The sequence below is a fragment of the Maridesulfovibrio bastinii DSM 16055 genome (genome assembly GCF_000429985.1).
In the GTDB taxonomy this organism is placed as follows: domain Bacteria; phylum Desulfobacterota; class Desulfovibrionia; order Desulfovibrionales; family Desulfovibrionaceae; genus Maridesulfovibrio; species Maridesulfovibrio bastinii.
This window is the reverse complement of the sequence record NZ_KE387015.1, coordinates 169,335-227,005: the sequence shown is the minus strand read 5'-3', so window position 1 is coordinate 227,005 and position 57,671 is coordinate 169,335. Positions and strand designations below refer to the sequence as shown.

General features: G+C 46.0%; 46 protein-coding genes (2 of these 46 cut by a window edge). 6 read left to right on the top strand and 40 right to left on the bottom strand.

Annotated features, from left to right (window positions below):
- The 4 genes from G496_RS0117150 to G496_RS0117130 form a co-directional block, all read right to left on the bottom strand.
- Positions 1 to 348 carry the 5' portion of a beta-ketoacyl-ACP synthase III gene (locus G496_RS0117150; protein WP_027180350.1) on the bottom strand. Its footprint begins 642 nt before the window's first position, so the window shows 348 of its 990 coding nt (coding positions 1-348); it begins with the start codon at positions 346 to 348; the stop codon falls past the left edge of the window.
- A gap of 404 nt (positions 349 to 752) precedes the next feature.
- Complete coding sequence (gene plsX / locus G496_RS0117140) at positions 753 to 1,787, bottom strand: phosphate acyltransferase PlsX (RefSeq protein ID WP_027180349.1); 1,035 nt, start codon at positions 1,785 to 1,787, stop codon at positions 753 to 755.
- Positions 1,780 to 1,959 (bottom strand): 50S ribosomal protein L32, encoded by a 180-nt coding sequence (gene rpmF, locus G496_RS0117135; protein WP_027180348.1) that lies wholly within the window; start codon positions 1,957 to 1,959, stop codon positions 1,780 to 1,782. The genes plsX and rpmF overlap by 8 nt, the downstream gene beginning before the upstream one ends.
- A gap of 46 nt (positions 1,960 to 2,005) precedes the next feature.
- Positions 2,006 to 2,518, bottom strand: coding sequence for a DUF177 domain-containing protein (locus tag G496_RS0117130; protein ID WP_027180347.1), 513 nt, complete (start codon positions 2,516 to 2,518; stop codon positions 2,006 to 2,008).
- 170 nt (positions 2,519 to 2,688) lie between these two features.
- Here G496_RS0117130 and rpmB point away from each other — a divergent pair, with 170 nt between their 5' ends.
- Positions 2,689 to 2,901 carry a 50S ribosomal protein L28 gene (gene rpmB / locus G496_RS0117120; RefSeq protein ID WP_027180346.1) on the top strand — a complete coding sequence of 71 codons (213 nt, stop codon included), beginning with the start codon at positions 2,689 to 2,691 and terminating at the stop codon, positions 2,899 to 2,901.
- 130 nt (positions 2,902 to 3,031) lie between these two features.
- Here the strand turns inward: rpmB and G496_RS0117115 are convergent, their stop codons facing one another.
- From G496_RS0117115 to G496_RS0117000, 24 genes are all read right to left on the bottom strand, one after another.
- Entirely contained in the window at positions 3,032 to 4,702 is a 1,671-nt protein-coding gene (locus G496_RS0117115; RefSeq protein WP_027180345.1) for a gamma-glutamyltransferase family protein, read from the bottom strand.
- A gap of 208 nt (positions 4,703 to 4,910) precedes the next feature.
- Complete coding sequence (gene gltX / locus G496_RS0117110) at positions 4,911 to 6,308, bottom strand: glutamate--tRNA ligase (protein WP_027180344.1); 1,398 nt, start codon at positions 6,306 to 6,308, stop codon at positions 4,911 to 4,913.
- Between the two features lie 160 nt (positions 6,309 to 6,468).
- Positions 6,469 to 6,696, bottom strand: coding sequence for a NifU family protein (locus G496_RS0117105; RefSeq protein ID WP_027180343.1), 228 nt, complete (start codon positions 6,694 to 6,696; stop codon positions 6,469 to 6,471).
- A 131-nt stretch (positions 6,697 to 6,827) separates the two neighbouring features.
- Positions 6,828 to 7,877 (bottom strand): HDOD domain-containing protein, encoded by a 1,050-nt coding sequence (locus tag G496_RS0117100; RefSeq protein ID WP_027180342.1) that lies wholly within the window; start codon positions 7,875 to 7,877, stop codon positions 6,828 to 6,830.
- A gap of 270 nt (positions 7,878 to 8,147) precedes the next feature.
- Complete coding sequence (locus tag G496_RS0117095; protein ID WP_027180341.1) at positions 8,148 to 9,539, bottom strand: sigma-54-dependent transcriptional regulator; 1,392 nt, start codon at positions 9,537 to 9,539, stop codon at positions 8,148 to 8,150.
- A 5-nt stretch (positions 9,540 to 9,544) separates the two neighbouring features.
- Complete coding sequence (locus tag G496_RS0117090; protein WP_027180340.1) at positions 9,545 to 11,260, bottom strand: two-component system sensor histidine kinase NtrB; 1,716 nt, start codon at positions 11,258 to 11,260, stop codon at positions 9,545 to 9,547.
- A gap of 95 nt (positions 11,261 to 11,355) precedes the next feature.
- Positions 11,356 to 12,201, bottom strand: coding sequence for a DUF4405 domain-containing protein (locus G496_RS0117085; RefSeq protein WP_027180339.1), 846 nt, complete (start codon positions 12,199 to 12,201; stop codon positions 11,356 to 11,358).
- Between the two features lie 145 nt (positions 12,202 to 12,346).
- A complete protein-coding gene (locus tag G496_RS0117080) occupies positions 12,347 to 12,823 on the bottom strand; it encodes a Spy/CpxP family protein refolding chaperone (RefSeq protein WP_027180338.1) in 477 nt (158 codons plus the stop codon).
- Between the two features lie 238 nt (positions 12,824 to 13,061).
- Positions 13,062 to 14,735 (bottom strand): radical SAM protein, encoded by a 1,674-nt coding sequence (locus G496_RS0117075; RefSeq protein ID WP_027180337.1) that lies wholly within the window; start codon positions 14,733 to 14,735, stop codon positions 13,062 to 13,064.
- A gap of 63 nt (positions 14,736 to 14,798) precedes the next feature.
- Positions 14,799 to 16,067, bottom strand: a complete 1,269-nt coding sequence (gene ftsZ / locus G496_RS0117070; RefSeq protein WP_027180336.1) for a cell division protein FtsZ — start codon at positions 16,065 to 16,067, stop codon at positions 14,799 to 14,801.
- Positions 16,068 to 16,157: 90 nt separating this feature from the next.
- Entirely contained in the window at positions 16,158 to 17,387 is a 1,230-nt protein-coding gene (ftsA, locus tag G496_RS0117065) for a cell division protein FtsA (protein WP_027180335.1), read from the bottom strand.
- A 48-nt stretch (positions 17,388 to 17,435) separates the two neighbouring features.
- Positions 17,436 to 18,284: a cell division protein FtsQ/DivIB gene (locus G496_RS0117060; protein WP_027180334.1), complete on the bottom strand. Its 849-nt coding sequence runs from the start codon at positions 18,282 to 18,284 to the stop codon at positions 17,436 to 17,438.
- Positions 18,281 to 19,153, bottom strand: coding sequence for a UDP-N-acetylmuramate dehydrogenase (gene murB / locus G496_RS0117055; RefSeq protein ID WP_027180333.1), 873 nt, complete (start codon positions 19,151 to 19,153; stop codon positions 18,281 to 18,283). Before murB ends, G496_RS0117060 begins: the two co-directional genes overlap by 4 nt.
- Positions 19,154 to 19,188: 35 nt before the next feature.
- Positions 19,189 to 20,565, bottom strand: coding sequence for a UDP-N-acetylmuramate--L-alanine ligase (gene murC, locus G496_RS0117050; RefSeq protein ID WP_027180332.1), 1,377 nt, complete (start codon positions 20,563 to 20,565; stop codon positions 19,189 to 19,191).
- 59 nt (positions 20,566 to 20,624) lie between these two features.
- Positions 20,625 to 21,698 carry an undecaprenyldiphospho-muramoylpentapeptide beta-N-acetylglucosaminyltransferase gene (gene murG, locus G496_RS0117045; protein WP_027180331.1) on the bottom strand — a complete coding sequence of 358 codons (1,074 nt, stop codon included), beginning with the start codon at positions 21,696 to 21,698 and terminating at the stop codon, positions 20,625 to 20,627.
- Entirely contained in the window at positions 21,695 to 22,813 is a 1,119-nt protein-coding gene (gene ftsW, locus G496_RS0117040) for a putative lipid II flippase FtsW (protein WP_027180330.1), read from the bottom strand. Before ftsW ends, murG begins: the two co-directional genes overlap by 4 nt.
- Complete coding sequence (gene murD / locus G496_RS0117035; protein ID WP_027180329.1) at positions 22,810 to 24,114, bottom strand: UDP-N-acetylmuramoyl-L-alanine--D-glutamate ligase; 1,305 nt, start codon at positions 24,112 to 24,114, stop codon at positions 22,810 to 22,812. The genes ftsW and murD overlap by 4 nt, the downstream gene beginning before the upstream one ends.
- Before the next feature lie 3 nt (positions 24,115 to 24,117).
- On the bottom strand, positions 24,118 to 25,194 hold the full coding sequence (mraY, locus tag G496_RS0117030) for a phospho-N-acetylmuramoyl-pentapeptide-transferase (protein ID WP_027180328.1): 1,077 nt from the start codon (positions 25,192 to 25,194) through the stop codon (positions 24,118 to 24,120).
- Positions 25,191 to 26,585 (bottom strand): UDP-N-acetylmuramoyl-tripeptide--D-alanyl-D-alanine ligase, encoded by a 1,395-nt coding sequence (locus G496_RS0117025; protein ID WP_027180327.1) that lies wholly within the window; start codon positions 26,583 to 26,585, stop codon positions 25,191 to 25,193. The genes mraY and G496_RS0117025 overlap by 4 nt, the downstream gene beginning before the upstream one ends.
- Positions 26,582 to 28,030, bottom strand: coding sequence for a UDP-N-acetylmuramoyl-L-alanyl-D-glutamate--2,6-diaminopimelate ligase (locus G496_RS0117020; protein WP_027180326.1), 1,449 nt, complete (start codon positions 28,028 to 28,030; stop codon positions 26,582 to 26,584). Before G496_RS0117020 ends, G496_RS0117025 begins: the two co-directional genes overlap by 4 nt.
- 30 nt (positions 28,031 to 28,060) lie before the next feature.
- On the bottom strand, positions 28,061 to 30,010 hold the full coding sequence (locus G496_RS0117015) for a penicillin-binding transpeptidase domain-containing protein (RefSeq protein WP_027180325.1): 1,950 nt from the start codon (positions 30,008 to 30,010) through the stop codon (positions 28,061 to 28,063).
- A 21-nt stretch (positions 30,011 to 30,031) separates the two neighbouring features.
- Positions 30,032 to 30,352 (bottom strand): hypothetical protein, encoded by a 321-nt coding sequence (locus tag G496_RS0117010; RefSeq protein ID WP_034633722.1) that lies wholly within the window; start codon positions 30,350 to 30,352, stop codon positions 30,032 to 30,034.
- Positions 30,345 to 31,313 (bottom strand): 16S rRNA (cytosine(1402)-N(4))-methyltransferase RsmH, encoded by a 969-nt coding sequence (gene rsmH, locus G496_RS0117005; protein WP_027180323.1) that lies wholly within the window; start codon positions 31,311 to 31,313, stop codon positions 30,345 to 30,347. The genes G496_RS0117010 and rsmH overlap by 8 nt, the downstream gene beginning before the upstream one ends.
- Positions 31,314 to 31,448: 135 nt before the next feature.
- A complete protein-coding gene (locus G496_RS0117000; RefSeq protein WP_027180322.1) occupies positions 31,449 to 31,898 on the bottom strand; it encodes a division/cell wall cluster transcriptional repressor MraZ in 450 nt (149 codons plus the stop codon).
- A 433-nt stretch (positions 31,899 to 32,331) separates the two neighbouring features.
- Here G496_RS0117000 and G496_RS0116995 point away from each other — a divergent pair, with 433 nt between their 5' ends.
- The gene (locus G496_RS0116995; protein WP_027180321.1) at positions 32,332 to 33,342 is read left to right on the top strand and encodes an HD-GYP domain-containing protein; all 1,011 of its coding nucleotides are present in this window, start codon (positions 32,332 to 32,334) and stop codon (positions 33,340 to 33,342) included.
- Positions 33,343 to 33,400: 58 nt separating this feature from the next.
- Here G496_RS0116995 and G496_RS0116990 read toward each other — a convergent pair whose 3' ends face one another.
- From G496_RS0116990 to rlmD, 4 genes are all read right to left on the bottom strand, one after another.
- Entirely contained in the window at positions 33,401 to 33,877 is a 477-nt protein-coding gene (locus tag G496_RS0116990; RefSeq protein WP_027180320.1) for a CBS domain-containing protein, read from the bottom strand.
- 115 nt (positions 33,878 to 33,992) lie between these two features.
- Entirely contained in the window at positions 33,993 to 35,237 is a 1,245-nt protein-coding gene (locus G496_RS0116985) for an HD domain-containing protein (RefSeq protein WP_027180319.1), read from the bottom strand.
- A gap of 30 nt (positions 35,238 to 35,267) precedes the next feature.
- Positions 35,268 to 39,227, bottom strand: a complete 3,960-nt coding sequence (locus G496_RS20220; protein WP_051295126.1) for a class I adenylate cyclase — start codon at positions 39,225 to 39,227, stop codon at positions 35,268 to 35,270.
- Positions 39,228 to 39,281: 54 nt separating this feature from the next.
- A complete protein-coding gene (rlmD, locus tag G496_RS0116975) occupies positions 39,282 to 40,664 on the bottom strand; it encodes a 23S rRNA (uracil(1939)-C(5))-methyltransferase RlmD (protein WP_027180318.1) in 1,383 nt (460 codons plus the stop codon).
- Between the two features lie 62 nt (positions 40,665 to 40,726).
- Here rlmD and G496_RS0116970 point away from each other — a divergent pair, with 62 nt between their 5' ends.
- Together G496_RS0116970 and G496_RS20215 are read left to right on the top strand one after the other, a co-directional pair.
- Entirely contained in the window at positions 40,727 to 41,035 is a 309-nt protein-coding gene (locus G496_RS0116970; RefSeq protein ID WP_027180317.1) for a hypothetical protein, read from the top strand.
- Positions 41,036 to 41,146: 111 nt separating this feature from the next.
- Positions 41,147 to 41,953 (top strand): septal ring lytic transglycosylase RlpA family protein, encoded by an 807-nt coding sequence (locus G496_RS20215; protein WP_245577949.1) that lies wholly within the window; start codon positions 41,147 to 41,149, stop codon positions 41,951 to 41,953.
- A gap of 99 nt (positions 41,954 to 42,052) precedes the next feature.
- Here the strand turns inward: G496_RS20215 and G496_RS20210 are convergent, their stop codons facing one another.
- From G496_RS20210 to G496_RS0116935, 6 genes are all read right to left on the bottom strand, one after another.
- A complete protein-coding gene (locus G496_RS20210; protein ID WP_051295125.1) occupies positions 42,053 to 43,039 on the bottom strand; it encodes a DUF3089 domain-containing protein in 987 nt (328 codons plus the stop codon).
- 180 nt (positions 43,040 to 43,219) lie between these two features.
- The gene (locus G496_RS0116955) at positions 43,220 to 43,699 is read right to left on the bottom strand and encodes an FxsA family protein (RefSeq protein ID WP_027180315.1); all 480 of its coding nucleotides are present in this window, start codon (positions 43,697 to 43,699) and stop codon (positions 43,220 to 43,222) included.
- A 30-nt stretch (positions 43,700 to 43,729) separates the two neighbouring features.
- A complete protein-coding gene (locus G496_RS0116950) occupies positions 43,730 to 44,455 on the bottom strand; it encodes a sulfite exporter TauE/SafE family protein (RefSeq protein ID WP_027180314.1) in 726 nt (241 codons plus the stop codon).
- 52 nt (positions 44,456 to 44,507) lie between these two features.
- Positions 44,508 to 44,681 (bottom strand): sulfurtransferase TusA family protein, encoded by a 174-nt coding sequence (locus G496_RS21230; RefSeq protein ID WP_156900690.1) that lies wholly within the window; start codon positions 44,679 to 44,681, stop codon positions 44,508 to 44,510.
- 100 nt (positions 44,682 to 44,781) lie between these two features.
- The gene (locus G496_RS0116940; protein ID WP_027180313.1) at positions 44,782 to 46,293 is read right to left on the bottom strand and encodes a 30S ribosomal protein S1; all 1,512 of its coding nucleotides are present in this window, start codon (positions 46,291 to 46,293) and stop codon (positions 44,782 to 44,784) included.
- A 443-nt stretch (positions 46,294 to 46,736) separates the two neighbouring features.
- Positions 46,737 to 48,014 carry a double-cubane-cluster-containing anaerobic reductase gene (locus tag G496_RS0116935; RefSeq protein WP_027180312.1) on the bottom strand — a complete coding sequence of 426 codons (1,278 nt, stop codon included), beginning with the start codon at positions 48,012 to 48,014 and terminating at the stop codon, positions 46,737 to 46,739.
- Between the two features lie 197 nt (positions 48,015 to 48,211).
- Here G496_RS0116935 and G496_RS0116930 point away from each other — a divergent pair, with 197 nt between their 5' ends.
- Both G496_RS0116930 and G496_RS0116925 read left to right on the top strand, forming a co-directional pair.
- Positions 48,212 to 49,819, top strand: a complete 1,608-nt coding sequence (locus G496_RS0116930) for a SidJ-related pseudokinase (RefSeq protein ID WP_027180311.1) — start codon at positions 48,212 to 48,214, stop codon at positions 49,817 to 49,819.
- 39 nt (positions 49,820 to 49,858) lie between these two features.
- The gene (locus G496_RS0116925) at positions 49,859 to 50,542 is read left to right on the top strand and encodes an SOS response-associated peptidase (RefSeq protein WP_027180310.1); all 684 of its coding nucleotides are present in this window, start codon (positions 49,859 to 49,861) and stop codon (positions 50,540 to 50,542) included.
- On the opposite strand, the gene pbpC is transcribed toward G496_RS0116925, so the two are convergent.
- Together pbpC and G496_RS0116915 are read right to left on the bottom strand one after the other, a co-directional pair.
- Positions 50,539 to 52,887 (bottom strand): penicillin-binding protein 1C, encoded by a 2,349-nt coding sequence (gene pbpC / locus G496_RS0116920; RefSeq protein WP_027180309.1) that lies wholly within the window; start codon positions 52,885 to 52,887, stop codon positions 50,539 to 50,541. The genes G496_RS0116925 and pbpC overlap by 4 nt on opposite strands.
- A gap of 10 nt (positions 52,888 to 52,897) precedes the next feature.
- On the bottom strand, positions 52,898 to 57,671 hold the 3' portion of the coding sequence (locus tag G496_RS0116915; RefSeq protein WP_027180308.1) for an alpha-2-macroglobulin family protein. It continues 620 nt past the right edge of the window; only the last 4,774 of its 5,394 coding nucleotides appear in the window; the start codon falls outside the window, past its right edge — the gene reads right to left on this strand; it ends in the stop codon at positions 52,898 to 52,900.

Below are 57,671 nucleotides of genomic sequence, written 5' to 3'. Positions count from 1 at the left end.
AAAGCCTGAACAGGCCGCAGCAATATCCATGGCTGCTTTCTGTTTTATGCCGAGTCTTTCCATGAGCAGGCAGCTTGCGGAAGGCAGGGGCCTGTCACCGGTAAAGGTGGCAACTATGATGTGGGTGAGGTCATCGGCTTCAAGACCTGCTTTTTTGAGTGCTTTGAGAGAAGCTTCGTATGCAAGGTCGACGCATGTTTCGTCTTCGACAATATGGCGGTTGGAAATACCGGTGCGGGAGGTGATCCATTCGTCTGAAGTATCGACGATTTTTTCGAGATCCTGATTGGAAAGTATTTTTTCAGGGACGTGATGTCCAAGTCCCTTGATGTGGACGTTGATGCTCATAGATGAGTTCCTGTTTACGGGCAGGTACTGGTCTCAGGCCCGGAATATTTAGACTTTGATATGACCCGATAGCTGCCACCTTGAATAAGGCTTCAGCCGTATCATCGGGGTAGTAATGCGCGGCCTGTAGCAATCATTTTTTTTATAAAATGGTGTCTGCCGGCATTGTCATACTATCTGTAAAACAACATAGCAGGCGTTTTAAAGCTGATCTTTACAATCAGGTTTAAAAGCCTGGCTCTGGTCATGTTTCCCGGTACCGAAAAAGTGGAGTCCGAAATGATCCCTGAAAAACTGAGAAGACGTGTGCAAGAACACTGCATGGAAAAAACAGGATCGGTTATCTGGTTGATAGAGAATCAGTAAACAGGTTCAGTATCAGCGTAGCAAGGCAGGAAACCGGATCAGCTGTCACATGAATGCATTACAGTCATGTTGCTATGTTCGGCAAGCCCTTCCTTGAGGTGTGTTACCGCGTCGTTTTCCACAAATTTCGAGGCCATTTCAATGGCTCTCTCAATAGCTCTTGAGTCAGCTTTTCCGTGGCAGACAAGTGCAATTCCGTTAAGCCCCAGAACTGGAGCCCCACCGTATTCAGACTTATCAACCAGACGGGCAAAACGTTTGAAAGCTTTCATTGCCAGCATGGCTCCGATTTTGGAAACGAGGTCCCTCTTGAGTTCGCCTTTCAGAATGCTGCTCAGGCTTTTAGCCAAGCCTTCCGAAAGTTTAAGGGCAACGTTTCCGACAAAACCATCGCAGACAGCCACATCAACATCGCCTGTGAAAATATCCCTTCCCTCTATATTGCCTACAAAGTTCAGGGAAGATTTTCTCAGCATTTCATAAGAAGTTCGTACCAGGGAGTTGCCTTTGCCTTCTTCTTCGCCAATGGTCAGAAGTCCGACTTTCGGATTCTCAATACCAAGTACATCTTTTGCCAGCACATCAGCCATAAGGCCATACTGGAAAAGATGTTCCGGTTTGCAGTCAACATTGGCTCCAACGTCTATCAGAACCATAGGACTCTTTTCGGTAGGCAGAATTCCTGCCATACCGGGACGGAGCACTCCTTTGATTCTGCCGATGGTAAACATACCGCAGGCTACAGTTGCTCCGGAATTGCCGGCACTGACGACTCCGTCAGCATGGCCGTCCCGGACCAGTCTGCATGCAACCTGAATAGACGAATCTTTTTTTTTGCGCAGGGCTTCTGATGGTTTGTCTTCCATAGTCACAATCTGTGACGCATGAACAACTTCAATATCGCATGACCCGGTATCGAGCTTATCAAGCTCGGACCGGATCATATACTCGTCACCTGTTAAGATGACTGGAATACCCTGTTTTGCGGCGTTAACCGCTCCCGGAACTACTTCCGAAAGTCCGTAGTCGCCACCCATGGCGTCTACAGCAATACGGGGCGATTTTTTATGCATCGGAAGATTCTGTTACCTGACGACCATTGTAGGTTCCACATGCTGAGCATGCTCTGTGAGGCAGAACAGGTTCGCCGCATTCGCAATAAATTACGTTGGGTGCAGCTACTTTGTCGTGTGATCTGCGCATATTTCTACGTGACTTGGATGTTTTTTTCTTGGGTAAAGCCATGACGGTCTCCTGAAATTAGTTTAATCCGGTACTGTGTGTCCGGAAATCAGTTCTTTATCTTAAGATTGCGTAAAACTGCAAGCCTTGGATCGCCTTTATCCTGCTTACATTCGCACTTTCCTTTATTGAGGTCCGCTCCGCATTCGGGGCAGAGTCCTTTGCAGTCTTCACTGCACAGGGGTTTGGACGGGTAGGCCAGTACGAATTGCTCCCAGAAGATTGCTCCGGCATTGAGTCTGCGCGTTCCGTCCGCCGCTTCGAGAAAAGATTCCTCGCCTTCCTCGGCAAGTTGTTCAAAATCTTCGAATTGGCTGCTTATAGGTTGCTCGTGATCGGCCATGCAGCGATCGCAGGGTACGATTACAGAGCCAGAAAGACTGCCTTTGTAGAGACAGCCATTCTCCTGAGGGAGAACAAAGATCTCCGACACTAAAGGTTCTCCGACAGAAGTATTGAACTTAAAATTTTTCCATGCCTCTTCCCAAAAGGATTGGTCATCGAAAATAAAGTTTTTTCCCTCTTCGGGGATATCATTTAAATCAAGCCAGATTTCTTTCATATTCTCCTCGCGGAAGGGATTCCTATATGGTTTTTTTTTCCAATGTCAAGCAAAAAGAACTTGCATTTTCCAGAATGAGAGGATAAACGATACCTCTTTTGCAGGACTGGAGCAGTATTATAATAATTTTCCTGCAAAGCTGATAAGCCAGTACCACAAGGAGGTTTCTCATGTCCCAGGTTTGCGATATATGCGGTAAAGGACCCCAGGTCGGCAACAACGTTTCTCATGCTCATAACAAGACAAAAAGACGTTTTATGCCCAACCTGCAGAAAGTCCGTGCACAGTTTCCTGACGGAAGCGTCAAGCGTATTAATGCTTGTACTCGCTGTATTCGTTCCGGAGCTGTTGTAAAGCCCGTTGCCAATAAAGCTGACAAGTAAATTTTAAGTTCACGGTAAACCGTGAAAAGCCCCGGTCGTCAGGCCGGGGCTTTTTTTTATTCATTGTCCCGAATCTGTTTATTATCTTAACAGTATTTCACTGCGGTTTTCAACGGGAGTCTCGTTAAAATCAGATTATACCGGAAACACTTCCATCGGACCTTGGATCACATCCACCGCACAGAACTCCACTCTCAGGGTCTCTGACAATAATCTGTCCTCTGCCGAAAAGTGTCCGCCCATAGCCACGGCTGACATGAATTTCATGGCCTACGTCCTTCAATCTGTTTATAACTCCGGGGTCTATTCCGTGCTCAAGGGAAACACTTCCGCCGGCTTTACCGGAACTGATGCAGAAACGCAGTCTGTCCAGAGCCTTCTGAGGATCTGCTCCGTCATCACACATGGCTGAAACAACCTGAAGGTGACCCTGCGGCTGCATGAATCCGCCCATAACGCCGAACGGGCCGTATAGTGAGTTGTCTTCACGCAGCATCATTCCCGGTATTATGGTATGATATGTCCGTTTTCCGGGAGCCAGTGCGTTGGGATGTTCAGGATCGAGTGAAAAATTGTTCCCGCGGTTCTGAAGTGAAAAGCCGAGCCCGTCAGGGACAATTCCGGTTCCGAATTCCATATACACACTGCTGACCATTGAACAGGCGTTGCCGAATTTATCAACCGTGCAGAAATATACTGTGTCAGATGAACTTTCCGGAACTCCGCTTTTGAAACACGGATTGGCCTGATAAAAATCAATAAGTTCAGCTCTGCTGCGACTGTATTCAGCACTGAGCATTGTTTTAAGCGGGATATGGTATGTCTCAGGGTCCGTAATATGCCGTCTGGCATCGGCAAATCCGAGCCGCATTGCTTCAATCATGATGTGCAGCCTGCGGGCCGAGAAAGGTGCTCCCAGTTCTTCCGGGCTGAAATTCTGCAAAATACCCAGAGCAAGAAGAGCGGCAAGTCCCTGACCGTTAGGAGGGCATTCAAAAACTTTTCTGTCTCTGTAAATTGTTCCTATCGGATCACACCAGAGGCTTTCATGTCCGGCCATATCTTTTGCAGAAAGAACCCCGCCTGCATTAAGGACTGCCTGCACGATTTTTTCTGAGGTTTCGCCTTTATAAAATTCATCTTTTGCCTCGCTAAAAGATCCCGAAGCAAGTTTTTTAAACATTTCTGCAAGATTTTTATTTTTAAAAATTTCTCCTGTGCGGGGGGCATGGCCGTTTAAAAGCAGGGCGTTTCCTCCGGGATGTACGGAGAGCGCATCTGCTGCTCCCTGTTTCCAGAGCCACGCAGTAACCGGACCCACCGGAAATCCGTTTTCAGCATAGCGTATTGCCGGCTCAAAAATTTCTCCTGCATTCAGACTGCCGAATTTCAGAGCAAGATCACACCATGCAGCGCAGGCACCGGGAGTAGTCACCGCCAGCCCACTGTGGGGCGGTATTTCTCCACTGATTCCTTTTGAATTAAGCAGTTCTATAGAAATATTTTCAGGAGATTTTCCTGAACCGTTGAGGGCATAAATTTTTTTATCCGCTGCACTGTAATACAGGGCGAAAGAGTCACCACCAAGTCCGGTGCTGCACGGTTCCAATACTGCTAGAGCAGCCGCTGCGGCAACCGCTGCGTCTGCCGCGGTTCCTCCTTTGCGGAGCATTTCCAGTCCGGCTTCTGTTGCCAGAGGCTGACTGCTGGCAACCATGCCAGAGGTCGCGTAAACCGGGCTGCGGCGCGATTTCATTTCAAATTGTGGTGAATTGTGGGACGAAATGTCAAAAGAAGTCATAGTGTTCTCCGGAAGATTGTGCAGATTTATTCTGAAATAAGTACAGTGTGGTAATCGTGGTGAAGCGAGAATACTCGGAGAGGTATAAAAATCAATAATCGGAAGCGGGTTTCATAAAAAAGAACTCCCCGCACGAAAAGTACGGGGAGTCAAGGGGCAAATGGCGTCCAGACCGGGCGTAGTCTGAACAGCCGGTATCAGATTAAAATCAGCTGAAAAGTTTTACAGCTCTTTCAAGTCTGGCGAGGGTTTCATCCCTGCCGAGAACCAGCATGAGCTCATAAAGTCCGCCGGGGCTTTTGGTAGCTCCGCATAAAGCCAGACGCACAGGCTGTCCTATGGCTTTGAACTTAAGCTCTTTTTCTTCAAGATAGCCGGTACAGACTGCTTCGAGACTGTCGTGAGTAAATTCGCTGTCTGCTTTTATTCTGTCAGCCAAATCTTTTAATTTTTCCAGATCTTCAGCTTTAAAGAATTTATCAACACCTTTTTGTTCGTATTCCAGTTCTTCAGAAGTGACGAAGAAGAAGCGACTCATCTCAACCATTTCAACATAGTTGGAAACACGCGGCTGGAGCAGAGGGATTGCTTTTTCGAGAATCTCATCCGAAGGATTCATTCCTTCCGGCATAAAAGAACGCATGCCGGGGATAAGCTCTGCTGGCTGCTTGTTTTTTATGTATTCGCTGTTAACCCAATCCAGTTTTTTCAGGTCGAAAACAGAGGGTGAGCTTCCAAGAGAATCAGTGTTGAAGTATTCAATCAGTTCTTCGATGGTAAAGATTTCCTGATCTCCGTGAGACCAGCCCAGCCGTACCAGATAGTTTACAACTGCTTCCGGGAGATAACCCATCTTTTCATATTCCATGACAGAAAGAGCGCCGTGACGTTTGGAAAGTTTCTTTTTGTCAGGACCGAGAATCATGGGAACATGACCGAATTTAGGAACATCCCAGCCAAGGGCCTTGTAAAGAAGGATCTGGCGAGGGGTGTTGTTGACGTGGTCGTCTCCGCGGATAACCTGTGTAACTCCCATAGTATGGTCATCTATGACCACTGCTATGTTGTAAGTAGGGGTTCCGTCTGAACGGCGCAGAATCATGTCGTCCATTTCGGAGTTGTGAACGCTGATGGTTCCCTTGATGAGATCGTGATAAACAGTAGTGCCGTCCTGAGGAGCTTTAAAACGTACGACCCTGTTTTCACCCGGTCCGAGATTCTTTTCACGGCAGGAACCGTCATATTTGGGTTTGCGTTTTTCCTTCATGGCTTTTTCACGCATGGCGTCAACCTGTTCTGCCGTGCAGTCGCACCAGTAGGCTTTTCCTTCTTCTATCAGGCGATCAATCTCTTTGTTGTATAAGTCAAAGCGATCACTCTGATAAATAGGGTCGCCATCCCAGTCCATTCCAAGCCATTTCATGGAAGCAAGGATAGCGTCTGTGAATTCCTGTGTGGAGCGTTTGCGGTCTGTATCTTCGATACGCAGAACAAATTTTCCGTTGTCGTGTCTGGCCATCAGCCATGAAAAAAGAGCCGTTCTTGCGCCACCGATATGCAGATGTCCTGTCGGACTCGGGGCGAAACGGGTTATGGTCTCGCTCATTGGAGAATCTCCTGAGTTGTGTTTCTGATTACTGAAACTATAAGCCACCGCGGGCTTTGTATTTTTATGGACTTATCTTAGTGTCTGCAGGGAACCTTCAGCGGGTTCGAAGCTGCTGATTATTTAAGCCGGCAAATCTTATTGTTTCCCGGCTTAAATTTTATGATTCAGCAGGTTCAACGCCCTTGAGTTCCGGGATTTCCTTGAGCAGTGTGCGTTCTATCGCATTGCGCAGGGTTATCTGGGACATAGGGCAACCTTTGCAGGCTCCCTCCAGGCGGACGATTGCAATGCCTTTATCTGTTACCTCAACGAGTTCTACGTTGCCGCCGTCAGCCTGTAAAAGGGGTCTGACTTTTTCCAGTGCGGCTTCGACTTTTTCGCGCATGGTAATTCCTCCCATCATGTTATGCAGGCTGACCTACTGCCTTTGACCCGGCTTGTCAATTGAATGCACCGGTTCTGCATTGGCATAACAATGCAGTAACTGTGATACTGCATTGATTTGTATAGTAAATTTTATGCAGCTGATTCAAGAATGGAAAAGGCTGATTCAAGAAGTGTATCAAGACGTGAAATCAGCATAGTCAGTACCTCGGAATTGATACCTGACGACTCCCAGTATTCTTCCGGAATATCAGGTATAATAAAGTCTCCGCTTGTTCCGATTCCAAGAGCTTTGGTTATGATATTGGAAAAATAAACTATTCTGGCTTCAGGATATTTTTTAGCTTTGTTGGGATTGTGATGATAAAGCACTGCTGAAACAAGCGGGAAAGGAAGGTTCCATTTGCGCAGCAGCATTCCGCCTAGGTGGGCGTGGTCGAAGCCGATCGTAATTCTTTCAGCCCGGTGGAGCTGGGCTTTTTTAAATTCTGATATATTTGCCGCAGCTACTGCCCTTTCGGGCATGGCGTTAATAAGCACCGGGCGGCCTATGTCATGCAGCATCCCGGCAACAAAGCATCTTTCCGGCGAAGCGTTTCCGAGTATTGAAGCCAGCTCTCTGGCAATTGTTCCACAGGCGAAACTGTGCTGCCAGAAAAGTTCAAGATCAATTGCTTTTGCCGCCATGTCCTTGAACATGTCCATGACGGATGTCCCGAGAGCCAGAGTTGAAAGCTGGCGTGTTCCTATAACCGCAACCGCTCTTGAAATGGTATCAATCTGGGATGGAAAACTGTAAAAGGCACTATTGACCATTCTCAGCAGAAAAGCCGAAAGTCCTGTATCCTGCGAAATTACGTCTGCAAGATCAGCGGCTGAGCTTGAAGGGTCGTTCATAACCTGCTTAAGTTCGATAAATATCTGCGGAAGTGAAGGAAGTTTAATTTCATCCTGCAAAAGGGTCACAGGATCAATCGCATCAAAATGGGTTCCCGGCATGGATACTTCCGGGCGTGGGGCATAACGCTTCGGATTATCAACCATATCTTTAGCTACATGTTCAACCGACAGATCAAAAAGAACCCTGAAAACAGGACTGTTCAGATCTACTCGTGAAAAACGTTCTTCAACAAGGGCCCTGGCCTTTGCTGTGGTATGTTCAGATATGGAAGCTTCTTTCATTATTTTCTGCCTGTGAACGGTTATTTATTAAACTATGGCAGAAAAAACGAGAGGTTGTAAAGTCAAGTCATGCTTTTATGACACTTTGCGAGATAATTTATAACAGACTGCTGTATTGAAGATCATGCTGCTGTTGTCAGGGGCAATATGTCACACCCCAAAAGGGATTCTGCATAACCCAGTTCTATACGACACCGTATTAAAATATACGGTGCAGACAAGGCGGTCCGGTGGAATATATATTCCTACCGAGCTGAACCTTTGCAAAGTTTATTTTCTTTTAGTCAGCCCGTATTTTTTCAGTTTATACTGCAATGTCCTTCTGCTTATGCCCAGAGCTTCCGCGGTTCTTTCGCGATGATCATTGTTTGCTTCCAAAGCCGCTATCAAAGCCTGTTTTTCTGCATTATCAAGCGAAACCGGAGAGTCTGTCTCGGTTGACGGCACGGTTGTTTTTTCTTCTTCGTGCGGAGCTTTTTTTACGACCGGGGCAGAGAGAATCTGCGGAGGAAGCAGGTCTGTTCCCAGCCTTTCCGATCTGCTTAAAATAACAGCGCGTTCAAGAACGTTTTCCAGCTCGCGCACATTTCCGGGCCAGTCATGCATGGTGAGAGCTTCCAGAAAAGCAGGGGATACGGTGCGGATTTTTTTCTTGTTTTTGCGGCCGAGTTTTTCCAGCAGAAAACTTACCAGAAGCGGGATATCTTCAGTACGTTCACGAAGTGGGGGAATACGGATTTCCAGCACACTTAAACGATAATACAAATCTTCCCTGAAATTTCCTTTTTTAACTTCTTCTTTCAGATCCCTGTTGGTCGCGGCGATAATGCGCACATCTGTTTCAACGGGATTAACGCTTCCAAGAGGTTCAACTATTTTTTCCTGCAAAGCCCGTAAAATCTTTGCCTGCAACACCGGGTCCATTTCTCCTATTTCATCCAGAAAGAGAGTTCCGCCTGAGGCTAGTTGAAACCTGCCCGGTTTATTATTGGCTGCGCCGGTAAATGCTCCTTTGACGTAACCGAAAAGTTCGCTCTCCAGCAGGTCTGCCGGCAGGGCGGCACAGTTAACTTTAATCAACGGCTTATCACTTCTGGAGCTGGACCTGTGCAGACCTTCAGCCACAAGTTCCTTTCCTGTCCCGGACTCTCCCAGAATAAGAATTGTTGCTTCTGACGGTCCGGCCTGTTCGATAAGGTCTTTTACCTGTAGCATAGCCCTGCTGCTGCCGATCATGCGGATATTGTCCGAAGCTGCTGATTTCAGTCTCGCATTTTCATTGAGCAGTCTGCTGTATTCCCAGGCTTTGTTCATCACAGCTTTCAGCTCTTCGTTATCCGCAGGTTTTGTGAGGTAATCGTAAGCCCCCTGCTTCATGGCTACAACTGCCGAGCCGACATTACCGTAAGCTGTGAGCATGATGACCGGCAGCCCCGGTTCAAACTTATGGAGCTTATCCATAAGTTCCGTACCGTTCATGCCGTCCATGCGCATATCAACCAGTGCGGCGTGGATTGTTGTGGATGGGAATATTTCCAGTGCTTTTTCACCTGATTCAGCTTCATGCACCTGCCAGCCGTCATCTTCAAGCACAGCTCTGACGAGCATTCTAAGTGACGGTTCGTCATCAACCACAAGTGCTATTTTCTGAGTATCTGCCATAATATTTATTCCTGTTCATCGGGCAGAGGGAAAAAGAGGTCTATGACTGTTCCGTTCTCACTGCCGGAACTGATTCTGACTCTGCCCCTGTGGCCTCGTATAATAGTGTTGACAATTGAAAGCCCGAGTCCTGTTCCTTTGGGCTTGTCTGTGAAAAATGGCTCCAGAGCATGTTTAATGATATTTTCCGGCATACCGGGACCGTTGTCCGTCACACTTATCCACACCCCGTTTTTATCATTTCGTGACGAAATAGTTATTACTCCGGTGCCTTCTGGAATGGCGTCAAGACTGTTCATCAGCAGATTGAGAAGCACCTGACGGATGCCGTCCGGGTCTGCGAAAACAGAGTCGGCCTGAATATCCGTTTCAAGCTTTGCTCCCTTGTGCTCAAGGTCGAATCCTATGAGGGTCAATATGGACTCACAAAGCCCGTTTATTTCAATCTGTTCAGGGTGCAGTTCCCTCGGGCGTGAAAGAAACAGCAGGTCGGTGACAACCCTGTTGAGGCGGTCGGCCTCTTCAAGCATTGTTGTCGCATATTCACCGAACGGTTTTTCGTTTTTAAGCTTTTCGGCAAACAACTGGGCGAAGCCTCTTAATGAACTCAGGGGATTGCGGATTTCATGGGCAACCCCGGCAGCAAGCGAACCTATTGAGGCCAGTCTGCGGGCTTCATTCAGATCATCTTCAAGCTCTGCTATATCCGTCCTGTCGCGGACAAGGATCATGGTCTTCTGTTCATCAGGCCCTTCGTTATACGGGAAAAATTGAAACTCCAGATTCTTGTTGGAGACTTTGACGTGTTCCCAGCGAATGTTGCCCTGCTTGAAATCCTTTCCCGACTTAAGGCCAAGGCTGCTCCATTCTTTACCGACCAGAGTTTCTCCTTCCTCCTGAATAAGAAGGTCGTGTGCTGACCCGTTGGCGGCAAGAATCGTATTGGTGTTGGAGGCAATGAGGAGTCCATCAGGCATATTATCCAGAAGATTGGCCTGAAATTTTTCCAGCTTTGCCAGTCGGGTATCCTGTTCTCTGCGTCTGAAATAGGCAACAGCAAGAAGCCAGAGTACAAATCCGGCGAGGAAAACATAACCTGTCTGAATCAGAGCCGCCCGGCGGTATTGACCAAATTGGGCAAGATGTTTTTCCGCATTCAGGCCGACGATAAGATAATTCTCTTTTCTAGGCGGTGGCGGCATCCTGTCGCGCCAGCGCTGATTGTAAAGTTGCAGCAGCAGCGGCTGACCCAAACGGCCGAAAAGCATTACGGCCTTACCGTCAATAAGGGCTGGAGAACTGGCTTCACCGAAAATATTGATTTGTTCAAAAAAATCGGCAGGAGGCTGGAAAACCGCTGATTTTTCATTTTTACCGGCAATTATCAGTGGTTTGTTATCAGGTCCGTATAAACCGATATAAATAAGATCGCCCTGAGCCACGATCTCCCGGAATAGTTCTCTGGCTACGGGAAGAAACCTGTCTCTTGCAACTTCCGGCGGAAGGCCGTTTCTTTGAAGACGCCGCATACCGTTTACAAGCTGAATATCCAGCCCGCTGGCTATGGATCTGACGGAGAGCAGCATATGTTCAAAAACAGTATTCTGCATTTTCTGCAGGTTCTGCCATGTTAGGTAAAGACTGCCTGATCCGAGCAGTATCAGGGCCAGAAGGGCTAGTATGAGTGGCAGCTTGCCTGACTGTTTTGAACTTAATTCCATAATTTTAGCTGGTTGAAATTTTATTTAACTGTCGATTTATGAAGACTTTTTTATTTTGCACAATTGCAGTGTTTTTCCAGAATAAAATAGGTAAATCATGGATGTAAAATTCTGGCGATTTCCATTGGTTCGGACATGTTAAGCTGTCCGGCAATTTCTCGAATGGTTAAATTTTTGTCAACCTCTGCTCCCTGATCCCGCAATTTCTCAATGGCTGTATCAAGGTCTATTCCGTACCTTGAGCAATACTGTTCAAGAGTCATTTTGCCTAGACCTGTGCCTGAACGCAATTGTGGAGTTGTGTTGCCCGTGCTTTCAGTTTTTTGTCGGTCCTCAATATTTTGCGGCAGGTTCTTTAAAATCAGTTCGTGCAGTTCTTTTGGCGTCAATCCTGATTTTTGGGAAATTTCCGCTATGGTCTCTTTCTCTGACTCAACTTTGATTCCACTTGTTTTCAGCAGATTCAAGACCGTTTTAATATTTAGACCTGTTCGCTTACAAAACAGGGTCAGGGAACTTAGTTCAGCATGGCCATAGGGTGGAGTCCCGTATTTAATTTCTCCCTGATTTTTAAGAAAAGATGAAAAGTCCAGAATCTGTTTCATCGGTGGCAGCCCGGCAACTGTTCCAAATGTTATAAATGCTGTAATCAGAAGGCTTGCCATCAGAGCAGGGTTTTTAAGCCCTGAGGCTTTTGATGTTCCTTTTATGTAGTTAAGAATCAATTTCCAGTTGAGGACCGTGTGGATGATGGAAGAAACCAGAAAAAGAATTCCTGAAGTTATATGGATGTCTGCCCACTGGTCTTTTGAAAGTCCTGCGAAGGTCCACATTGCCCAGTAGGCCACCCGGCCGTGCGGAACAACGTACAGAACCACGCTTGTGAATGTGAGGACTGCAAGAGAGAAAAAACAGGTCAGGGAAGTTGTTTTTCTTAACACGGTCAGCTCCTGAGTTTGCTTTCAATAATATCCCTATATTAAGTTACTCCTCTCTGTGTGGCAATCCGCAATACGCAAAACGGGAGGTCTTCATATTATGAAGCCCCCCGATTTACCGTTTTCCCAACTAAATGATATTTTGTGATCAGTTTTGTGCTCCGGGACATCCACCCCCGGGGCCTTTAAAGTTCCTGCCATGCCCCATGGGCGGGTGGCCGGAAGATCCGCATGGTCCGCCGAATCCGCAGTCAGGTTTTCCCATTGGGAAAACGAGTCCTGTTTCTTTTTCAATCTCAGCGGACATTTTTTTATGAAGTTCGTAAATCTTGTCACGGTTCTTGGAAAGATCCTCTACAAGATTGTGGATAGTTTCTTTATCAGCCTGGCCTGATCTGACCAGAGCATCAAGTTCTTTGTTCAAACGCCACTTCTCTTCTCGAAGCGGGTGCATTTTTGCATCATATTTTTCAAAGATATCCTGAAGCTTCTGCTGATTTTCAGGGCTTATTGCAGGCCCCTGGCCTTGGGCTCCACCATACCCGGGACCGCCCTTGGCGATTGCTACTGCCGCAAAGGACAGTACTACCAGAGCCATCAGAGGTATGAGTGATTTTCTGTTCATAAGCACGACCTCCATAAATTTAAAAGTTAATGCCCTCTCGAAATCAAACATAGCAGGTGTCGTGCCAACTTATAATATGTTGTAAATATTGAATTTTTATTTGGTGTGATTTTGTGTGGTTTGTAATGTGCAACTTGTTGAGCAATAAATTGCACATTAGTGCAAGATGAATAGAGAAGTTTATATAATTTAATATAAATTTTGCACTAAGTCAGTCAGGGAGGTAGCTTCCGGGCGGCTATTTATTCTGCAACCATGAATCCATGCCGCAGGTTTTGCATGCAGAGCAGCCTTCAGGAGGACAAGACGGGCTGACTTCTTCTTTTAAAAATCTTTTCCACTCTCTGTACAGGTATGACTTTTTCACACCCATATCGATAAAATCCCAGGGCAGGTCTTCATCTTTGTCCCATTCCCTATCAATATAATGGGAAGGATCGCCGTCCCAGAGTTTCAGGGCTTTTTTCCAGCCGCCTTTTTCAGCGGCAAGCATGATGAATTCATGGAGTGATTCATCCCCACGCGACAACAGTCCCTGAAGTCTGGCCTGAAATGGAGAATCGCCTGAAAATGCCATACCTTTGAATTTTTTGGTCAGCTTTTTAACTGTGGAGAGAACTTCCTTAAGCTCTTTTTCCGAACCCATAGGAGCCCATTGCAGAGGAGTCCACGGCTTAGGCACAAGGCAGCTTGCACCAAGTGTAATCCGCATAAATTTCTTTTTTTTATTTCCCTGCCCGCGAAGTCTGGCCGCATCGATCTTCTCCAGCATGCGTCCCAGTTCTTCATAGTCTTCAGCGGTTTCACCAGGCCATCCTACAATTATGTAGATTCTAAGGTGGTTAACTCCCTTCGTGGCGCAGAGCTCGACAGCTCTTAGAAAATCATCTTCTTCAATTTTTTTGCTGGCTGCATTTCTCAGGCGTGCGCTTGCCCCTTCGAGGGCTAGAGTCACTGTTCTCACTCCGCTTTCACGCAGGATATCCAGCAGTTCTTCTGTCACTCCATCAGCACGGACAGAGGATAGGGAAAATTTGGTTTTCCTTTTTTTTAGCCAGGTAATGAAATCTATAAGGTCAGGCCAGTCGGTCAAAGCTGTTCCGACCAGTCCTACTTTGGGGGGATCTGCTATTTCAACGATCTCTTTAAGATCATCAATTTCAGCATGTCTCGGGGGGCGATAGATAAACCCGGCAGCACAGAAGCGGCATCCGTAAGGACAGCCGCGATTTACCTCAATCAGAAACATGTCTTTGAAGACCGCTTCAGGACTGATGAAACATGAATATGCCGGATCTTTGAGAGCCGGAACCCTTCCGGGGGCCGGCGGAACAACCATTCTCAGTGTTTTATCGGAACTTTTACCCGGAACATAAACGCCGGGTCTGTCCTTGATAAGTTCAAGGAAGTCCTGCTTTTCACCGCCGTCATAAATGTATCTTTTAAGTTCGACACAAAGCTCTTTAAGACCTGCTTCGGCTTCTCCTACCCAGAAGAAATCGAAAAAAGGAGCTATTGGTGCCGGGTTTATAAAAGATACAGGGCCTCCTCCCATTACGAGAGGGAAGCCCGGGCGTTCCGACGCAAGAGGCGGAACGCCCGAATCTTTCAGCATTCTTACGAGGTGAAGATATTCTTCCTCAAAATTAATGCTGAACCCTATCAGGGGATATTCGGACAACGTTTTACCATTGTCCTCGGAAACCGCTTCGGTTCCGGGGTCGCCAAGGAAAAATCTGTCCACAGCAAGCTCCGCGTCCGGAGCGAGAAGTCTGTAAACAGCCTGCCAGCCTAAAGTAGACATGGCAGCAGATTTCCTTCCGGGAAAAACCAGGGCCGTGGGCAGTCGGCCTCCTGTTTCTCCGCTATCGGGATTTTCTCTACCGTAATAAACCAGTTCTCTCTGATCCATTACCAGAATATCCGTATGACCCGGTTTGTCCGGGCGGTTCTTCTAATTTTCATTATCCGCGGCTTAGTCTGCCTGTTTGCGGATGAAAGTAGGAACCTCGAAATCATCATCGTCATGGAAGATGAATTCTTCACCGCTGTTTGCTGCGGATCTTGACTGTTTCAGAGAAGGTTCAGGCTGAGCATTGTCAGCCGGCCTTGCGGTGTTGCGCAGATAAGCCGGAATTGAACGGTCTTCTTCTGAATTCGGGTTTTTAAATTCTTTTACTTTACCTGTTGCTTCCGATTTACGGGTCATACCACGCGGGGTGAAAGTAGGCTGCTGAGCCTGACGGGTATTAGCAGTTTCAACCGGAGGCTGGTTTGCTATCTCACCGGAGTTGTCAATGCCGGTTGCAATAACGGTGATGCGCATTTCATCGCCGCATTCAGCATCAAAAACAGTTCCGAAGAAAATCTGGGCATCTTCATGTGCTTCTTCATAGATGATATTAGCGGCTTCGCTTACTTCATCTATGGTCATGTCAGGAGAGCAGGTGATGTTGATGAGCACACCCTTGGCTCCTTCAATGGATACATCTTCAAGCAGAGGACTGGTGATAGCTTTCATTGCTGCTTCACGGGCTCTGTTTTCACCTCTGGCTATTCCGGTTCCCATGAGGGCAAGACCGGAACTTGACATAACAGCCTGAACATCTGCGAAGTCAAGGTTGATGAGGCCGTGAACTGTGATCAGATCGGCTATACCTTTAACACCGTAGTAGAGGACTTCATCAGCTTTTTTGAGCATTTCAGAGAAAGCTGCTTTCTTGGCTGCAAGCTGGAGCAGTCTGTCGTTGGGAATGGTGATTATTGAATCGACAACATTCTTAAGTTCTTCAATACCTTTTTCGGCCTGAAGCAGTCTGCGTTTTCCTTCAAAATAGAAAGGTTTGGTTACTACGGCAACGGTAAGCGCGCCGGCTTCCTTAGCTACTTCCGCAATAACGGGGGCAGCTCCTGTACCTGTTCCGCCGCCCATACCGGCAGTAACAAAAACCATGTCGCAGTCACTGACCAGCTCACGGATCTGTTCAATGCTTTCCATGGCGGCGTTTTTACCGATTTCAGGGTTTGCACCTGCGCCGAGACCTTTGGTCAGTTTGTCACCAAGCTGAATTTTGTATTCAGCCAGTGATTTATTGATGTCCTGTGAGTCTGTGTTTGCAGCTATGAAACGTACACCTGCAAGGGCGGACTGAATCATATTGTTTATGGCGTTACCGCCACCACCACCGCAACCGATAACCTTGATTCTTGCATGACCTTCGTTTTCAATTTCCATGTAATCCATCATTTTCAATCCCCTGTTTTTAGTAGGCTTCCTTAAAAAGTCTCCGGCATCTTAATGCCGAATAATCTTATGACCTTAGTCATTCAATGGTCAGGCTATTTCCTTGAACCATTTCCGCATCCTGCCCAGAATGCGGTTGAAAACATTTTCATCACGAATACGGAAGACCTGTTCTCCTCCACCTTCTTTTTCTGCCCCGTACATAAGCAGTCCTACTGCCGTGGCGAATTTAGGACTGTTGACGACATCTTTAAGACCACCGATTCCGCTCGGATATCCGATGCGTACCGGGAGGTCGAAAATCTGTTCAGCCAGTTCCTGCATTCCGTCAACAAGTGAGGTTCCGCCTGTGAGAACAACACCTGCGGCAATCATGCTCTTATAACCGCTGCGAACAAGTTCCTGATCAACAAGAGCCATTATTTCTTCACAGCGCGGTTCGCATATTTCCGAAAGCACACGCTTGGACATTTTGCGACTGTCGCGTCCGCCCACGGAAGGAACTTCTATGGTTTCGTCACTGGTAACCAGTTCCGTCAGGGCCGTAGAATATTTGACCTTGATCTGTTCAGCCGAACTCATGGGAGTTCTGAGACCGAAAGCGATATCATTTGTCAGGTTGTTTCCGCCAAGAGCGATAACCGAAGTATGTTTTATTGAATCATTGGCAAATATGGCCAGATCTGTTGTGCCGCCTCCGATATCAACAATTGCAACACCGATTTCCCGTTCTTCCTCGGAAAGAACAGCTTTGCTCGATGCGAGAGATTCCAGAACGATATCTGATACATCCAGTCCGGAACGGTGACAGGAACGAATGATGTTCTGGGCCGAAGTAACCGCACCTGTTACGATGTGCACTTTTACCTCAAGCCTTACTCCTGCCATGCCCAGCGGATCGGCAATTCCACGCTGATCATCCACAATGTACTCCTGCGGGAGTGTGTGAATGACTTCACGGTCAAGAGGAATAGCAACCGCTTTTGCGGCGTCTATGACTCTGTCCACATCTTTCTGGGTTACTTCTCCGCCTTTAACGGCAATAACCCCGTGGCTGTTGAAGCCTTTTATGTGGCTTCCGGCAATTCCGGCGTATACCGAACGAATTTCACAGCCTGCCATCAGTTCAGCTTCTTCAAGAGCTTTTTTGATGGACTGGACAGTCTGTTCAATATTGACCACCACACCTTTTCTAAGTCCCGTGGATGGAGCCGTACCTATTCCAACAATGTCCACGCCGTCCGCAGTGGGTTCCCCAACCACTGCGCATATCTTGGTGGTTCCCACATCAAGACCGACGATTAAATCAGATTTCGCCATAAAAGTTTCTCCTCATCACCCTTGAGCGGGTTCTTAAACTAAAGCGGATCAGCTTCCGCCGGAGGTTTTCTTTTCTACCCAGACTCTGCCTTCTCCGGCTGAAATCGCCGCTATGTTCCTGAATTCGCCCCTCTTCTGGAGATCTCTCCAGACCACGTTCAGGTGTGAAAGCTGCTTCTGCCAATTTTTAAGTCCCAGCTCTACAGTCAGGCCGAGACGATCTATGAAAAATTCCATCCTGTTCCCGCCCCTGAGCTTTATCCAGGCGATCTGGCCCGGATCAAACGGAAGGGTTCTGCGGTCAAGTCTGGTCATAAAATCTTTAAGTATATCCGTTTGTTCCATTGCTTCGGAATCTATATCCAAATATGGAAGAGAACTGAATTTTCCGGGTTCAACAGGGGATATCAGCTCACCTTCGGCATCGCAGTACCAAAGATTCTGACCCTGTCTGACCATAAATTCCGGAGTCCTTTCCTTGATGTGCACATATAGTTTTCGAGGCAATTCTCTTTTTATTGCTGCGGATTCAATCCACGGGCTTTCGCTTAATTTTCTTTCAACTTCACCTATATTCACAGACAGGCTGTTACGGTTGAGACCTATCCCCGCGATATCAAGAATTTCACCGTAACTTAAGCGGTTGTTACCGGTTACGCTGATATCCTTGAGAGCAAAATAGGAGTGGCTTGTAACCCAGCGGTATCCGGCTAAGCATCCGACTCCGACAAAAGCCAGAAGCAGGAGGCACATTCCGGAAACACAGATCTTCTTGAATAAGGATATGAAGACCTCTGAAGACTGGCGATCCGGTTTTTTACGCCTGCGGTTGCTGGCTTTTTTACCGTTTCCCCTAACCAGGGTAAGTCTGCTGTTATTGAGTTTTGCTACACTCATTTGAGAATTACCACCTCATGTTCAAGGGTTACGTTGAATTTATCCTTAACTGCTGCAACAGCCTCATCCAGAAGTTCCATGGCCTGTGATCCGGTTCCATGGTCTTTATTGACAAGGAAGTTGGCGTGTATTGTTGAAAAAGCCATTCCACCATTTTTTTTGCCTTTGAAACCTGCCTGATCCAAAAGCTTTCCGGCACTTTCGTTTTCCGGATTTTTAAAAACGCATCCCGCTGTCCTTTCAAGGATAGGCTGGGTTGTTTTTTTGCGTGAAATAACTGCGTTAAGCTCTTTTTTAATTTTATCCCTATCGGCTTTGTTCAGTTCAAACACAGCTTCCCAGACAAGTGTAAATTCATCTGTTCCGGGGTTGAAATGACGGTAGCCGAATTCAATTTCGGTTTTATCCTTCCAGAAAAGTCCCTTTGAAGGAGTCCATAAGCGGACCTTTTCAAGGCTTGCACTGATATCTGTTCCGTATGATCCAGCGTTCATGGCTACGGCCCCGCCGACAGTTCCGGGAATGCCGCAGAGTCCTTCCATTCCGGAAAGGCCATTGTAGGTAAAAAATCCCAGCAGTCTTGGCAGCGCGCTTGCTGCGTGAACTTTTACTGAGGTTCCCTGAAGTTCCGGTTCAGGAATCTTTTCAGGGCTGACTTTGATGAAAACTATATCCAGCTTTCCGTCAGCTGCGAGCATATTGCTGCCGTTGCCGAGAGCAATAATTCTTGCAGACTGCTTTTCCATGAAAACCGAAAGCTCATCCAGACCGTCTATGTCACGGACCGTGGCCAGAGCCTGCGCACTGCCACCTATTCCAAGAGTTGTCAGCTTGGATATTTTCGGTTCGTGTATAAGTTCAAGAGTCATTTTCGGTTTTTCCTTATTCCTAAATTTTCAGCTGGTTAGCTGTTGTTCTTACCGGAGTTGAGATAATTTTCTCCAACAAGATAAACACTGCCTGCACCCTGAGTTATGAACAGGTCTCCGGGTTTTAAAATATCCTGAAGTTCTGCCTCCATGGCTTCAAAGTCAGGGTAGAAGTTGACTTTGGTGGAACTGACCTGCCTGATCCCTTGTGCCAGGGATAATCCGTTTACTCCGGGAATCGGAGATTCGGAGGCGGGATATATTTCCGTGAGCAGCAGCTGGTCAACCTTGTCGAAGGTTTTACAAAAATCTCCGAACAGAGCCTGAGTGCGTGAAAATCTGTGAGGTTGAAAAGCCATTACCAGCCGGCGGTCGGGGTAACAATTCTTTGCCGTTTCAATTGTTGCTTTAATTTCTGCGGGGTGATGCCCGTAGTCATCAACAATAAGTACGCCTCTGGCTTCACCCTTACGCTCGAATCTTCTTCCTACTCCGCCAAAATTCATGAGTCCCTGAAAGATGTCTTCCTTTTTGATTCCGGCTTCCAGCGCAACACCTATTGAGGCCAGTGCGTTGAGCACATTGTGCCTTCCCGGCTGAGCGAGAGTTACTTCTCCTAAAAATTCATCATCAAGAAATACTTTGAAAAGGCTTCTTACTTCACATGAAATTACTTCAGCCCGTAATCTGTTTTCTTTTTCTATTCCGTATGTAAGGCAGGGGCGTTTAATAGACGGAAGAAGTCTTTTAACTCCAGTGTCATCACCGCAGATCACGTTCATTCCGTAAAATGGAATTGCGTTCATGAATTTAAGGAAGGACTGGTCGATGGCGTCCTGATCCTTGTAGAAATCCATGTGGTCCAGATCGATGTTGGTTACTACGGTGATGATGGGTGAAAGACACAAAAACGATCCATCGGATTCGTCAGCTTCCGCAATAAGATATTGACCTTCACCCAGTCTGGCGTTGCTGCCATAGGTGTTGAGTCTTCCGCCGATGATAACCGTGGGGTCGAATCCGGCCTCGGTAAAAATAGTGGCAAGCAGCGATGTCGTGGTTGTTTTTCCGTGTGTTCCGGCTACGGCAATTCCTGTCCGCAGGCGCATCAGTTCAGCCAGCATCTCAGCACGGGGAATGATGGGGATACCCATTTCACGGGCTTTGACTACTTCCGGATTATCTTCCGAGATAGCTGTTGATTTTACCAGCACGTCCGCATCGCGCACATTTTCTTCTCCGTGTCCTATAAATACCTGTGCGCCAAGATTCTGAAGCCTTCTTACGGGCGCTCCGGCAGCAAGGTCTGAACCGCTGACCGAAAAACCGAGATTCAAAAGCACCTCGGCAATGCCGCTCATGCCTGATCCTCCGATTCCGACCATGTGAATTGTACCGACCCTGCTGCGCATCATATTACTGGTCATATCTGCACCTGCTTGAATTGCCGGTCCTTCTGCTGCGATCATTCCTAACCTCTTGCCTTTGAGTTTATTATTGTTTCCAGTCCGTCCACTACAGATGCAGCGGCCCCGGGACGGGCGAAAGATAAAGCCGCATCCCGCATTTCATTCAGATTATTGGGGCTGGCAATCAGCCCGATAATTGTTTCCGCAAGTTTTTCTCCGCTGAGTTCATTCTGCGGGATAATCTTTGCAGCACCTATTTCAGCCAGTCTTTTAGCGTTACTGGTCTGATGGTCATGGGTGGCGTGGGGAAAAGGTATGAAAACAGCCGGTTTTCCCGCCGCCGAAATTTCAAAAACCGTTGATGCTCCGGACCTGCATATTACGAGAGCCGCTTCCGCATAAGCTTCAGCCATATTGTGGATGAAAGGCTGAACACAGTCCGGATTATATCCGGCGGCTTCGTATGCCTTGCGCACTTTCTGCAGATCGTTTTTTCCGGTCTGGTGGAAAAGTTTAATTCCTGCTTTTTTCAGAAGCGCTAGAGCATCTACAACAGCTTCGTTTATTGCTGAGGCGCCCTGACTTCCGCCAAAGACCAGAACCGTTGATCCCGGTTTATGTTGCGCACATTCCACAATTTCTTTTCGTACCGGGTTACCGGTAAGCATCACTTTTTCAGAAGGAAATGCTCCTTCCTTATCCTCAAATGAGGCAAAAACTTTTTTAACAAAGCGTCCGAGAACCTTATTGGTCACTCCGGGAACACTGTTCTGCTCATGTATTGCGCAGGGAATGCCAAGCATTGCTCCGCCAAGGACCGGGCAGAAGCCTGCGTAGCCGCCGAAACCTATGACGGCTTCAGGTTTGAAGCGGAGCAGTTCAAGCACGGACATGAAAAGTCCGCCAGCTATCCAGAAACTTGAAAGTAGTTTCCTGATGCCGCCACCAACAATTCCTTTTGCAGGCAGTCCCTTAAATTTAATTCCGGCACGTTCGACCATTTCCCTTTCAGGGCCTTTACCCCCCAGAAAGAGAATTTCACATTGCGGATAGCGGTCCGTCAGCTCACGGGCCACTGCAATGGCGGGGAAAACATGCCCGCCGGTTCCGCCTGTGGTCAGAACGATTCTATTCATACTTTGCCCCTTGAAAGATTGAGCAGAACTCCTGTGCAGAGACAGGAAATCATAAGGCTCGATCCTCCATAACTGACAAACGGCATCGGAACTCCCTTGGGAGGTACTGTTCCCATGACAACCGCAAGATTCAGAAAAAATCCGAGAGCCAGAATAAGTACCATGCCATAGGCTGTGAACTTATCCTGAAGTTCTTCCTGCGCCAGAGCTATCTTAAATCCCCGGTAGAGCAGAAGTCCTATAATGAGAAAAATTGCCAGCACGCCGATAAATCCAAGTTCTTCCCCTACAACCGCCATAATGAAGTCATTGTGTGCTTCCGGAAGGAAAAACAGCTTCTGCTTTCCAGCTCCAAGTCCTTCTCCGAAAAAATGCCCGGAACCGAAGGCATAAAGGGACTGGACAAGCTGGTAGCCCTCATTTTTTGCACTTTTGAAGGGGTCCAGAAAGGCTGTCATACGTTTTAAACGGTATGGTGAGCTTGTGATAAGCATGTATCCGGCACCACCGGCAAAAATGAGAGAGGTGAGCAGATAACTTATTCTGGTCCCGCCTACAAGGCTCATGAAAAATAAAAGCATTGCAATAAAAACAGATCCGCCGAAATCAGGTTGGAGCATAAGCAGCAGACACAGCATTCCGGTTATTGCAAATGGCGGCAGAAAGCCGACACTGAAAGTTTTTACTTTATCCTGCTTCTGGGAAAAGAAGTAAGCTAGGTAAAGGACAAGCGCAGGTTTGGCGAATTCCAGAGGCTGAAGTCTCAGTGGCCCGAGTGCCAGCCAGCGTTTTGCTCCACCGGCGTTAACGGCAAGTGGAGTGAAATCACATAGGATAAGCAGCAGGAACGCTCCAATAAGCCATATATAAACCAGATTGTAGAAAAACTTTTTTGAGACTCTGGAGCTGAAAAACATCAGCACCAGACCGCCGACGAGAAAAACAGCCTGTTTTTTGAAGAACAGGTATTTGTCGTCAAAATAGCGTTCAGCCATGATTCCACTGGCGGAAAGAACCATCATCAGTCCGAAAAAGGCCAGCAGCAGAGCCGCTGCCATGAACCAGTAATCCGGGCGCGCGGTATTTTCATCAAGCTTTGTTTTTCTGCTGTTCATGAAAGTTCCTCCATGATTCTTTTGAAATCATCGCCTCTGGCCGCATAGCTTTTGTAAGCATCAAAACTTGCTGTTGCCGGGGAAAGAAGTATTGTGTCCCCGCAATTTGCAGTGGAGAAAAGTTTCCTGACTGCATCCTCAAGTTTTTCATTCCATGAAGTGGGAAATTCTTTTTTAAGTGGTGTTTCAAAATATTCTCTGCCCGCACCGAACAGACCGACTTCAACAACTTTGCCCTGCATGGAAGGTATAATTGTTGTGACATCTCCTCCCTTGAAATGACCTCCGAGAAGGAGTCTCACCGGGCTTGAACAACTGTTTAAAGCTGCACAGACAGCATCAAGATTTGTAGCTTTGGAGTCGTCAATAAATTTTACACCGTTGACAGTTCCCAAGTATTCAATGCGATGCGGTTTACCCTTAAATTCTCTGACTGCTTTCATGAACAGTTCGGAAGTTACGCCGAATTTAGCCGTGGCAAGCATGGCTGCGTGCATATTTCCACGGTTATGCGGTCCGGGAAGATTGGGAATTTCTTCCACTGAGTCATTATTGAAATACTTTATTTCAGCCCCGGTAAAATTGCGGCTGCCAAGCATTGGCTTCATTTCTTCCGCTATAATGGCGAGATCGTCAGCAGTCTGTTTTTTGAAAATATTAAGCTTGGCCTCGGTATATTCTTCCATATCGAGATGGTAATCGAGATGGTTGGCGGAAATGTTCAGCAGTATTGCTGCATCAGGACTGAAATTATAGCAGTTTTGCAACTGGAAGCTGGAAACTTCAAGAACCAGCACATCCGAGCGTTTATCCTGCAATAGGTGTTCACAAAGTGGGGTGCCTATGTTGCCACCGGTAAAGACGCTTTTCCCCGCGTATTCCAGAACATGACTTATGATGGAAGTCGTGGTTGTTTTTCCATTGGTTCCGGTAATCGCGATGATTGGTTCGTCTGTAAGGAACGAAGCAAGTTCAAGCTCTGAGATTATTTTTTCATCAGGAAATTCAGGCAGAAGCTCTTTTATCTTTCTGGAAGGAATTCCCGGGCTCAGGACTATAATATCAGCACCTTCAAATCCGGATGCGCTGAGTGGACCGGTCTTTAGCTGAGCATCAGCACCGAGTCCTTCGAGGATGTTTTCTTCAAGACTGGTGTTCTCGTCAACAATACGCACCTTCGCACCGAGCATGTGCAGCACTTTCGCTGCCGCAATACCGGAACGCCCGGCTCCGGCAATTACGCCGAACCGATCTTTAAAGATGTTTTTATTTGCTGATTGTTGAGCGAGTATGCTGGACATTCGTTACCTCAATTTAAGTGTGCTGAGGGCCATAAGGGCCATTAACAGGGAAAGAATCCAGAATCTGATGATAATTTTAGATTCAGGTATTCCCTTGAGTTCAAAGTGATGGTGAAGCGGAGCCATGCGGAAAATTCTTTTGCCTCCGCTGAATTTGAAATAGCTGACCTGCAAAATTACCGAGAGTGTCTCGAAGACAAAAACTCCGCCGACTATTGTCAGCAGAAGTTCCTGTTTCGCAAGAACGGAAATAAAACCGAGAACGCCTCCCAGACTTAGTGAGCCGACATCTCCCATAAATATCTGCGCCGGATAGGCGTTGTACCAGAGGAATCCCAGCCCGGCTCCGACCAGAGCTCCGCAGAAAACGGTAACTTCTCCGACTCCGGGAACATGGGTTACTTTCAGATAACCGGCCATTTCCGAGTGTCCTGCAACATAAATGAAAAGAGCAAAACATCCGGCTCCGACTATCATGGGACCTATAGCCAGTCCGTCAAGACCGTCCGTGAGGTTAACGCCGTTTGACGAGCCGACCAGAACGAATATGGCAAATGGCAGATAGAACCAGCCCAGATCAGGGTTGATGTTCTTGAAAAACGGGACAGATAAAGTTGTTGAGTAGGCCGGCTCCATGATGAGCAGTGATACCGCTATTCCGGCCACCAGAAGCTGTCCTCCGAGTTTGGCCGCAGGAGAAAGTCCTTTATTGCGTTTTTTGACAACTTTTATGTAGTCATCAACAAAGCCGACAACGCCGAACCCTGTAAAAACAAACATGGTCAGCCAGACGTAAATATTTGTAAGATCGGCCCAGAGCAGAGTGGAGCACATAACCGCCATGCCGATGATAAGGCCGCCCATGGTAGGCGTTCCGGCTTTGCACTGGTGCTGAGGTCCATCTTCACGGATATACTGACCGCATTTGATTTTTTGCAGCCATCTGATGAGCATAGGCCCTAAAACTATGGTCAGCACAAGTGCTGTCAGCAGGGCGTATATGGAGCGGAAGGTAATGTATCTGAATACATTGAAAGCTCCCAGTTGTGCGCTTAAGGGTACCAGGAAATGGTAGATCATTTTACGGCTCCCGAGGTTTCTTTGTTAAGCTCGTTTGATAAAGCCGCGTGGTACTCTTCCATATGGCATGAGCGCGAACCTTTGAACAGGACCACGGCATCACAGAGGCCGAGTTCCCTTATTCCGGTTATGAATTCAGAAGGAGTATTTACCGGAACTAAAGTTGAGCCGTTGGTTGTTGACGCCACGTCATCATAGTGACGTCCGAAGAAAAATGTTGCTTCAGGAGCCGCCTGAGCTATCTGTTTTCCAAGATCAACATGAGCCCTGACCGCATCTGCGCCAAGTTCGAGCATGTCACCCAGAACCAGCACAAAAGGTCTGCTTTCAGCCATTTTTCTGGCTGTTTCTATAGCCTTTTTCATGGAAAGAGGATTGGCGTTGTATGTGTCGTCAATAAGAGTCCAGCGACCTTTGTTGCTGCAGCAGAACCTCTGTCTGGGCAGGGTAACTGTCTCAAGGGCCTTAAATGTTTCCGCTGGGGAGAATCCGGCTTTTGAGACAGCGCAGGCCACTGCTGCGGCATCCTCAGCCAGATGTGATCCACAGCCGGGCAGAATTATCTCGGCTGACTCACCTTTAATATTCAGCAGAAATTTTCCTCTTCCGTCCGGGAGTGCTTCAAGAAGAGTGCAGTAATAATCAGCAGAGCTGTCCTGCGATGAAAATGTAACCGGTTCGGGTACAATTTCTTTTGCCGCATTCAAGAGAAGCTCATAATCCTTGCAGCAGAGGGCTTCGCCATTTGGTTGCAGGTATTTGAATATGGAAGCTTTTTCTCTGGCAATATTTTCAAGACTTCCCAGACCTTCGATATGGGCCGGACCGATGTTATGAACTACCGCGATATCCGGTTGGGCTACGGAACCAAGTTCCGCCATGTCACCGGGATGGCTGATGCCGAGTTCCACAACCCAGAAATCCTCTTCGCCGCTGGCTTCCAGCATTGAGCAGGGGAGTCCTATCTGGTTGTTCAGGTTCATAAAATTTTTATGAACGCTGTACTTCTCTGAAAGCACCTGAGAAAGCATCTCTTTTACCGTGGTTTTACCGGCAGAACCTGTCACGGCGATAACTTCGGCTTTTGAGCGGGAACGCCAGTAAGTGGCGAGAAGTCCAAGGGCATGGACTGTATTTTTTACCATTATTGCAGGTTTATCTTCCAGTTCGGGCATGAATTTGGAAACCACAACAGCACTTGCGCCGCTTTCAAGAGCTGAAAGGGCGAAGTTGTGGCCATCGAAATTTTCCCCTTCGAGGCAGAAAAAAACATCTCCTTTTTTTACCAGACGACTGTCAATTCGGATTTGAGTCACTTCTGTGGTCTCAGCAGAAGGAATTTCGTGTCCGCCTCGGAGCTGCTCTTCTATTTCGCTTAGAGTCAGTTTCAAGCGTAAATCTCCCCTAAAGCTTTCGTAACTTCTTCAGAGTCACTGAAAGGATGCTTGGTGGTGCCGACAATCTGATAAGTTTCATGGCCCTTGCCTGCTATCAGCAGCACATCATTGCTGTTCATTATTTCAACAGCTTTTCTGATGGCCTTTGAACGGTCTACTTCCTCTATTACTTCGGTGCAGGAGGAAAGCCCCGGTCTGATATCATCAAGAATTGCTTCGGGATTTTCAGTTCTCGGATTGTCTGACGTCATAACTGCAATGTCTGTTTTGGAACATACGGCTTTACCCATTAACGGCCGTTTTGTGCGGTCTCTATCTCCTCCGCAGCCGAAAACAGTGATAACCCGTTCAAAGTCGAGTTCGTTCAGAGTTGAAAGGACATTGTCCAGAGCATCAGGAGTATGTGCATAATCAACAAAAATATTCAGTCCCTTGTCATTACGGACTCTTTCGAGTCTTCCGGGGACACCGTGGAATGAAGAAAATTTCTTCATGTCTTCAGCTGTAAGTCCGAAGAACAGTCCTACTCCCTGCGCAGCAAGCAGGTTTGAACCGTTATGTCTGCCGATGAGGTCTGAATCCAGTTCCCAGCTTTGACCCTTGTAAGTCATCTTCAAGTGCAGGCCGTTACCGGTGCAGGAAAGCATTTCTCCATGAAGCTGGTCGGCTTTGCTTTCGTAAGGATCTGTAAGTCCGAATCCTGTGGCCGGGGAGTAGTCTTCAAGAAGTCTTTTGCCGTAGGGATCATCGTAATTGATTACGGCCTGCTTGCCTTCACGGGGACAGCTTTTAAAGAGCAGGGATTTTGCCTCAAAATATGATTCCATATCACCGTGGTAATCCAGATGGTCCTGAGTGACGTTTGTCAGCACAGCGCAATCGAATTCTATACCGGCGGCCCTGTTCTGGTGCAGAGCATGAGAAGAAACTTCCATTACGGCTACATCCACGCCGTCTGCTTCCATTTTTGCAATGTAGCTGTGCAGGGTCCAGCAGTCCGGTGTTGTCAGCGGAGCGTCAATTTTAAATCCGGGCCAGCGGTAAGCCACGGTGCCAAGCACTCCAACTTTCATCCCGGCGCTGCTTAAAAGATGTTCAATCAGATAAGAAACAGTTGTCTTGCCGTTAGTCCCGGTTATTCCAACAACTTTAAGTTTAAGTCTGTCCGTTTTAAAATATGCTCTGGCAAGTTCACCGAGAGCCGCGGCCGGATCAGGGTGGCGGATAACTTCAGCTTCGCATTCTTTTATTTCTGCGCATGTCAGTATATAGGCTGCGCCTTTTTCCACGGCCTGCGGAATAAAGTCGGCTCCATTCTGTTTTGGTCCGGGAATGGCAACAAAAATATCACCCGGTTCCACTTTTCTGGAGTCGGTGCGCACATTTACTTTGTCTGCGCTTAATTGAAGAAGTTTCTTCCAGCCTTTTTCATCAAACATCTACAAATCGCCTTGTGTCATTCTTAAAATTTAAGAAAGCCAGAGAGTTATTTTATCTCCTGCCTTCTGAGGCCATTCTTTTCCGGCCTCCGGCAGTTGTTTATTTACAGTCATTCCCTTTCCACGGATTTGTGGAACAAAACCTTTACGAACCAGTACTTCCACAGCTCTGCGCAGTGGCATTCCCGTCAGGTCGGGCATTGTTTTGCCTGCCGCCAGAATTGACGGGTCGGCAGCTTTAACAGCCTGTCTAGGCATAGGCTTTTTACCCAGAGCGGCCAGAACAGGGTCAGAGTGTTTTTCCTCGCCCTCCGGCAGCCTTCCGAAGTATGCCAGTGAACGGACCATAATCTGTTTCACTGCCGGTGCTGCAACAACCCCTCCGTAATGATTCGGTCTCGGGTCATCAACCATGACAACAACCAGATACTGCGGATTATCTCCGGGAATCATTCCGACAAATGATGCCAGATGTTCCTGTCCGTATCCTCTGCCGTTGCGGGTTGCTTTCTGAGCTGTCCCGGTTTTTCCGGCTACGGTTATTCCGGGAATTCTGGCCCGCTGTCCTGTTCCATCCAGCTGGACTACTTCCCGCATCATGGAAAGAACGGTGTCTGCCGTTTTTTCACTGAACAGTCTTCTGGGCGTTGTCTTTTGCTGGTCCTCGTCAATGATCAGCCTTAAAGGTTTTACAACCCCTTTGTTGGCAATGCACAAAAAGGCTTTCGCCATTTGCACTGCCGTTACTCCTATTCCCTGACCGAAAGAGGCTGCGGCAAGATCGAATTCATTCCATTGTGAAGGAGGTCTTATTGAGCCGTCCCTTTCTCCCGGAACTCCTAAATCAGTCGAACTTCCGAAGCCTATGTCTTTTAAAAAATAGTAATAATTCTGAACACCAAGCTCCATGCCAATCTTTGCACTGCCGATATTGCTTGAGTATCTCAGAATTTTATGCGCCGGCAGCCAGTGATAGCGATGCGTGTCTCTGATGTACTGTCCGTTGATTTTCCATCTTCCACCTTCGCAGTCATAAAGCTTTTCAGGGGTGATCACTCCATGCTCAAGGGCTGCCGCAAAAAGTACCGGTTTCATTGTTGAACCCGGTTCAACGACATCAAGAACCGCATGGTCACGCCATATTTTAGGCGAACTTTTGCGGAACGTGTTCGGGTTGAAACGCGGGCAGTTAGCCATAGCGAGTATGTCTCCGCTGGCAACATCAACAACAACAGCAGAACCCCATCTGCCGCTGTTCTTCTTAACCGCTTCCACCAGAGCATTTTCAGTAATAGCCTGAAGATGCGCGTCAATTGTCAGCCGGACATCTTCTCCTCTGGTGTTCACTTCATGTCCTGATGCATCAAGGTAGAGCCTTCTTCCCGATGCATCACGCTGAACAACAAACTGGGCTTTCTTACCGGTCAGCCTGAAGTTCATTTTCTTTTCAATACCTTCAAGACCTTTTCCATCAACCCCGACAAAACCGATCAGCTGTCCGGCAAGGTGGTTGTTTGGATATAATCTTGCAAATTCTTTGGTCAGATAAACACCTGGAAGATCGGCCTGTCTGATTTTTGCGGCGACACGGTCATCAACCTGACGTTTTATCCAGATAAAATTTCGTTTACTCGAAAGCTTTTTGCGCAGAGTACTGCGTGAAATTCCTACAATCTCTGAAAGTTTAGCTGCCGTATCGTTGACATTGACCACTTTTACAGGGCGCAGATAAACAGACTCGGCTTCAACACTGGTTGCGAGAAGGTTGCCGTTGCGGTCGTATATCCGTCCGCGTTCGCCTCGCTGAAGCTCCGCAGCAAGATGCTGCCGCAAAGCGAGTTGGCGCAGCTCCGGTCCCTGATAAAGTTGAAGCCACGCAGCTCTTCCAAGAAGAGCCGTCCAGATGATGGCGAAAAGGACCATGATGAACAGCAGCTTTAAACTGCTTGATTTCATGCTCTGTTTCTTTTTCTTAGCCATCAGATCTGCTCCTGCCTTTGTCTATTCGGGCGAATTTTTTGACGCCCCTTTACGTGGTTTTCTTATCTGCCCCTGAGAGGCCGGTCCGTAGCCATATTCTTTGGCCAGTTTTCTCAGTCTCAGCGGTGATAAGAGATTGTCTCTTTCAACTTCCAGTTTCGTGGCGAGAGCCTTTTTTTCATTAAGCTCTCTTTCCATGCGTCTGAATTCGTAAGCCTTGTCCACACGTTCTATATTGAGCCAGACTGAAACAAGACCCAGAATCAGAGCGGTTATGACCATAACCGTCATGGTCAGGGCTATATTTTTATTGTCTGATTCTCCCTGTCTTTTTTCAGCCATCAATTCTTTCCGCCACTCTCAGTTTTGCGCTACGGCTGCGCGGATTGTTTTCAAGCTCTTCTTCTCCGGGAAGCTGAGGCTTTTTAGTGAGAACTTTAAGCCTTGCTTTTTTGCCGCAGGTACATATCGGCTGCCTCGGAGGACAGGTGCACTCGCGAGCTTCTTCCCTGAAAGATCTTTTAACGACCCGGTCTTCCAGCGAGTGGAAGGAAATAATTGCAACCCTTGCTCCCGGATTCAGTCTTTCCGGAATAAGTCTCAAAAATTCGGAAAGCTCATCCAGCTCTGAGTTGACTGCTATCCGAAGTCCCTGAAAAGTCTTGGTTGCCGGGTGATTGCGGGATTGAGCCCTGCGTTTTGCCGGATAAGCCTTTTCAACGATCGAAGCCAGTTCCAGAGTCGTTTCAATCTTTTTTTCTTCTCTGGCTTTGATGATGGCCTTAACAATTCTCGGGGCCATCGGTTCTTCGCCGTAAAGTCTCAATATTCTGGTTAGGTCCGAGAAAGACCCCTTGTTAACCAGAGTTGATGCCGGAGGCATGCCCCCGGAAGGGTCCATGCGCATATCCAGCGGTCCGTCTTTAATAAAGCTGAAACCTCTGGCAGCTTCATCCAGATGGAGTGATGATACTCCGAGGTCCAGAACAACTCCGTCAATTTTATCCCAGCCAAGTTCGTCAAGAGCGGCTTCAAAATGGCTGAAAGCCAGATGAAACCGGTTTGCCCGTTCGCCGAAGGGTGCCAGTCTGACACCAGCCAGTTCTAGGGCTTCCTCATCTCTGTCCAATCCGACAAGCTGGCAGTCAGGACCGCCTGCTTCAAGTATTGCGGAACTATGCCCGCCCATACCTAAAGTACCGTCCAGATACCTGCCTCCACTTTTTGGATTAAGCCACTGGATTATTTCATTTAAAAGAACAGAGGTATGAATCCTTGCCGGATCCGTATTTTTGTTTTCCATAAATATCAGGCCCCGGAGTTTCATTTTAGGGGGAGAATCTCCAGAAGGTCCGGTGGTTTGTGTAATAAAGTTTCAAGTGGTTGAATCGACAACATCGATTAAGTACCGTATGGCAAAGCGGAGAGGAGGATCAGCTTAGAAGGGGAGATCCACTCCAGCCTGCGACAGTTCATCGGATACGTCGTTGAAATCCTGAGTAAGCAGCTCTTCGTAAGCTCTCTTATCCCAAATTTCGAAACGATCTCCGACACCGGCAAGGACAACGTCCTTTTCAAGCTTTCCGCTTTTGCGCAGATGGGAGGGGATGGTGATGCGGCCCTGTTTATCGAGGGTCAGGTCTTCAGAACCGGATATGGTAATGCGGATGAAATTCCTAAGGCTGCGGCTGGGATTCTTGATAGCAGAAAGCTGTTTTTCAAGCTCATCCCAGTCAGGAGGAGTAAAACCAACGATATTGCCTTCAAAAATTGTCAGGGTCACGCGACCGTCCGGGGAGTCTTTATAGACTTGATCCCGGAACTCTGGTGTGAGCATCAGTCTGCCTTTCGGATCGAGACTGCGATGTACATGACCACGAAATTTCATTCATCTACCACCATATTACACGTTCTACCACCAATTCCCCCCGTCTCCCCACCTGTGTGGGAAAATAGTCGAAAAGTCAATACCCTTATTGTAAATTGACAGGTGAAATTATGTTTAAAACTGTTGAGGAAAATGTTCGTAATATGGGTAAAGAGCTGAATATATGAAAAATAATAGGACATAATTATGTTCATTATTTTTTTATGAAGATTCTGGAAAAATATTCTAAAAAATAAAAGGACCGTCCTTTAGAATACTTCACGAATGCAATTATGAATGATATAGGCAAAAGTGGATTTTGAATAAATTTGAGGTCTTTTCAAATGCGGGGCTGTAGGTACATTTTCTTTGTGTACTGCTAACATTCTGAAAAAACTAATCAAAATAGTCAGGTTTGCTGGTCAGAAAACGGAATTTCAATACAGGAAACGGTATGAACGCAAAAGCTAGGATGGAAGTCCCTGACGGGTTGAATGAAGAATATTATCAGATCAGTTCTGAAATTCTTCAAAGTTTCAATAAATTTAGGCCTCCATTGAATATATATTTATTCAAAGAGGATGTTGGCAGAATTTCCCCCTATTATAAAGTGGGTGAAAGACTGTCCAAGGAACAGATTGAAGAATTATCCCGTCTTGTTTCTGAAGGTTTGATTTTTGTTTCCAGAAGCGATCATCCTGTTTATGTAAAACATATTGCTTATCAGCTTGATCTTGTTCTTATTGATAAAAACCTTAAAGAAAGCGAAATTGCTGATATTTTTCTTGAAGCTTTAACTATGAAGCTTGGCGAATTTCTTGATCAGCCTGTGCCTGCTGTTTTTGAAAAGGTCTGGGTGGATTTGATGGTTCTCACCGAATACCTTTGGAATGATGTTTATCGGATCAGAGCACTGGCTAAAAGAATCCATACTGAACATTCTCTGCCCAACCATAGCGTTAATACCGGAATTTTAGGTCTGGCTACCTATATAAAAATGGAATCTGAGAATTTTTCAAAAAATCAGGTTGGAAGGGATCATTTCAACAGACTTACAGCCGGGTTGTTTCTCCATGATCTGGGAATGACCAAAATCCCGGCTTTTATACGTGATAAAGATAAACCGCTGACTCCTGACGAGCGTTCCAAGGTGGATAAACATCCTATGCTTGGTTATGAAATGCTTGCGAAACTTGATTTGAAATATCCCGAAATCGAGAAATGCGTTCTCGAACACCATGAGCGGCTGAACGGAAAAGGTTATCCCCAGAAGAAATCAGGCCGGGATATCAGTAAGATAGGCCGTCTTTGCGCCGCAGTTGATTCTTTTTGTGCTATGACGACCAAAAGGGCCTACGCAAAGACATATCCACCGGCTGAAGCCGCTATGATTTTAGGGCAAAGCAAGGAATATGACATTGAGGTGGTAAAAACTCTTCAAGCCTGGGCGCTGACTAAAAAGTAGACTTAAAAAAAATGTCCCGCTTTCAAAGTTTGAAAACGGGACATTTGCTTTTATTTCATTACACTAGATCGCGGGTCAGTTCCTGATAGATATCACTAACTATGACAACCCCGATTACTTTTCCGCCTTCCTGAACCAGAGCCCACGGCTGACGTTTTTTACGGATCAGTTCCAGCACAACCAGCATAGGGTCTGTCGGCCTGAACATGGTGAAATTTTCATCAATATATTTTTCAAGAGGTTCATCAGCGCAAAGCACACCTGCCCTTTTGAATGCTTCATCCCAGTCAACATTTTCTGTGAGACTTAGTTCTTCGTCTTTGAAAACTCCATCCTGAATAGCTTTAAGCAGTGTCCATACGGAAACAACCCCTCTGGGATTTCCATTTTTTTTCAGGACAACAATAATACTGTTTTCCGGAGTCTCTTTCATGCTTTCGCGCAGCACGCGGATGGCTTCAGCAAGACTTGCGGATTCACTTACTGTTGCAAATTCTTCCCGCATCATGTCCCATGCCCTTTTTCTGAGCAGCATCTGCATCTCCTTAAGAATATTGGTGTGTTATTAAGTTTTAGTTAAAATCCCGTATACTGCTCTGAGCTGTTTCGGGCAACATTTTTATGCCCTGATCGGGTACCTGAATTATGAGCTATTCAAAATCAGCTAACAAAGGACCAATATGGATTCCTGCAACAACTGGATTTTTCATATAATTTTGAGATATCCGCCAGTATGCCTGATGCAGTTGCGGGGAAGTTATACCGTTTCTGACTGCGGAATAAGCCTCCATAAAAGCCGCCAGATGGTCACATAATTTAAGCAGCTCTCCATCCTTGGGGTCATAGCCGTCATCATTGTAACGGGAATTCAGTTCTTCAGAGGTTATCTTTTTAGTACATCCGTCAATTATGGCGGTAGCGTTGAATTCCGATCCTGTTTCCAATCCTAAAAAGTAGCTCAATCTGTCGGTTAAATCTGATTTCCCGTCATTTATGAGTGGGGCGATGATCTTGGTTTCCAATTCATCCTCTTCATATTCTTTGATGATGTCACCTATTGTCGGGTCGGATTTTTTAACCGGGGAGATAATATCTCTTGTCAGCAGCTCGGGCAGATCGTGGAACAGACCGCTGAAAAAATTATTTTGTCTGCGCAGGCGGCAGGCTCCGACTTCATGACTGAAGAACCATGCAAAAGTGGCGACAATGAAAACATGTCCCAGAACAGATGTTTCAGGTATTCTCGGTGTTTGTGACCATCTTGTCTGAAACCGCAGCCTTCCGCAGAGATCAGCAAATCTGCCCAACACCGTGTTTTCAGAATGGAGCAGGTCAGAAACTCCTGCAATGTCGGAAGATTTTTTAAGATTGTCCCTAAAGTTCTGTTCAATATCGTGAAGTTCTTCGTCCGGGTGGTTCAGATTTTTGAGGAGCTTGAATTCTGAATAGCTGGCATACATGTGTGCCGCCGAAAGTATCCGTCCGGAAAGTGATTCTTCGTGGCTGGTTAAATGATAATTACTGAGTTTTTCCCAGAACTCGCGTCCAAGGGGCATAAGCCGTGGGCGCAGCTGCTCAAGCACCCACATTGTTAATTTATGGTAGTGGTCTTTATTGGCTTTTATTCTATAGAATACAGGAGGTTTTATGTCTGTTATGACCATCCTGAACAGATAATCGAATATTCCGCCTTCAATTATTTCGTTGCCCAGTTCAATCCGCTCGCGCGCTCCAAGCTCTTTGCTGTTAAGCATAAAGAGCAGCCAAGCTGCGATCATTTTATGGGCCTGCTTGTCAACTTCTACAAGTTCCATTGGACGGAGCTTGTCATTCCAGCGTTTCATAAAAGAACCGGAAAAAATCAGCTGTAAAAGGCTTTTTCTGATGTATGGCATGCCTGCTCCGTTATTTGAATATGAAAATTGTTAAGTTGTTGTTCTAAGCTCGTCCATTCTCAGTGAATTATTATAGATGTTCAGTTGCGGGCATTGGGCCTGCGCTGGTAAAAATTGGGTCATTTCTGGTGGCTCAGGACAAATTTCAGCCATTTTTTCGCAAAGATAGTCAGCAGGGTTTTCGATAAGTTTTTTGCTGACAACGAGTGGACGGCAGAAAATTTCTCCCCAGTTTGTGGAGTACACGGCGTTAATGCTGTCTATCTGACTCTGTTCTCTGGGAGAAGTCATGTTTACAATAAAAAAGACTTTTAACATCCTTTCTTGATTAAGCATTTCCTCAATCGGAGTGTCAAACGTTTCTTTATATGGAAAAAAGTCACACAGGGAGTTCAGCAGCTCTTTAATATCACGTTTGCGGACAGGAGCTGACGACATATCCGTTTTAATCACCATTTCCGGCTGGTAAAGCCTGTTCAGGGCAAACCATGTCAAAATACTCAGAAGATTTTTGTCTGCACTAACATCGGTAAGCAGATTTCTGGCCCCGGTTGGGTCCGGGTATTCACCCTGCAGAATCCATTTTCCGATATCAGAGCGTGAAAGCTGGATTGAAGTGAAGAAATCTTTTTTATCACCGGGAAGCAGCAGTCTGGTTATCTTGTGTCTGCGATCAACAAAAGTTGCGGAAATTTTGCGCCCGAGTTTAGTTATATCTTCCGGACTGATAAGTGTTTTTAAACTGTCATCCTGTTTTTTATTAACTCTGCCGTAAGTTTCAATCATGAAAAGGTTGATTTTCTGACCCAGATTGAGAACAGAGCTGAATTCCGTGAAAACATTATCAGAATCTGTCTTTGCACCTGCCGTTCCCTGAGTATCGTTAACAGTGAAATTAAGAAGTTCTCTTTCTTCGCTTCTGATTGGCTGTTTTTCTACTCTGTTAGCGGATAGCATCCCTGATTTTAGCTTAAGAGACATTCCCGCCAGCCAGACGTTTTCCGGCAGACCCTGTCTGGAATAGAAGTCGGCAATTTCCTTATACAAAAGCATATACGGATCGACCCTATCCAGTTCTTGATGTCCTTCAAGGATATTGCGCTTTATTGTTTCACACAAAAGCGGTTTTTTATCGCCGGCGGTATAACGTTCAAGCAGACCGAATTTCATGATTGATTTGAAGGGGCTTTTGATCCCTTTTACAATCTGCCAGAGTGCCGCACCAAAAAATTCTTCACCGGGAATACGCGGAACATGCCCGAGGTCGACTGCGGCATCTTTGCCGAGCTGATTTCGGGTAAGCGAAGCATACTCACGATAGGTCCTGTCGTCTGCTTCCGGTGGAACAAACCACCAGAGTGGCGGCTTACCTGCAACGAGCAGGGCTGAACGATAAAATTCTTCCTTAAGGATCGCTCCCTGAGCAGAACCGGAACTTTCAGCATCGCTCATGCCGAAGTTGTTATTGCGGACATCGGCTACATCCATAAGGAAAAAGTGAATTTCAACATTTAGCTGCTGCATGGCCCATTCTTCAAGAAGCTGGAAGCGTGATTCGAGCCATTTCCTTTTTACAGTGTCCACCTCTGACAGATTACAGCATATCCAGTAATCAATGTCGGAGCCTGCACTTTGAGACATTGTTCCGACACTGCCGATGGTAAGAATCGTTTCAATTACAACAGGATTTTTACCAGCTTTGCCGGGAATCAGATCAGGAAAGTAATCTTCACTTAAATTCAAAACTTCGCGCACAGGCTGGTATCCGGCAACGATAGTTCTTACCGGAGGATTTTTCATTTCAAAAAATTGTTCAAGTATATCGGTGTGCAGAAGATAGGGGATAAGCAGAAAGAGGTCTCTTGCTTTTGGTTCAAATTTTTCAAGAGCCCATGATATTCTGCGCGAATTATTGGCTGCAAATTTTTGGAGTCTTCGTTTGATATCCCTGTTTTCCAGCCAGCTTCTTACGGTCTTAGTGATCAGTTCATTAACTTTTTTATTTTGAAAAGAGGGTGGTTTTATGGGAGCTCCATCCTGCTCCCTTTTATCAAAAAGCTTTATAAATCTGGTTGATTCTGCTCCTAAAAGCACCGCTGACTGTGAGTCTACAGAGTCTGCAAGGCATCCTGTAGAGCAGCATTCAGTAAAAGTGGAACTTGCCACCTTACTTTTAACGAAAATAGTATCTTCAAGAATTGTATGCCTGTATTCAATGCCGGATTGTACACAGAGCTGAATTCTGGCCCGGCTTAGATCACAGGCGTCAAAGCTCGTGCGTAAATGCCTGCTGTCGTGCAGAAAAATATCTTTCAGAGAGCTGGCTTTGATAAGGGTCTCAATGAAGTATGATTTTGAAGTAACGCTTCTGTCAAAGCTGCATCCTTCCACTGTACAGCGTAGAAAAACAGTCTTATCGAATCTTGAAGCATCCATGTTGCAGGATTCAAATTCGCAGTCGGTGAAGCGGCAGTCGCTGAAAACTGCTTCATCGAAGGTGCAGGATTTAAAAACGCAGAAGCTGAAGTCACACCCATAAATATGGGATTCCCTGAAATCTGAAGCAGTGAAACTGCAATCTGTAAAATGCAGCTCGGACAAACCGCATTTCCAGCGGTTAATACGATTAATTTTCTGGTTTATGAATTTTTCATCACGGTATATTTCAAGGGCGGAATGGTCATCGTTTTTAGTCGCTTTTCCAAATATCCTGCGGAACCCTTTGGCTTTACCGGTCTGTTCCACATTTATTACTATCGGGTTGCCCGATTTTAAAAAGTCTGCACCCGGCTTTTCCAGCCCTTCCAGTTCTTCTGTTTCTTCAGGAATTTCAAGCGGTCTGGCTTTTATTACATTTTTTAAGGCTGTTACAGCTTCGGCTGTTTCCGCATCTTCCAAGTTCTCATTATTAAGTATTTTATCTAAATGTAATTCAGCTCCACCGGGGTCAACCTCTGATATGAGCGTAAAAACAGCCGCAATGATAGTCTTATGCAGCTGGGGATCAATTTTTTTTAAAAATGTTTTAACTGAGATAAGGTCAAGGTGCGGGAGTCTGTTTATAATTGAAGCCCTGAGCTTAGGTTCTTTTACAAACAGCTCGGCAAGGAAAACAGGGGTTTTTTCTGTTTTAAATCTGGCTAGCAGTTGAATGGCTTTGGCACTTAAAAAAGGTGTCGGCGAGACTGTCTGGGGTATTAATGCCTTGCTGATCATTTCAGCCGGGGCTGAAGCTATTCTGTCCAGAGCTTCCAGAACTGATCTCATACAGCGGACGTCGCCAGATTTTAGATGAATGCTGAGCGCCTCTATCAGTTCATGGTCAGTGTAAGGCGGGATGGACTCGGCAAAGGTGATAATCTCTTCCATTGATTCAGGGAGATTAAGAGCTTTGGAGCACTGCTCACCGTACGCACCGGTCATAAACGCATCAATGAGAGCAAAAGGAATGCGTTCATTTTTAGCCGCGGAATCTTTGAGAAACAAAGCTGCCTTATCCGCCGGCATCTTTGAAGCTTTTGAAATGAGACTTAGAGCTGGATTAACTTTTGACGGTTCTCCGTTGGAGAGCAGCATCAGTATACCTGAAACAGCCAGAGCGTCTTTTTCCGGTAGTTCTTCCAGCCAGAGCTGAATTTCATTTTCAGAAATTTTAGCCTCAGCCAGTATTCTGGCTGTAAGCAGGAAACCGAATTTTCCGTACTTCATCAGCAGGTTAAGACAGATTGCCGGCAGAGAACCTTCTTCAATAAGACTTACAGACGCAGGGCAACTGTCCTCACGATCCTGTTCCAGAAGACTGCGGACGAGGCTGTAGACAAGGACTGCGGATTTTGTACTCAAAGTTTTGCGGCCCTCATTTTCATCAAGAGCCTGCATATACTTATGAATTTTTGAAACTAATTCCGGAGTCTGCCTTTTATCAGGCAGGCTGAGTGTCCGCCTGCGTAATTCTTTTAAAAATTTATCTTCTGCTGCCTGTTTAGTCATGCTGGTTATTCCCGCAAAAGTTGTACTTTTGCGGGATTTTTATCTGTATAATGATTATGCTGATTTGCTGAAAACGCAGACACATTCAATGTGCTGTGTATGTGGGAACATATCTACCGGAACAACCTTTGTTACTTCATATTTCCCTTTAAGCAGAGCCGCATCTCTGGCGAGGGTAGCCGGATTGCAGGAAACATATATGATTTTTTCCGCTCCTGCTGTGGATACTTCATTGAGAGTTGTTTTACTTACTCCGCGTCTGGGCGGATCCATTATGATGACATCCATTTCCGGTATTCCTGCCAGAACTGATTTACTTTTTTCAAGATTGGCGCAGCGGAACATACAGTTGCCAATGGAGTTGGACTTTGCATTGTCTGTGGCCATCAGAACCGCTTCCTCGGATAATTCAATGCCGAAAACATTTTTGACTTTGTCCGCGATGAAAAGGCCTATGCCGCCTGAGCCGCAGTAAAGGTCAACCACAGTTTCAGAACGGTCAAGTTTAAGCTGTTCTGCAACTGTTGAAAACAGAATTTCAGCTCCCCCGGTATTGGTCTGAAAGAATGCATTGGGAGTAATGGCATACTGAACACTGCTACCATCACTTCTCGACAGTTTTTCAATGATATGATCATCACCTTTAACGTCAACAATCCATTCACCTTCGGCAATATCGGTTTTGGCTTTTCTGGTGGAATGGGCAAAGGCTGTAACCTCGCCCTGTTCAATCAGAATATCTCCCAGTCTGGAGGATTCTTCATGAAATTTCTTTCCCGGACCGGTAATCAGATGAACCAGTATTTTACCAGTAGTCACTGACTTTCTTATTACAAGTCTGCGCCAGTAGCCGGTTTTTGAGTCGGAGAATGAAGGAATTTTACTGTCAGCACAGAATTTGCGCACAGTTTTAATTATATTCTCACTCTCAGCACCAAGCAGCGGACAATAATCAATATCAAGAACATCGGTATCACTGCCTTTACGCTTAAGGCCTACAACCAGATTTTCACCCTGTCCGGAAATAAAAAATTCCATTTTGTTGCGGTAGGACTCTGTCTGGGGTGAAGCTAAAGCATCACCGCACTGGTCAGTGATCTCAGATTCTACTTTTCCTATTCTGGAAAGTGTTTCTGCTGTCTGGCGACCTTTCCAGTATAACTGGGACCGGTAGTCCATATCCTGATGCTGGCATCCTCCGCATTTGTTGAAATGCTTACAGAAAGGCTGTGCTTCAATTTCAGCATGCTCTGTGACTTCAATAGATGTTGCTTTTGCAAATCTTTTTTTTACTTCGGTCAGTTCTGCTTTTACTTTTTGTCCCGGAACAGCATGATCCAGAAAGATTGTAAATCCGTTGTATCTGGCAATACCTTCTCCACCGAAAGCCAGTTTTTCAACTTCAAGTTCAAGAATTTGTCCTGATGTAAGATTCATTAATTAATCCATTTATCGGCAGGTTTGACAGTACGGTAAGCTGCCGAGTAAATACCGTACCCATGATTGATAAAGTAACAGCTGTTGAAACTGTAATTGAAAAGCTTCAAAAGCTTTCGGATGGACATTCCATTGATCTACGTTCATACAAAAGAGATCGTTCGCTTATATTTGTGAAGATTAATAATAGAGAGATATTGATTCTCGAAGATGGTTATGAAAAAAAGAAGCATATTGTGTCTCTTGATGTAATCCGCAGAAAATTGAAAAACCTGATTAAAAAGGAATTTCCACGCAGTCGGAAATTAAGATTATACAGCCTTGGGCAATTTGATGAAAGCCTGAAAGACAGAAAATTGAAAAAAATCTAGCGGCCACCGCCTTTTTCTTTCAGCCTTGTCCGTTGCTTTGTCCACTTTGTGATCTTAAAAAAAAACGGGTTGTAAGCTGAATCCAAATATTATTTCATGGAGAAATTTGTTGTGAAAAAAAATTTCATGATCGCTATCGTTCTTATCCTGTTTATTTTACCCGGGGCCGGATATGCCGCAGAATCTCAGGATTCAGATATAAATGCAACTATAACGACAAAGCAGACTCAGAATTCTTCAACCTTCCAGAATTACAAAGCTTCTGAGAGTTATTCCAATTCTTCAGTTGTAAAATCAGAAGCTGAAAATATCATTCCCGCTGATTATAAAGAAATAGGTTATGCCTCATGGTACGGTAAAAAATTTCACGGTAAAGTGACTGCCAGTGGTGAACCCTATGATATGGATAAACTTACAGCTGCACACAATTATCTTCCGCTTGGAGTGAAGGTTAAAGTTACCAACCTTTCCAATAAAAAAAGTGTGGTCGTCAGAATAAATGATCGCGGCCCCTTTGTTCCGGAGAGAATTATTGATCTTTCACGGGCAGCCGGTGAAAAAATCGGTATCCTTGAGCATGGTAAAACAAAGGTTAGAATTGAGGCCTATACCCCTGAACCTGAAACCGTTGCTCCGGTTGCAAAAATAATCCCGGCAGTAGCTGGTGATTTGTATGGAGCCTTTTATGTGCAGGTTGGAGCTTTCAAGGTTAAGAAAAACGCTGATTTTCTGATTGAACGGGTGGAGAAGGCAGGATTTTCAAACCATCGTCTGCTCAGGATTGTGAATGATAATTCTCAGGTTTTCAAAGTGCAGATAGGGATGTTCAAGTCACTTTCCAAGGCTAGAGAAGCTCTTGGCAAACTGGGTAAAGGATTTCCGGGATCTTTTGTTCTGGCTGATGTAATTCAGGAATAGACTTTTCACTCTATCGATTTTTAATTCATATAATCAATAAACAGGGGACAGTTTCTCGAAACTGTCCCCTGTTATTATCTGTAAGGTCTGCTTTCTGGATTATTTCATTTTATGTTCTGTCAGGTATGCGGAACATCTCAAGCTGACATTTTCTCTAATATTGTTGAAAAAGAAATCATAATCGTAACGGTGGTAAACTTCCTTTCCAAGCGACATGTTCAGCTGTGCAGCTATTTCAGCAGGTGGAGATGGAATTTCAAGCGCTCCCTCAGCATTTATTTTGGCCGCGGTGAAGTTTTTAATCCGCAGAGTTTTTTCCGGGCTTATGAAAATTTTTGCTCCCATATTTTTAGATGCCGGGACTTCGTCTGTAGTTGTTGTCCATGAAAGGGGATTTACACATGTTGCACCCTTGAACACTGTTGGAGATATTCCTCCGGGACCAATTGTATTCCAGCTTATGAGGCATCCTGTTTGATCAGGAGCTTCGCTGAGTTTGAGGCCAAGATCGTTTAAATCTGTTTTACTGAAGCTCCATCCGGGCATATAAGCTGCAACAAGTTTTTTATGGTCCAACAGCTGCGGTTCAGCCAGCAGAACCATTTGCAGAACATTTGAGCCCTGACTGTGGCTTGCCAGAATAAATGGCCGCCCCTGATTCAAGTTATTGAGATAGTATCTGAATGCACTGCTAATATCAGAGACAGGTATCTCCATATAGGGTTCTTTTTTTTCACTGCTCATTTTCATGACCGCAATATTCATCTGGCGGTATCTGGGAGCGAAGACATTGCAGGACTCTGAGAATGCGGCTGTGATCCAGTTTATTGTATCCCTGTCAGTGACCATGTTCAGATGTTCGTCTGCCAGATCGGCTATATAATTACCGTTTGCCGGAGGACCGTAAGTTGTAGGATGGACAAAGAAAACATCGACAGGATGAATGATCTTTTCAGTTTTAACAGACCAGTATCTGTCCTGCGAGTAGTCCGGTGATTTTGGAGCATGCATCATATTTTTTCCATGACATGCCGAGATAATAAAAACGGAAATGAAGATAATCCAAAGCCTTGCTGGTAATTTCATATCTGCTCCAGTTTTATATTTAATATAATTAATAATTATCTGTCTGAAACAGCAATTGTCAAATCATAATTATCTCGGACAATATTAGTATTTATAACACTTTATATAAAAGCGGAGCCGTATCAGTGATACAGCTCCGCAGGTTTTGCAGGAAATTAGTTCTAAATTATTTTACAAGATTTATTGCTTATCTCTGTCTTCGCTTTGTATTTCGATAACATCAGGATCATCATGCCTGCTGTCATTAGTCCAAGCCCTGAATTCCGTCTGCTGGTAGTGAACATGCACGTTCGGACTTTTCATCCATGACTGAAGATTGTCACGCAGCCAGTTTTTTATATATTTTCTTGTAAATGGTATCAGCAGCAGAATACCCATTGCGTCTGTAATAAAGCCCGGAGTGAGCAGAACAAGGCCTGCTCCGAAAATCATGAAGGCATCAAGAAGTTCTTCAGCCGGCATGCGTCCCTGATCCAGACTGAGTTTTACTTTCTGCATGGTTGCCGCTCCTTGGGAACGTGCCAGTGAAGCGCCGACAAAAGCACTTATCAAAACCAGAATAACTGTATTAAGGGTGCCGATAACTGATCCGACTTTTACCAGCAGATATATTTCCATAACCGGGATTATCGCGAAGGCGATAAATAGCTTTCCGAACATCTCTTACTCCGTGTTTGAATCCATCTTATCTTAACTCAGTCCCTCAAACATAAGCATTAATCCCATTATGACAAGCAGAACCATGACGACCTTTTTATAGGACTCTTCACTCACTCTGCCTGCGAGTCTGTTTCCTAAATAGACCCCGATCAGAACAAGGGGCAGTGAAGCCAGAAACAGTTTGAAAACGTAGAAAGTTGTAATCCCGCTTATCAGATGGCCTGCCGCTGCCATGGTTGCGGAGATAAGAAAAAAAGATGCCAGCGTGGCTTTGAAATCATTTTTCTTCCAGCCCATAAGGGACGAGTAGATAATTGTCGGTGGTCCCCCGGCACTTACGGAAGAAGCTATCACACCGGTGAAGAAACCTGCTACCGCACCCCATATCGGGCGCAGATTTAGTACCACAGGTCTTATAAAGAGGCAGTAGAGAGCGTAGAAAGTTACCAGCATTCCAAGCAGCAGGGTAATAATATGCCCGTCGACAAATTTAATTAGGAGCGTTCCGGCCAGAGTTCCGGGAATACAGCCAAGAATAAGCGGGATGATTTTTTTTATTCTTACATGGCAGCAGAGATTCAGAGTCATTTGCAGATTAATTAAAACTCCGCATAAAGTGCAAACTGCTACAGCTGTCTTGATATCAATAAAAAAAGCAAGAAGCGGCATTGCTATCAGGGCGGAGCCGAAACCGGTAAGCCCCTGTAAATAGCCTGCAATAAAAAGAATAATCGGTACAAAAATATAAACAGTCATAATAGGGATATTGGTCTGTCAGACAAAAGGAAAATTGTTGTGGTGGCAGCGTTCAGGATTTTTTAAGGGTAAGTCTATAGATGCCGGATTTTATTTCCGAGCTGGAAATAACCTCGGCTTTTCTTACTTTTGCTATGGAAGAGATCTGCTTTAACTGATTCTCGGCCGCATCAACCTCAAGAATTTCTCCTGAGGCCATTTCGCGAAGACGTGAACTCGTCTCCAAAAATCCGCTTCAGCAGTCTTGCCAGCATAAAATTGGTTGGTCGTTTTTCATGCTTTGTGCCGAAATTAAAAGGCCGGAGTTTTCACTCCGGCCCTTTGATCTATTTCTTGTTTTTCATTGCTTCCTGAAGCTTGTCTCCAAGAAGTCCGAATCCGCCGGAGTCTCCGAATGAAACAGAAGACTTCGGTTTGCCGGAGCCCCTCTTTTCTCTGGGAGCTTTCGGCTTTGAAGGTTTTGTGTATTCCTTCCAGTTGTCATCGGCTTCATTCTTTTCGCCTGTTCCGAGGGTCACTTTGCGGTTGGCAACATTGATCTCGGTAATAACGATGCTGACTTTGCTTCCGGGGATAAGAGCTTCAAGCTCATTTCTCTTTTCAGAAGCTGATACACGGGATTTAGGCAGAAGACCTGTTATTCCCGGAGCCAGATTGATGAAAATGCCGAATTCAGCTTTATTTTCAACTGTTCCCTCAACGGTGTCGCCAACTTTGAAAGAGTCGGCAACATCAAGCCACGGATCGCCTGCTGCATCTTTCATGCTCATAGCAATGCGGCGTTTTTCGGGATCAATTTCTTTTATCATTACAGCGACATCCTGACCGGGAGAGACTTCATCTTCAGGTTTGAGTACACGTTTAGTGTAGCTCATTTCACTGATGTGAACCAATCCTTCAATTCCCGGAGCTATTTCAACAAATACACCGAAATCGGCGCATCTGGAAACTTTACCGGTAATCTTGTCGCCTGCTGCGAATTTATCTCCGATGCTGTCCCAGGGATCTTCCTGAAGCTGCTTGAGAGAAAGTCCGATCTTAAGGCCCTTGCCGTCTTTGCGCTCTTCAATGGAGAGGATTTTGACTGTAACTTCATCACCGGTCTGAACGATATCTTCAGGACGGCTGTTGCGGCTCCAGCTCAGTTCGGAGACATGGATCATGCCTTCCACTCCGGGCACAAGTTCAACAAAAGCACCGAAGGGCATAAGCTTGGTAACTTTACCCTTGATTTCGGAATCCGGTTTTACTTCTGCAAGGAAGCTCTTGCGGGACTCTTCCTGTTCCTGCTCAAGGAGCACACGACGCGAAACGACTACGTTGCGTCCGTTTTCCTCAAACTTGATAACCTGAAAGTTAAAAGTAAGACCGACAAAATCTTCCGGGGTTTCAACGAAAGATGTATCTATCTGGCTGACCGGACAGAATACTTTGCGGTGCATCATTTCTACTCTGAAACCGCCTTTGCAGGTTTCAGCTACTTTGCCTTCCACCGGAAGCCTGCTGTCGAATGCTTCCTGCAGCATTTTTAGTCCACCAGCGCCTGACATGGCTTTGGAGAGGACTATTTCGCTGCCTGTGGCCTTGATAACGTAAAGTTCAACAGTGTCGCCTTCTTTGACACTGACTTCGCCGTTTTCATCGGTAAGTTCATCTATGCCCACCACGCCGTCAATTTTGGCACCTGTGTCAACAAACACAGAGTCTTTGGTGATGGAGATGACTGTACCTTTGATAAGGTCACCCACCTGAAGGTTGTCGTTGGAATCAGCCTCGTAGGCTTCGAACAGCTCGGCGAAGCTTTCTTCGCCATTGGTTTCCAAGTTGTTCTCGGACATTCTCAATACTCCTGGAGAAAAATTGGTCTGTAACTTAATCCATGGGGAATATGTCACAGACAGAGGGAACCTACCGGGAAAGGGCGCATTTTACAAACGATTTATGCATGATTTCTCGGGAAAATTGGCTGCGCCTGAAATACAATGTTAAATAGGGATATAAAATTCTGAATTTGTTGCAACTAACGCTGGCGCATGTATTCTATTAATAGAACAGTATTTTTACGTTTTGCAAAAAAAATATGCCGGATAACTCCTTTTGATATTATTACTGCTGTTTTAAGTTGATGGATTGTAATGCAACATTTTTACCACAAAAAAAATCAAGACGGCCAGAACTTATTTAAAATTAAGTCCGGGCCGTCTTTTAAATTATTTTTCCTTAAACTAAGAAACCTGTTTGCTTTATTTCTTTCTGAAAAGCGGTAAATTTATATACCTGTTCAGGAGAGCATTTCGACAAATGCTTCAACTCTTGTCTTGAGCTGCTCTATGTCTTCCATGCTGTAGTCGGTCTCTATTGCCAGCATCGGGATGCCGGTTTCTTTCAATTTTTTTTCAACTTTAAAGGCTTCATGAGTGTAAGGCTGGCAGAACATGAGAGAGTAGTGCAGAACTCCGTCAGCTTTTGTTTCTTTGGCCAGACTGGTGATATTTTCAAGTCTTTCGTTATTTGGAGTAAAGCAGGCACAGTCTATCTTCATGTAGCGTTCACAAATGGCATCAAGCATTTCTTCAACTGTTTCGCCAGATTCATCCACAAGGTCACGGGTATTTCTGGTGCCGATGCATGATTCTTCGCCAACAATTACAGCGCCGGAGCTTTCTACAACATAAGGCAGTTTCCAGTTGGGAACAGCCATGGGACATCCTGAAAGCAGGAGTCTGGTTGTTTTTGCGGGAGCTATTCCTTCTTTCTTGGCGATACGTTCTTCGAGCTGGTCGCAAAGTGTGTTTATGCTTGCGGTAAAACGGACAGGATCGTCATAGAAGCTGACCTGATTGATCAGAAGTGAATCCCGGCCTGAAATAGGAGCGGGGTCAGCCGCACGGAGTTTATCAAGTCTTTGCAGAGCCCGGCGTTTATCATTTGCTATCTTAATGCCTTTTTTCAGATTTTCAGCGGTGATTGATTTTCCGGTAAGTTTTTCAAGCTCGCTTTTAAACCTTAAAAGTTCAGCTTTAAAGAGAGCGTAATCGCTTTTTTCTTTGCGCTGAGGAATCTCCATAACATAAACCGGAGCCATTTCTGAAAAAGCCTCATAAGCTTTTTTCTTGCCGTCACATGTTGTTTCTCCGACAATCATGTCGCAGGCTTCAGTAAACGGACAGATGTGGGCCATTTTGAAACCGAGGAAGGATTTGATCAGGGCGCAGGTGTTTCTTGGAACAACCTTTTCTGCAAGCTCGGTACCAGCATCAGCTCCTGAACACAGACCGACCTGTACGGCATCAAGGGCAAGTGAAAGCTCTTCAGGAACGAATACACAGAATGTTCCTATGATCTTCCGTCCTTCGGCCTTGGCATCCATAAGTTCTTTAATCCGAAGTCCATGCACCTCTGAAAGTACAAAGTCGAGGTATTCCATCCCCTTGAGCCTGCCTTCCTGGCTCATGTAAATATCTCCATAAAATTTGCCGAGGACCTCAAGCAGCCCCTCATGGGCTTCAATATCAAGGTTCAGATTTTCCCACATTTCTCTGTAAGACGCTTCGGACATTCTTTTTCTCCTTGAAAAAATTTGGTTCCGCCATTGGAGGCTGGCGTATCTTAAGTGACATAATTTTATGTCACAAATAGCTAAAAACTATTGTTAAGAGTAATTTGTATAGACAAAAATAATAGCTGCTGCCCTTGTTGTGGCTTCCGGATGACGAATGATGTACTCCCTCTGTCATAACGAAATCGGAGGATATTTTGTCGGAAAATCAGGCTTTGAATTATGCTCTGGCCCTTGAGGACGCATCAAGGGAATTCAGCGCGGCATATATGGATTTACGAAATCTCAGAGGACTTATTGATAAGGACCCCGATCAGGGTGACATGCGGATTGCTGATGCCGTAGCCGCAATTGTCAGGGAGCAGCGCTACAGCAGTCAGAGAATGTCGAGACTGCTTTACAGGGAATGTTCAAAAAGTTTGTCAGCCATCGGTTTTGGTTGTTCAGACCATGAAATTTCGCGCCATTCGGTAAAATTGCTCATCGAGGCCGCTTCATCATGTAAAGGACCTGCTTCCATAGAAGCTTCCGGCGGTCTGGGAGTCATGCCTTTTGATACCCATCAATACGTCCTTCCTTCCAGTCTGGGAGAAGAGATTCCGAATATAGATTTTACGGAGTTGCTGAAGCAGTCCGGGGCAGTGGATTTTATTGAATTTTCAGGGCGCAGTGCAATTTTTTCAAAGCGTGAAGAAGATAATATTTTTGTTATTAAATTTGCCAGAAAAGGCGAAAAAAAAGAGTCACTGCATCTTGAAGGTAAATGGATGGAATTTGCTGCTGACTTCCCAATCCGTCCGGGAGTGCGTTTTGATTGTCCGCGCCCGTTTAAATCCGGATCAGCAGTTCTCTTCAGAATCACCGGGATTGATATGACAAAGTTAAGCGCAATACCCGGTAATCTGGACCCGGAGCATTACGCCATGGCTTATTCAGTCCATAAAGATTACTTCCGCTATCCTAATGACAGCCGTAAAGGAGAGCTGCTTTCGTTTGATTCTTTTTTGGAAGTTATGTGCCGTAACAGCTTTCTGCTGGGCTGCATGTCCGGCGAAGGTATAGTTCACGAAGCACCCATACCGTTGTTTCATAACAGGGTGCAGGCTATGCGGCGCACTGATGCCGGTGTTTATCAATGGCATCTTTTCGGGCGTCTTGATCGCTGGCTCGATTCCTGTGAATTCCCCAATTTTGGAGTTTCCGGGCTGCGTGATTTTGAGCACCTGAGATTTATTAAACCCGGACGTGACTCTTTTCATCGTGGCGTGGGAGCACATTTTCTAAGTATTCTGCTGGTTATCGGAAGCTGGTTCAGAGCCGCAAACCCGAAAATGAGAGGACTTGATAAAGACGGTTTGGCGGTGGATGCACGAGCCCTTTTTGACAGGGATGAATTTTGTGTAGCTGTCGAGCGATGTTTTAAAAGTTACTATGAAGGTTTCTGCGGACGCTCTTTTGATTATGAAATAGATTTGAATATTGGCAGACTGGTCGACAGAATGATTGATGAAATGGGTGTTGACCGCCACATGTACGAGTTCATGCGAGTTGCCGATCAGGATATGCTTGATGAGCGTGAATTTAAAAAATATCTCATCTCCTGTGGTATGGATGAGCTTGAAGCAGATGATATCAAAAAAGGTGAGCAGGATATCCGTCTGGTAACTGGACCGCATCTCGGGGATTTTAACCGGGCCATCTCGCTGCCTGAGATTGTCGAGTGGTCAGCCATGGCCGCCGGATGCTGTATTGCTGCAAAATCACTCGGAGATCGCTGGGGAACTCTTGTTGCATATAAAAATTAAAATGTGGTATTAAATAACAAAAACAATTGGAGTAACCACATGTGCGGAAGGTTTGCCAGACCTATGCCACGGGCCGTGCTTGAAGAGCACTTCGGAGTTGCTTTTCCAGAAAATGTTGAACCAGACTGGAATATCGCTCCCGGACTTCCTGTTCCGGTAGTCTACGGGGCAAAAAAGCGTAGTGTTGTGTCACCGGTATGGGGATTTGTGCCTTCATGGGCGGATCAGAATAAGGCAAAGCCGGTAATAAATGCCCGCAGTGAGACATTGTGGGAAAAACCGTCATTTAAAAACGCGGCAATAAAAGGGCGGTGTCTTTTTCCCGCCGGAGCATATTATGAATGGAAGAGGGGGTTCAGCGGAGAGAAAACTCCATTTGCAGTCAGAATGAAGAATAGTGAAGTTTTCGCACTGGCAGGAATTATGGAGGAAGGCTGTCATCCTTCTTTTGTCTGCCGCAGACCGACCTCAGCGGTGATAACCTGTGAACCCAACAGCCTTATCCGTTCAGTTCATAACCGCATGCCGGTTATTATCACCCCTGAAAATTATGATGTCTGGCTTGATCCTTCAACTCCAGCAGATAAAATAGATCTGCTTATGCAAGCTTTGCCTTCAACTCTTTTTGAAACATTTCAGGTTTGCTGCAAGGTTAATTCAAACCGTAACAACGGCCCTGAATTGCTTATGAAGGCTGTTATCCGTCCGTCTCTGCTGGATTAATCAGCGCCATGGCCTTTGACGGTGAAATAGACTGAATCTGTACGTCCTAATGAATCGCTGACAGCAAGCCTGTGTTTGCCAGCTTCAATTATGGTAAATATTTTTTTATCGTAACGGCTTTTTGCAACCAGTTTACCGTCAAGGTACCAGTACAATTCGCCACTATCGGCTCCGGCATCTGCTTCCAGTGATATTTTCTGATATTCAATGGGAGTGTCATCTCTTAATATATACGGCGTCCCGGATGACGGCGAGACGATTTTCGGAGCTGTACCGGAAGGTATGCTTTCGCAATCCGGTGCCGTCGGTGGAAATGATTCTACTTCAAGACCGTGTTCCGATCTCCACCGGGCCAGATCCGGAGGCAGAGTTCTTATTGTTTTTTTGATAAGATGCTTATTTTTAAGGCAGTTGCCTGTCACCATGTATCCGCTTTTGCTGTCCACCAGAATCTGCCTGCAAAGTGCGCACGGTTTCATTTTGGTTTTACCCGGAATTATATTCATTTCGGTCGTTTCCTGACAAAACGGTCCGGGTAGTTCATGGCTGTGGGCGCAGACTTTGATGCTGACTATTTTTGATCCCTGAGGTTTTTCAGGGAGCCGTCCTCCCGGTACGCAGATGCGCAGCAGCCTGAAGAGCAGAGGACCTGCATCTCTGGCCCCGGAAATACCTTTTCTTGGTCTGCCGTCAGGATTACCTACCCATACTCCTATGGCGTAGTCTCCTGAGACTCCGACAGCCCATGCATCCCGATGGCCGAAAGATGTTCCTGTTTTCCACGCTGCGGCGGGCATATCCCGTGTCAGTTCCCAGGTATCGTTCATTTCCGGGCGGGTAACCGAAGTCAGCATTTTAAGCACCATCCACGCAGATTCAGGACTGAATATACTTATTTTTCTGGTTTCATGATCATGCCTTGCAAAATAGTTTACCGGACAAAATCTGCCCTGATCGGCAAGACTTGCATAAAGGTTTACAAGCTCAATAAGTTTGACTCCGCATCCGCCGAGAGCAAGCGGAAGGCCATATTGCGCCGCTGTTTTATTAAGAGTGGTCATCCCGCCGTCACGCAGTTTTTCCAGAAAGTTTTCCACTCCGGTTTCGGCGAGCAGACGTACTGCCGGGACATTTAAAGATTTTGCCAGTGCGACTCTTGCTTCAACCCTGCCATGATAAATGCGGTCGTAGTTTTCAGGGACGTATCCTGAATAATCTACCGGGATGTCATCAATAAATGTTCTGGGTGCTATAATTCCCCTGTCTATAGCCAGTGCATAGAGGAAAGGTTTAAGTGTTGATCCGGGTGAGCGGATTATATCAGAGAGGTTGATAGCTCCGCCGAAGCCTTGTTCAAAGTAATCGGCAGAACCGACCATGACTCTGATTTCCCGGGTAGGAATATGTATTATTACACATGCCGCGTTATCCAGTCCTTCCGAACGTTTGCTGAGTACATGCATTTTAAGGGCTGAGGCCGCTTCCCTTTGCAGGGACCTGTCCAGACAGGTTTTGATTATAGGCTGCTGCCCGAAAATATTGTGTACCATCTCGGCATAATGCGGGGCAGCTATGGGAAAAGTTATTAACTTATGCGGGATAGGTTCATGTTTATTTCTTTTTACCTGTTGCAGGGTAAAAGTTTTCCTTTCACCCAGCTGATCCATAACATGGTTGCGGCCTTCAATGGATTGCTGCGGATGTTTCAGCGGGTCATAAAAAGCCGGCCCCCTCGGAATGGTCGTCAGCAGGGCCGCTTCTGCCAGTGATAAATTTTTGCAGCTGTGACCAAAGTAAAAGCGCGATGCTGATTCCACCCCAACAATGTTACCTCCGTATGGAAGCAGATTAAGGTATGCTTCCAGCAGCTCATCCGTGGTGAAATGGAGTCTGAGCTGCAACGCCCTGAATGCTTCAATCAATTTTGATTTTAAAGTTCTCGGACGCGGTTCACACAGCCGCACAATCTGCATGGGAATAGTTGAAGCTCCTGAAACAACTTCGCCTGCTGAAATATTGGAAATTGCAGCCCGGATAATTGCCACGGGATTTATTCCGGGATGATAGCGAAACCAGCGGTCTTCAGACGAGATAAGAGTTTTAACAAGTATCGGCGAAACCTGATCCAGTTTGACGGGAATTCTTCGGCTGCCGTCCGGGGCCAGAAAAAAACGCAGAACTTTACCCTGACTGTCCAGCACCATTGTTCCCGGAGCGGGACTGAGCTTTCCGGCAGGAAAAGGATACAGAGCATCCATAGCGATAAAGGCCGCGATGAGAATCACCGCGGCCGTTAGAGCAATTGCTGTTTTTTTATATTTTCTGATCTGCGAGGGAAGCTGCATCCCTTAAAACCTATCTTACTATTGTAATTGTGCCGGGATCAGTTCCGGCATTTTTTCTGGAATCATACATTGATTCAGCCTGAACTGGGGGAATGACAAATTTACCAGCGGTAACAGCTCTTAACAGCACCACCTGTGTATCGGTCTTTCCCTTTGGAAGGCTGGTAAAAACAAGAACCCGGTCATCGCGCAGGTCAACATAATCTGCTTTGACTTTGGAATTCTCTACCCATTTAAGGTCTTCCCGGCTGGCCAGTTTTGAATTTTCAACTTCCAGACCTGTGGGGAGAAGGCTTTGAACAACTACGTTTTTAATAGTGTTAGCTGTTGTTTTAACTTCGGTACGCATGGCAATAAGTTGTCCCTGCCTGACTTCTGAAAGTTCAAGAGGTTCGCCATCACGGGTCAGGAATTCACGCTTTATGGAAATTCCATTTGAGAAACTTTTCCATGCCGAGCTTAAGGGAACAGCTTCACGATAGATTGACCAGACCACCTTGCCATTCTCAGGTGTTGAATCCAGAATGACTTTTATCTGGCCTGTACCGGTGACGGATACCGCTGCTGTTGAATTACTGCTGAAAACAGCTTTTTGGACTCCGTCCACAGTTACAATTCCGCTTATTTCACGGTCATTTTTTAGTTGTGCATAGTATGAACCCAGAGCCATGAACCCGAATGCATTGTCCTGAGTGGAGCAGGGGCCGTCAGCCATCATGTTACCGAGATTCTGTGCCATCTGCGGGATAGCCTGATTTTCATGGTCTGCTCTCAGGTAGATGCCCAGACGGATTGCGAGGTTGCGTATTTCCGATCCGAATTCAGACTCGGCCTCTTTATCTTTTACACCTTTATGAGAACTAAGTTCTCGGAATGTATTCATATCTCCGGTTGCGGCAAAAGCTCCTCCAAGCAGCGCCAGCGAAAGGTCATCAAGATAACCTATCCTCTGTTCACGCAGAAAATTCATGGAGCCTCTATCGGGATTGCCTGCGAGTGACAGGACATAGAGAGCGTAACATGGCAGCCGTAAATCAGAGCTTTTTTTGGTGTCCACGTTTTTAGCTATTCCTGAGAGGTAACCCATAGCCCTGTTTAAAAGCAGACTGTCGACCTGAAAACCGGCCTGCCCGGCTTCATAAAGGAAATGAGCCGCATATACGGAGACCCATTTGTCCGGGGAGCGTCCACCGGGCCACATGGAGAATCCTCCCTGTGGTGACTGCATCATTGAAAGTCTGGTGAGTGCCTGCTGGACCATATATTCCGGGCTGCTGTCCTTGAACCTGCCGGGAGCAAGCTCCCTTGCCAGATCAGAAAATCTGAGCAGTGGAAAAGCTCTGGAAACTGTCTGTTCCGCACATCCGTATGGATATGCCAGCAGACTTTCCAGACGCCCGCTCAAGCGGGTCATAGGTCTGGTCCCTATTGTAATAGTCCTTTTCAGGGTTGAAGGAATAATATCCTTGCTGTCCGCCGGAAAAACTGATTCTTTTTTATCTATAAATCCGGATGAAATTGTGCGTTTAACTGGAAATGCCGGTCTTGAATTGACCTCGACATCTTCAGAAACGGTTTCATTATTGCCGGAAGCCTGCACCGTGAATTTTGCATTTCCGGGTTTATCCAGAGTTTCCGCATCCAGAAAAACAGTCTTTTGTCTGGATTTTGGAATGTCCATTTCAATAGTGGCATTGGCTACTTTGAGAGGACCAGCTGTGTTTATTTCCAGTTTGAATGTACCATTTTGCGGGGTATCATTTCTAAGGCTTACCGGAATACTGAATTTTTCAGCTGTTGCTAAAAAGCGCGGCAAGGTTGGTGTCAGCACAAGCGGTGAGCTGACAGTCATAAGTCTGGACCCGCTGCCGAATTTTTTCCCGTCAGCCGCAACTGCCATAATTCTTAAGGCACCGTTGAAACGGGGCAGCTTAACTTTGTATTCAACTTTACCATTACTGTCGGCGGTTAAAATGCCTGACCAGAAGGTCACAGGTTTGACCCTGCGGATGGAAGTTGTTCCGGCAAATTTAGCCATAGCCGCAAGCCTTGCTCCACCTCCGGTTTCAGCCGCATCTACCGGACCGGCATCGGGCATAAGCAGGGTAAAAGTGTCAAACCATTTAACCCCGAGAGCCCGTCTGGCATAAAAATATCCGAAAGGATCAGCGGTTTTTTCATTTGTCAGACGCAGAATCCCTTCGTCAACAGCCGCAATGGTAAGTCTGGCTCCGGGAGCTGTCCGGGCTTTTATCGTAAGCACCTTTTCCGGTCTGTAATGATCAGGGGCATCTAAACTTATATTGAGCCTGTTGGATTCCCTTTTGACAAAAAGCGGAGCCGCGCCCACCGCCCGTGCCGAGGACCCGGTTTTGAGGCTTGAAGCTTTGCGTATGACTGTTGCTGTGACATATACATTGGGGCTGTAATCATTTTTTACAGGAACTTTTACAGTCGCGGTATTACCTTTGAGATCGTAGGTGCGGCTCCAGTTTATGTAACGACCTTCGACTGTGACCAGCATTTTCCCCGGAAATGGAGAACGTATCTGGAAGGTTGCGCTTTTTCCCGGAGTGTAATCGCCTTTTTTCTCCGGGATGATTTCCAACCGTGACGGATTCTTAAGAGCCCATGGTGAGTAACCCCATCCGCCGCAGAAAAAATCTCCCTGAGCACTGAGACCTGATCTGCTGTCAGTCAGGATTACCCGGTAACTTCCATATTCTCTGGGAGTTACAGTAAATGATCCGGTTGCAGATGAAGGAGTCAGTTTTCTTGTTTCAATAAGTTCAGGGTCACGTCTGGTTTCATAGCGGTAGGAACCTGATGGAGTGCTGCGGACAACAGTCTGCCAGCGATCTCTGTAAAGTTTCAGCACGAGTTCACCGGCTTTTTCTTTCCGTGAGTCTGAATTAAGCGTGATATATTCTATCTGAATCTGTGAACCCGGCTGGTAGCCCTGCCTCTGCTGTTTTTTTATTCCGGGATGATAGCCGGGTACTTTTACAGGAATATTTTTAACCGCGGTAACTCCTCGGCCTCCGGTTTCACTGACTCGCGCACTCAGACTGGCTTCAAGAGTTGAGGTCGTTTTAATTTTGTCAGGAAGAGTGAACGTAAAAGATTTTTTACCGGAATCATTGAGGTCTTCTGCTGCAACAAAAATTTCCTGAGTTTTAAAATTGTCAGCGTCAGTATCAAAACGGTAATCGCTGAAGCCTTCCGGGGCATATTTTACAGCTCTCAGGGTTGCTCTGACCTTTACCGGAAGCCCTGAAGCCGCCGGACCGAAAAGGTATTTACCTTCAACTTCAAAATTAAGATTTTCACCTGATTTTATACTCTCAGGAGTAAGCAGTTCTGCTGAAATACGGTCGGGTACAAATTCTTCCACACGGTAATCATACCGTCCGATGGTTTCTCCTCCGGCAAGTATCCTGACAGCGTATGATCCTGTCGGGGCATAATCAGGTATTTTTCTGGAAAATCCGACCATTCCCTGCTTGTCGGTACGGATGGTCTGCCTGTTCAATTCAAGTCCCTGCGGACCATTAAAAACAAGAACCAGCGGCATAGGCTTCGGAGCCGTCAATTGGTCCGAACGAATAATTATTGCCCCGCTTAGAGTTTCTCCCGGGCGGTAGATATTGCGCTCTCCATAAGCAAAAGCCGTGTATCCTCTGGATGACAGCCTCTTGCCGGAGATATCCAGCCCGGCCATGTCTGTGCTGAATTTATCAAAGAGCAGGAAAGTCATATCTTTTTTGCCGGTGGCTACAGCCATAAATGGTTTTCCAAGCTCATTTTTAAGGGCTGATTTTTTTATTACAAGCATGCCCCGGCTGTCGGTTTTACCTGTGCCGAGCACCTGATTCTGATTGCTGATAATTTTTACCTGAATATTTTTCCGGGGTGTGAGTTTTGAAAGCGAGGAAATCCAGAATAAAAATTCATCATTGCTTTCTTTGCCCACAATTCCGAGGTCTGTCAGCATTACCCAGCGCTGAACCCCTCCGTATTGTCCGGGGATGGTAGCACTGACTCGGTAAAGGCCGTTCCCGCCTCTGCTGATGAAATCCTGCATGGAAAGCGGTGTTGTTACTTCCGTATTAGGCTTTCCGGATATTTTAAGCTGACCGTTGTAGATGCTGCTTCCCAGTGCTCTGGAAATACCGGAACCGTAATTTTCATTGTTGAATGCCAGATAACCGTAATGGGTGAAGAGGGTGAAAAGGTTATTCGGGAAAACACGGTCCACAGAGAGGTTTATCTTTGATGTGTTTACTGTTTTCAAACCCAGAGTTTTATATCCTGAATTGGATAAAAACATCCCTTTTGCGGTAAAATCAGCCTCAGGCTGAATGTTGGGCATAGTCAGTTTCAGAATTTTGCTTTCCGGGAGGGCTGCACCATCCTGAGCCATCAGCCCCTTTGCAAGAGTAATGGTGTATTTTTTGCCAGGCAGGAATTTTCCATTTAAAACCAGTTGGTTTCCTTTATTGTATGTGGAGAAGTCTGTTTCGGGAGAGACTGATACGGACCTGAGTCCTTCCAGAGCAGAAACCTGACTTGAAAAGCTGAGAGAGATATTACTTTCTCCTACTTTGCTTTCCAGTTTACTGCCGGAATATTTAAGGATGGGATCAAAGAAAATATCAATGGAGTCGGTATATTTTTTACCGAGTGAAATTGTTTTTTTGCCATTTTGCATTTCCGGGGAAACGCTTAAAGTATATATGGTGTGCTTTTCGGTTTTTTCCACAGGAGAGCTGGAAAATTCCTGA

What these genes read in the sequence shown, in the direction of transcription:
- plsX (WP_027180349.1), bottom strand. Translation starts at nt 1,787, where the DNA reads ATGCATAAAAAATCGCCCCGTATTGCTGTAGACGCCATGGGTGGCGAC.
- rpmF (WP_027180348.1), bottom strand. Translation starts at nt 1,959, where the DNA reads ATGGCTTTACCCAAGAAAAAAACATCCAAGTCACGTAGAAATATGCGC.
- G496_RS0117130 (WP_027180347.1), bottom strand. Translation starts at nt 2,518, where the DNA reads ATGAAAGAAATCTGGCTTGATTTAAATGATATCCCCGAAGAGGGAAAA.
- rpmB (WP_027180346.1), top strand. Translation starts at nt 2,689, where the DNA reads ATGTCCCAGGTTTGCGATATATGCGGTAAAGGACCCCAGGTCGGCAAC.
- G496_RS0117115 (WP_027180345.1), bottom strand. Translation starts at nt 4,702, where the DNA reads ATGACTTCTTTTGACATTTCGTCCCACAATTCACCACAATTTGAAATG.
- gltX (WP_027180344.1), bottom strand. Translation starts at nt 6,308, where the DNA reads ATGAGCGAGACCATAACCCGTTTCGCCCCGAGTCCGACAGGACATCTG.
- G496_RS0117105 (WP_027180343.1), bottom strand. Translation starts at nt 6,696, where the DNA reads ATGCGCGAAAAAGTCGAAGCCGCACTGGAAAAAGTCAGACCCCTTTTA.
- G496_RS0117100 (WP_027180342.1), bottom strand. Translation starts at nt 7,877, where the DNA reads ATGAAAGAAGCTTCCATATCTGAACATACCACAGCAAAGGCCAGGGCC.
- G496_RS0117095 (WP_027180341.1), bottom strand. Translation starts at nt 9,539, where the DNA reads ATGGCAGATACTCAGAAAATAGCACTTGTGGTTGATGACGAACCGTCA.
- G496_RS0117090 (WP_027180340.1), bottom strand. Translation starts at nt 11,260, where the DNA reads ATGGAATTAAGTTCAAAACAGTCAGGCAAGCTGCCACTCATACTAGCC.
- G496_RS0117080 (WP_027180338.1), bottom strand. Translation starts at nt 12,823, where the DNA reads ATGAACAGAAAATCACTCATACCTCTGATGGCTCTGGTAGTACTGTCC.
- G496_RS0117075 (WP_027180337.1), bottom strand. Translation starts at nt 14,735, where the DNA reads ATGGATCAGAGAGAACTGGTTTATTACGGTAGAGAAAATCCCGATAGC.
- ftsZ (WP_027180336.1), bottom strand. Translation starts at nt 16,067, where the DNA reads ATGGATTACATGGAAATTGAAAACGAAGGTCATGCAAGAATCAAGGTT.
- ftsA (WP_027180335.1), bottom strand. Translation starts at nt 17,387, where the DNA reads ATGGCGAAATCTGATTTAATCGTCGGTCTTGATGTGGGAACCACCAAG.
- G496_RS0117060 (WP_027180334.1), bottom strand. Translation starts at nt 18,284, where the DNA reads ATGAGTGTAGCAAAACTCAATAACAGCAGACTTACCCTGGTTAGGGGA.
- murB (WP_027180333.1), bottom strand. Translation starts at nt 19,153, where the DNA reads ATGACTCTTGAACTTATACACGAACCGAAAATATCCAAGCTGACAACT.
- murC (WP_027180332.1), bottom strand. Translation starts at nt 20,565, where the DNA reads ATGCGCAGCAGGGTCGGTACAATTCACATGGTCGGAATCGGAGGATCA.
- murG (WP_027180331.1), bottom strand. Translation starts at nt 21,698, where the DNA reads ATGAATAGAATCGTTCTGACCACAGGCGGAACCGGCGGGCATGTTTTC.
- ftsW (WP_027180330.1), bottom strand. Translation starts at nt 22,813, where the DNA reads ATGAACAGCAGAAAAACAAAGCTTGATGAAAATACCGCGCGCCCGGAT.
- murD (WP_027180329.1), bottom strand. Translation starts at nt 24,114, where the DNA reads ATGTCCAGCATACTCGCTCAACAATCAGCAAATAAAAACATCTTTAAA.
- mraY (WP_027180328.1), bottom strand. Translation starts at nt 25,194, where the DNA reads ATGATCTACCATTTCCTGGTACCCTTAAGCGCACAACTGGGAGCTTTC.
- G496_RS0117020 (WP_027180326.1), bottom strand. Translation starts at nt 28,030, where the DNA reads ATGTTTGATGAAAAAGGCTGGAAGAAACTTCTTCAATTAAGCGCAGAC.
- G496_RS0117015 (WP_027180325.1), bottom strand. Translation starts at nt 30,010, where the DNA reads ATGGCTAAGAAAAAGAAACAGAGCATGAAATCAAGCAGTTTAAAGCTG.
- G496_RS0117010 (WP_034633722.1), bottom strand. Translation starts at nt 30,352, where the DNA reads ATGGCTGAAAAAAGACAGGGAGAATCAGACAATAAAAATATAGCCCTG.
- rsmH (WP_027180323.1), bottom strand. Translation starts at nt 31,313, where the DNA reads ATGGAAAACAAAAATACGGATCCGGCAAGGATTCATACCTCTGTTCTT.
- G496_RS0117000 (WP_027180322.1), bottom strand. Translation starts at nt 31,898, where the DNA reads ATGAAATTTCGTGGTCATGTACATCGCAGTCTCGATCCGAAAGGCAGA.
- G496_RS0116995 (WP_027180321.1), top strand. Translation starts at nt 32,332, where the DNA reads ATGAACGCAAAAGCTAGGATGGAAGTCCCTGACGGGTTGAATGAAGAA.
- G496_RS0116990 (WP_027180320.1), bottom strand. Translation starts at nt 33,877, where the DNA reads ATGCTGCTCAGAAAAAGGGCATGGGACATGATGCGGGAAGAATTTGCA.
- G496_RS0116985 (WP_027180319.1), bottom strand. Translation starts at nt 35,237, where the DNA reads ATGCCATACATCAGAAAAAGCCTTTTACAGCTGATTTTTTCCGGTTCT.
- G496_RS20220 (WP_051295126.1), bottom strand. Translation starts at nt 39,227, where the DNA reads ATGACTAAACAGGCAGCAGAAGATAAATTTTTAAAAGAATTACGCAGG.
- rlmD (WP_027180318.1), bottom strand. Translation starts at nt 40,664, where the DNA reads ATGAATCTTACATCAGGACAAATTCTTGAACTTGAAGTTGAAAAACTG.
- G496_RS0116970 (WP_027180317.1), top strand. Translation starts at nt 40,727, where the DNA reads ATGATTGATAAAGTAACAGCTGTTGAAACTGTAATTGAAAAGCTTCAA.
- G496_RS20210 (WP_051295125.1), bottom strand. Translation starts at nt 43,039, where the DNA reads ATGAAATTACCAGCAAGGCTTTGGATTATCTTCATTTCCGTTTTTATT.
- G496_RS0116955 (WP_027180315.1), bottom strand. Translation starts at nt 43,699, where the DNA reads ATGTTCGGAAAGCTATTTATCGCCTTCGCGATAATCCCGGTTATGGAA.
- G496_RS0116950 (WP_027180314.1), bottom strand. Translation starts at nt 44,455, where the DNA reads ATGACTGTTTATATTTTTGTACCGATTATTCTTTTTATTGCAGGCTAT.
- G496_RS0116940 (WP_027180313.1), bottom strand. Translation starts at nt 46,293, where the DNA reads ATGTCCGAGAACAACTTGGAAACCAATGGCGAAGAAAGCTTCGCCGAG.
- G496_RS0116935 (WP_027180312.1), bottom strand. Translation starts at nt 48,014, where the DNA reads ATGTCCGAAGCGTCTTACAGAGAAATGTGGGAAAATCTGAACCTTGAT.
- G496_RS0116925 (WP_027180310.1), top strand. Translation starts at nt 49,859, where the DNA reads ATGTGCGGAAGGTTTGCCAGACCTATGCCACGGGCCGTGCTTGAAGAG.
- pbpC (WP_027180309.1), bottom strand. Translation starts at nt 52,887, where the DNA reads ATGCAGCTTCCCTCGCAGATCAGAAAATATAAAAAAACAGCAATTGCT.